Raw genomic sequence first — 55,569 nt, forward strand, 5'->3', positions numbered from 1 at the left:
ACACACGAACTGGATCGCCATCGCGGCTGCTTTTGGCACCGGCCTGATGATTGCGTCCTATTCACTTGTCGACGGTATTGGCATCCGGCTGTCTGAGAACACGCTGGGGTATATCGCGGCATTGTTTGTGGCCGAGATTTTTGTGGCTGGTTTCATCTTTACAACCCGGTGGCGGCGCGTGGTGACTCTGTCTCGACGCTATGTCTGGGCAGGCCTCGCAGGCGGTGTCATCTCGGGCCTGGCCTATGGGTTAGTACTTTATGCAAAGACAATCGCGCCGTTGGGCATGGTGTCCGCGCTCAGAGAGAGTTCCGTCATCTTTGCGTCGATTATTGGTGTCATGTGGTTCGGCGAAGGGCCGAAATCCAACAGGCTTCTGGCTGCGACAATCGTGGCGATCGGGATTGTGGCATTGGCGATGGCAAGTTGAAGGGATTAGGGGGAAATTCGCAGACAGTAAACACAGAAACACGCCCGAATGTCTTGCTGATCGTCATCGAACAGTTCCGCTTCGATCTTCTGGGTCAGGAAGGTCTCGGAAGGATAGCGCATCTACCCAACCTTCGACGGCTTCAAGAAAACGCCGTCAGTTTTGCCAGCCACTTTGCCGTCACAGTGCCTTGCGGATTAAGCCGGACATCCCTGTTCACCGGGCAATATGCTTTCAACCACCGGTCGGTCCGAAACGGCGCTCCGCTCCAGCACGATACCCCGAACCTTGCGCGTGCGAAGCGACAGAGCGGGTGCAAGCCACGTTTGTTCGGCTATACCGACGCAACCCGAGACCCCAGGATTCTACCCCCCGATGACCCAAGGCTTCAAAGCGATGAGGAACTACTTCCCGGCTTTGAGGAGGCGGTGAAAATGCGCATGGAATCAGATGTTGGCGCCTGGCTTTCGCATAAATCGCAGCGGGGCATTGAGCTGCCCCGCTACCCAGACACCTACCGACCCAATGGCCCGAAGGTCGGTGATCCGGCATTGTATCCGGCCGAACAAAGCGATACGGCGTTTCTGTCGGATCAGTTTCTAGCCAAAATGCAGGATGCTGAGCCGGGATGGTTTGCGACACTAACCTTTATACGGCCGCACACTCCACTTGTGGCACCGGCACCCGTTTCTTGCCCCTGCACAGGATAAGCAACCGATATCAAGCATGGTTGTTGGCTTCCCCGATCTGATGAATGATCCGGAAACCATCGCCCAACTGCGGGCACTTTATCTGGCGTTGGCAACGGAAGTCGATCATCATATTGGGCGCGTGGTAGACTGGCTCATGTCGTCCGACCAGTGGAACAATACCGTTCTGATCGTTACCGCAGATCACGGTGAGATGTAGGGCGACTAGGGGCTGTGGGGAAAAGGTGCCTTACATGATGTTGCCTATCTTGTGCCCCTGATTGTGCGCGATCCCGCGCGGCCTTATATGCACGGTCGAGTGCATTCCGGGTTCACGGAGTCCATCGATATACCCGTCACCATTCTCGAAAGAGTCGGTTCAAGGCCCCCTTCTTCGATGAACGGGCGAAGTTCGCTTGGCATTTTGGGCGATCCGGAAACGGAAGGGGCGGATAACTGCTTTTCCGAGTTCGATTTTGGCAATCCGGTAAAGCCGACTTCGTGGATGGCTGAGTTCAGTCTGACCTCGCGGCAGGCAAATCTGGGCATTTTGCGCACAAGAGAACACCGCTTGGTCGAGTTTGGCGCAGGGCTGCCGCAAGTACTCTTTGACGGGGACGTATGTGGGGAAGCAGAGTCTATCGCTATGCAAGCTGAAATCACGCCAATGCTGCTTCACCTGACCCGCAAGATGCTGGAACACCGCATGAAAAATGCCGAATCCACCTGCGCTCAAACGATTGTGCGCCCTGGAAGCGTTAAGACCTGGTCGTACTAAGTATATGCAAAGCCGCGATTTTAAACGTAGAAGACCAGCCGCTGCGATACCAAGATCTATCGTAATTGCTCTACGGCAAACGGCGATCTTATCTATAGGGCAAACTTATAATGTTGAAGATATAATCGATTTTTCTTGAAGATTTTATCTGTCAAACTGTCGTTACTATTCTGAATGATAACGCCGCACGAGAATGGCGAACCTGTCTGAGTAATCACCAACAGAGGATGACAATGAGACATACAACATCACTTCTAACCGCTCTCGCGATCGGCGCACTGACTGCAACGGCAGCGGCATCAGAGACAGAATTGACTGTATATACCGCAGTCGAGGCCGAAGACCTGGCTCGATATGCCGAGACGTTCAACCAAAGCAACCCTGATATCAAAATTAACTGGGTTCGTGACTCGACCGGGATCATTACCGCCAAATTGCTGGCGGAGCGGGACAACCCTCAAGCAGACGTCGTCTGGGGGCTGGCGGCCACTTCGCTGCTTCTGCTGAAGTCGGAAGGCATGCTGGAACCCTACGCGCCGGTTGGCGTTGAAGAACTTGATGTTAAGTTTGTTGACGGTGACAATCCTCCGGCCTGGGTCGGCATGGATGCTTGGGTTGCGTCGGTTTGCTACAATACTGTCGAGGCCGAAAAGGCAGGGCTGACGCCACCAACGTCATGGAAGGACCTTACTGATCCGATGTATAAGGATCAGGTGATCATGCCAAACCCGAACTCATCTGGTACTGGTTTCCTTGATGTTTCTAGCTGGCTGCAGATGTTTGGTGAAGATGGCGGCTGGGAATACATGGATGCGCTGCACGAAAACATCGCGCGATATACCCATTCCGGTTCGAAGCCCTGCAAACTGGCGGCTGCGGGCGAAATCCCGATCGGTATCTCGTTTGCTTTCCGCGGTGCCAAATCCAAAGCGGACGGCGCCCCACTTGAAATCATAGTTCCGTCCGAAGGCGTCGGCTGGGACATGGAGGCAACCGCAATTGTTGCCGGCACAGGGAATCTGGAAGCTGCTCAAAAACTGGTTGATTTCACGGTCACTAAGGAAGCCAACGAGATGTACAACAGCGGTTATGCAGTTGTGGCCTATCCCGGCATCGCAAAGCCGGTCGAGCACTTCCCAGAGGGCCTTCTGGATGCCATGATTGACAATGATTTTGAGTTTGCCGCCAACAATCGCGCGGCGATCCTGAAGGAATGGCAGTCTCGCTATGACGGAAAGTCGGAAGCGAAGTAGTCCCATTAGCAGGAGGGGCGATCATGCCTCTCCTGCACACCACACTCTTGTTCCCCAAAATACAACCTACTCACCCGGTTCAGACCGGCCAGGTACGGCCGTGCCCGAGGTGCAGATATGAGGACCTCTCCCGTGCTTCAGAAAACGCCACCCGGTGAACTGTATCTCAGTATCCAAAACCTGTGGAAAGCCTTCGGCAGCTTTCTTGCACTCAAGGATATTTCGCTGGAAATCAACGAAGGCGAGTTTGTCTGCTTTCTGGGCCCGTCAGGCTGTGGAAAAACAACTCTGCTGCGTGCCATTGCAGGCTTGGACCTGCAAACCAAGGGTACGGTCATGCAGGACGGCATGGACGTGTCCAACCTACCCCCGTCCGAGCGTGATTTCGGGATCGTATTCCAGTCCTATGCGCTATTTCCTAACCTCACGATTGAGAAGAACATTGCTTTTGGCTTGGAAAACTCGGGCCGCAGCAAGTCTGAAATTGCGGTCCGTGTGAACGAGTTGCTGCATCTCGTTGGCCTTCCCGATCAGGGTAAGAAATACCCGGCGCAATTGTCGGGTGGGCAGCAGCAAAGGATTGCACTGGCGCGCGCGATTGCGACCAAGCCCGGACTATTGCTGCTGGACGAACCTCTATCGGCGCTGGATGCCAAGGTCCGTGTCCATTTGCGGCACGAAATCAAGGAATTGCAACGCAAGCTGGGCGTGACGACCGTGATGGTGACCCACGACCAGGAAGAGGCGTTGGCCATGGCAGATCGTATCGTGGTCATGAATCACGGTGTCATTGAGCAGGTGGGTTCTCCCACAGAAATCTACCGGGAACCGGCCAACCTGTTTGTGGCCGATTTTATTGGTGAAATGAATCAGATTCAGTCTCAGGTTACAAAGGGCGGACGGTTGAGTGTGGGTGAAAAGACCTTTGCTTGCCTGGGCCATCAGTTCAACGATGGAACTCCGGTTGTCGCGGCAATCAGGCCGGAAGATGTAATTCCCCATGAAGCTGGGTATCTGGATACAGGTGGCAACCGGAACTGCATCGAAGTTACTCTTGATGAGATGGAGTTCCTAGGCTCGTTCTGGCGTTGCCGTCTAAGCAACGAGCGGTTCGGATCATCAGAACTGATTGCTGATTTCTCGATCAATGCTGTGCGCCGTCTTGAACTGGAAGAGGGACGCAGCATGGTGATTGAGCTTCCTGAAAACCGTCTGATGGCGTTTGATGTTCCGGAGACCGAGGCATGAGCACGATTTCCACAAATACTGGCACCTTGCCCCCCGGACCGGATATCAAGCCCAAGCTCAGCCGTGACGATTTACTGATGCGTGGCAGCATGATGGTCATCGTGCTCTACCTGATCGTGACTCTAGCGCTGCCGCTTTACACAATGCTCTCCAAGTCGTTTTCCACTTATAGGGTGGAGCTGTCGCAATACGAGTTTCAGGTCAGCGACGAGGCAGGCATTTTCGACGGTACGGTTCTGACAGGCGATGCGCTGAACCGGCAGACCGAGGTATTCACCGATACCGATCTTGTTACCGGTTCGGACGGGCGCTTGCCTGTGACAGGTTTGTTCCCGGATTTCAGTTTCCGCAGCCCGGTCATGTACCAGATCCGCAACACAAGCGACACCGGGCGCTTTCTGGTCGGCTCAACTCTGCAGGACGGTACCGACTGGATCGAGCTTGATTCCAACACCTTCCGCCGGGTTCAGTTGCGGCCCGTTCAATCTCGGGGCCTGGACAACTTTGTAAGCTACTTCTCGACACCTGCGCTGTTTAATTCGATCAAGAACTCGCTTTGGATATCAGTTGTCAGTACCATCGTTACAGTTACGCTGGCCTTTTGGTTTGCCTATGCGCTCAATCGCAGTTGTATGCGGTTCAAAGGTGTCTTTCGCCTGATCGCGATGGCACCGATCCTTGTCCCCTCGCTCTTGCCGGGTATCGCTTTGGTATACCTGTTTGGCAATCAGGGCATGATCAAGGAACTGTTGTTCGGTGCAAGTATCTATGGACCGATCGGCATTGTGATCGGATCAGTGTTTTTCACCTTCCCGCACGCCTTCCTGATTATTTCAACGGCGCTCGCAATCTCGGATGCGCGGCTGTACGAGGCTGCGGCAAGTTTGCGGTCAACCCCATGGCGCACGTTCTGGACGGTCACGGTTCCGGGTGCACGCTATGGCCTGATTTCAGCCGCCTTTGTGGTGTTCAACCTGGTGATTACGGATTTTGGGTTGCCCAAAGTCATCGGTGGCCAATTCAACGTGCTTGCGGTGGACATCTACAAACAGGTTATCGGCCAGCAGAACTTTGAGATGGGCGCGGTTGTGTCAGTGGTTCTGGTGATCCCGGCAATCCTGGCCTTTGCCATTGACCGTATGGTTCAGTCCAAACAGGTTGCGCTGCTGTCCGCACGGTCGGTGCCGTACCAGGCAACCCCAAACCCAAAAGCAGACCGGCTGTTCCTGATTTATTGCAGCCTGATCGGCCTGTTCATCGTCGGCCTTTTAGCGGTGTGCCAATTTGCGGCGCTGATCAAGTTTTGGCCCTATGACCTGAGCCTGAGCCTGCGGAATTATCAGTTCGACAAGATGGATGGCGGTGGATGGGGATCGTATTTCAATTCGATCCGGTTGGCCTTGCTGACCGCAGTGATTGGCACCACCGTTGTGTTCTTCGGTGCCTATCTAGTTGAAAAATCGCAAGGGTTCCGCACCGGAAGGTCGATCTTTCAGATGTTCGCGATGTTGCCGATGGCAATTCCTGGTATGGTGCTGGGGCTGTCCTACATCTTCTTCTTCAACAACCCTTCAAACCCCTTGAACGGCATCTACGGCACCATGGCAATACTGGTGATCTGTACAGTAACGCATTTTTACACTGTATCGCACCTGACGGCGGTGACCGCGCTGAAACAAATGGACCGCGAGTTCGAGTCAGTTTCGGCCTCGCTCAAACAGCCGACGATGAAGCTGTTTGCGCGTGTAACGGTTCCAGTTTGCCTGCCAGCAGTTTTGGACATATCCATTTATCTGTTCGTCAATGCAATGACGACTGTGTCAGCGGTCGTATTCCTCTACTCGCCTAAAACGACGCTCGCGTCTATCGCAGTGCTGAACATGGATGATGCCGGGGATATTGCACCAGCTGCGGCGATGGGCATGATGATCTTCTACACCAATGCTGCGGCCCGGATCATTCACCTGATTGCGTCTAAAGGGATATTAAAACGCACTCAGGCCTGGCGCAGTCGCTGACGGCCACTCCTGCTGATACTAAACCCCGCCAATCAATCGTTGGCGGGGTTTTCTTCTAAGGTACGTTGCGCAAACTCTGTGAAGGCGCGGATGATCTTCACTTCGCGCCTCTGAGACAGCGATATAATACTCTCGCCCATCTGCAGATTGATGCCTTTAAGTTTGATTTGCCGGAGACGGTCATCATGACCATATTCCGCCTGCGAGACAAAACCGATACCTGCGCCCGAGGCCACAAGCTCCCGTATCGCTTCGCGCCCCTCAGCTACAATCGCGGGTTTCAACGTTATCCCCTGTTTTTTGGCCTCGTCTTCAAGTTTCTGACGCGTTTTTGATCCCGTCTCGCGGAAAATTAACGGTAGATTTGACAGTTCTTCCAGGGACAGTGTCGGCTTCGACGCCAAAAGAACACCCTGTGCGGCAAAGGCCACGATCTCGGTGGAGCCAAGACTTAAGACATCCATATCCTTGCCGGGAGACAGGCTGCCCACAACACCAATTTCTGCGTTATAAGCCCTGAGCTCTTCCAGAATCTCTTCGCTATTTCCTGAGCGTACGGTGATCGTGACATTCGGATTTTTCTTTTGAAAGGGCCCCAGAAAGGCTGTCATGTGGTGCGCGGAGTCGGCGATGATGCGCAACTCTCCATCGACCACGGCTTTAGTCTCGGATAGGTAATCCTCGATCTGACCTTCGATCTCGAAGTATTGCTTCGTGTATCGGTAAAGCTGCTCACCGTCGGGTGTCAAAGTCACACGTTTGCGCTCGCGTTGGAACAACAACAGATCATGATCCTGTTCCAGCTTTCGCACCTGTTCCGAAATTGCCGGCTGCGTCAGAAAAAGAGCCTCTGCAGCACGCGAAAACCCGCCATGCTTGGCTACAAAATGAAAGGCTTTTAGCTGGCTGTGCCGCATAGCAGTACTCCAAATTCAGATCATAGGCTGTGCTTATAATTAGATTGATATTTGCAATTTCACATATAGAAACATTTGCTGCAATTGTGTTCTTGAAAATACCTTTCTGGAGCTTGGTTATGACGCCTTCCAATCCCAAAATCGAACAACCGCGCCTCGGTGAACCTTACCTTTTGACACCCGGTCCTTTGACGACATCCTATGCCGTAAAAGAAGCCATGCTAAAGGATTGGGGCAGTTGGGATGACGATTTTCGCGCCATGACGCAAGAGGTGCGGACTAGCCTGCTGGCGCTATTGGGTGAAGGCGCCGATGATTTTGACTGCGTCCCGATGCAGGGCAGTGGTTCGTTTTCGGTCGAAGCGATGCTTGCGTCCTTCATTCCGCGCGATGGCAAAGCGCTGGTGCTGGCGAACGGAGCGTATGGCCAGCGCTCGGCCCAAACGCTGGTGTATCTGGGACGCGACCATTTGGTGCTGGACAAGGGTGATTACCTACCCCCCCGGGGCAGCGAAGTGGCTGAGATCCTGGCTAAAGATCCTGAGATTACCCATGTAGTAGCGATCCATTGCGAAACCTCCTCGGGCATTCTGAACCCCGTCGAAGAGATTTCCGAGGCGACCTATGCCGCTGGGCGTAAGCTTCTGATTGACTCGATGTCAGCTTTCGGTGCGATCGAGTTAAAACCAAGCGAGGTCAGGTATGAGGCGATGGTGTCCTCGGCCAACAAATGTATCGAAGGTGTGCCAGGATTCGGTTTCATCGTCGCCCGCAAGTCCGAACTTGAGGCGGCTGAGGGCAACAGCCATTCGTTGTCGCTGGATGTTCATGCGCAATGGGCGCATATGAACAAGACCGGCCAGTGGCGGTTCACCCCTCCGACCCATGTGGTGGCGGCCTTCATCGAAGCACTCAGGGCGCACTCCGCCGAAGGGGGCGTTCCGGGTCGCGGCGGCCGGTACACCCGCAACCGCGATGTCATGGTCGCCGGAATGCGCGAGCTTGGCTTTGAGACTTTGCTGGACAATCGCTGGCTTAGCCCAATTATCGTCACCTTTTTCTGCCCGGCGGACGAGAATTTCGTATTCGATCAGTTCTACACCCTTATGAAATCCAAGGGTTTCATCATCTACCCAGGCAAGCTGACGGTGGTCGACAGTTTTCGCGTCGGATGTATCGGTCAAATGGACGAACACGTCATGCGCAAAGTTGTAAACGCAGCAAAAGAATCACTCGAAGAGATGGGTGTCACAAGCGCTGCACCCCCCCTCCGGGCATTGGAAGAACGCGCCAAACTGGCAGCTTAAATATCAAGGAACATAATAAGATGACCATCCAAACACCTGTTGAAGCAAACGAACGCGTCTATCCGACTCCAAAAGTGCCCGCAATCGCCATCTGCCTTGATGGGTGCGAGCCGGAATACCTGGAAGTCGCAATAGCCAAGGGTCTGATGCCCAACCTTAAGCAGATGCGCGAGACCGGTACCGACCGGTTGGCCCATTCTGTGATCCCCTCCTTCACCAACCCCAACAACCTGTCGATTGCCACCGGCCGGCCGCCTATCGTGCATGGTATCTGCGGTAACTATTTGATCGACCCCGACAGTGGCGAAGAGGTTATGATGAACGACGTGCGGTTCCTCCGCGCGCCGACCATTTTCTCGCAATTCTACGATGCTGGTTTCCGCGTCGCCATGGTTACCGCCAAGGACAAGCTGCGCGCCTTGCTCGGTGCTGGGTTAAAATTTGACGAAGGTCGAGCCGTTGCCTTTTCTTCGGAACGCTCGGGCGAGACGACTTTAGCCGAACACGGGATCGACAATGCAAGCAATTGGCTGGGCATGGACGTCCCTGAGGTCTATTCAGCCGAATTGTCTGAGTTTGTATTTGCCGCTGGCGTCAAGCTGCTGAAAGAGTTCAAGCCCGACGTGATGTATCTGTCCACCACCGACTATATTCAGCACAAGTTTGCGCCTGAACAGCAAGGAGCACTTGATTTTTACGCCATGTTCGACCGCTATTTGGGCGAACTTGACGAGCTGGGTGCCGCCATCGTTGTGACCGCCGATCATGGCATGAAGCCAAAGCACCTGGCTGATGGGTCGCCCGCCGTCATCTACGCACAGGATTTGATGGACGAATGGCTTGGTAAGGACGCAGCGCGCGTCATCCTGCCGATTACCGATCCGTACGTGGTGCATCACGGTGCGTTGGGTTCGTTCGCAACGGCCTATCTGCCCGAAGGTGCAGATCAGAACGACATCATTGTAAAACTCAGGGCAACCGAAGGTATAACCCATGTGCTGACCAAGGCCGAGGCCATTGAGCAATTCGAACTGCCGGGCGACCGGATTGGCGATCTTGTGATGGTTTCTGGTGAGAACATCTGCATTGGCACATCCGAGCACCGACACGATCTGGCGGCCCTGAAAGAACCGCTGCGCAGCCATGGCGGTTTGACCGAACAAGAGGTTCCGTTCATCGTGAACCGTGTCATCGACCTGCCGAACCAGCCGGTTTTACGCAACTTCGACGCCTTTTTTTACGCAACCACAGCGGCGGCACAGTAAGTCATGAAAGATCAAACCATGTCGAACATCGAAATACGAAACGAAGGGATGCGCATCGGTGGTGAAGTTGTCTTCACTGACGAAACCGTTCCAGTGCTCTATCCCTACACCAATGAGGTGGTGGGCCAGGTCCCGGCCGGAACCGCTGAACATGCACGCAAGGCTTTCGAGATTGCTGCGAACTACAAGCCGAAACTTACCCGGTATGAACGCAGTCAGATCCTGCAGCGCGCGGGAGAACTGATCGGAGAAAAGCGTGAGTATCTGGCTAAGTGGCTGACGCTGGAACTTGGCATTTGCCATCAGCACGCAATCTATGAAACCAAACGCGCGCAGGACGTCTATCAGTTCGCCGCCGCCGAAGCGCTGAAAGACGACGGCGAGATATTTTCGTGCGATCTGACCCACAACGGCAAAGCCCGCAAGATTTTCACGACGCGAGAACCTGTAAACGCGATCAGTGCGATTACGCCGTTCAACCATCCGCTGAACATGGTCAGCCATAAAATTGCTCCATCTATTGCGACCAATAACTGCATGGTCTGTAAACCGACGGAACTGACCCCGCTGACAGCGCTGACTTTAGCTGACATTCTCTATGAAGCGGGGCTGCCACCGGAGATGTTCCAGGTTGTCACCGGCTGGCCCAGTGACATCGGTGATGAAATGATCACCAATGATCACATCGACATCATTACCTTCACTGGCGGTGTACCGGTCGGCAAGATGATTGCCGAAAAGGGTGTCTATAAGCGACAGGCGCTGGAACTCGGCGGCAACGACCCCCTCATTATTCTGAATGATCTCAGCGACGCGGACCTGGACAAGGCGGCAACAATTGCGGTTGCGGGCGCGACCGGCAACTCCGGCCAGCGCTGTACGGCGGTCAAGCGCATTTTGGTGCAGGAAAGTGTGGCGGACAAGTTTGTGCCGCTGGTTCTGGAGAAAGCCAAAAAGATCAAATTCGGCGATCCGCAGGATCCTGAAACTGAACTGGGTTGCGTGATCCATGACAAGGCAGCAGAGGTCTTTGAAAACCGCGTTCTTCAGGCCGAGAAAGAGGGCGCCGAAATCCTTTATCACCCCGGTCGTCAGGGCGCGCTGCTGCCACCCATCGTGGTCGACAAGGTACCTCATGACAGTGAATTGGTCATGGAGGAAACCTTTGGTCCGATCGTCCCCATTGTGCGTGTGCCCGACAATGATGAAGAGGTGATGGCGATTTCAAACTCGACCGAGTTTGGTCTGTCTTCGGGCGTCTGCACCAACGATCTGAACCGCGCGATTTCCTATATCAACGGGTTGAACGTCGGCACCTGCAACATTTGGGAACAGCCCGGCTATCGTATCGAGATGTCTCCGTTTGGCGGCATCAAGGACAGCGGCAACGGCGTCAAAGAAGGCGTCATTGAAGCAATGAAGTTCTTCACCAACGTCAAAACCTATTCACTGCCCTGGCCCGGCTGATATTCCTGCCCTTCCCGTTGGCGGGCGGGGCTTCAAAATTCCTCCCCTACTGGCGGACCTTTCGAGGTCCGCATCTTTTACGAAGCGACAGCGAGGAACGGATATGCCACAGATTGTTCATACTGAAGGGGAATCGAATACTTCGGAAGCCCGCTCTACTTGGCTGAAGAAGTCTGTCGGACCCAAGTCATCGCCACTGCTAAAACGCGATGCGGATGTGTTCCTGCATCAATCCTTGTCCAGCCCCTGCGTAAGCACGATTGCCAAAGCGGAAGGGATCTGGATCGAAGACATGGATGGCCGCCGCTATATGGATTTCCATGGCAACTCGGTGCATCACATCGGCTATGGCCATCCTCGGTTGGTGCAGGCGATCAAGGATCAGTTGGATGACCTGCCTTTTGCCCCGCGCCGCTTTACCAATGACCCAGCGGTGGAACTGGCCGAGAAACTAGTCGCCATCACCCCCGGCGATTTGGGCAAGGTGCTGTTCACCACCGGCGGCTCGGACGCCAATGAAGTCGCTCTCAAGATCGCCCGCGCCGCAACGGGCCGCTTCAAGACGCTCAGCTTCTGGGACGCCTTCCATGGTGCCGGTTTTGGCGCAGCCAGCGTTGGCGGCGAGGCCACATTCCGCAGCCATATTGCCGGTCCATTATTGCCGGGAACCGAGCATGTGGCCCCATACCACCCCACCCGTTGCCCATATGGGCATACAACGCTTGAAGCCAGCGCAGAAGCCTGTGCCAACATGATCGACTATGTACTAGAGCGCGAAGGCGACATCTGTGCCGTAGTGGCAGAGGCGATGCGTGCTGTGCCCATCGTGCCGCCGCCAGGTTTCTGGAAGCGGGTGCGCGATATTTGCGACCGCCATGGCGCGTTGCTGATCCTGGACGAGATTCCGACCGGGCTGGGGAAGACTGGACAAATGTTCTCGTTCCAGCATGACGAGATCGTTCCCGATATTGTCACTATAGGCAAATCGCTGGGAGGAGGTATCCTCCCCATCGCCGCCTGTATCGCCCGCAAGAATCTGGATGTTTGCGGCGATTTTGCCATCGGGCACTACACGCACGAAAAGAACCCTGTCACCGCTCGCGCCGCTTTAACCACGCTGCAGATTATCGAGGATGAGGGATTAGTCGAGCGTGCGTCGGAATTGGGCGAACACGCAATAAGCCGACTTATGGGTGCATTGCAAAACGTTCCCATCGTTGGCGACATCCGGGGCCGTGGCCTTATGTTTGGGATCGAGATTGTCGAGGACCGCGTTACCAAGACACCTGGAAATGCCCGCGCGGAACGGATTTATTATGCCTGTCTCGAAGCGGGGCTGAGCTACAAGATCAGCCAGGGATGCGTTCTTACGTTATCGCCGCCACTGACCATTTCGAAAGGTGAACTAGACCGGGCAATCGATATTGTAGTTGCAGCGATTGAAAACGAGGTCTGATCGGTCGGTCCGCGTACGCCCTGCAAAACTTTAGCGCGGAGGAGCACCTTCCAAACCGATCAAAGCCTGACGCGGATGACACGGCGCGGACGCTCATCGCGAAGTTGATTGAACCCGACGTTTCTGGCGCCGTGGTCAAAAAAGTAAAAGCTAATTGCAGATTGTCGCACAAGAGCTGCGGTGAACTGAGCCTATATTGAAGTCGGAGTGAAGTATGGCGATTGTCACCTTCCTGATCAGCCTGGCCGGGGCCACCATGCTGTTGCTGTACGCGGTCCGCATGGTGCGTACCGGGATAGAACGCAGCTACGGCGCGTCGTTCCAGCGGGTGATGACGCAACAACGCAGTTACCTGCAAGCTTCGCTGGTGGGCGTGGTGATGGCGATGGTGCTGCAAAGCTCGGCGGCGGTAGCTCTGTTAAGCTCGGGTTTTGCTGCCAGCGGATTGCTGAGCTTTCCGGCTGGTCTGGCCATTGTGCTGGGTGGCGATCTGGGCTCGGCACTGATCATTCAAATTCTTTCCTTCAAGCTGGACTGGCTTGTACCGTTACTGCTGGCCATTGGCGGCTATCTGTTTGTCAAGACCGAGGCTAAAAAAGCCCGACAGCTGGGGCGTATCCTGATGGGTGTCGCCTTTATCCTGATCTCGCTCAGGTTCCTGCGCGAAGCGATGGACCCCATTCGCGACAGCGCATTTCTACCCGCCGTAGCCGACTATTTGGCCCGCGACTATATTACCGCCTTCCTTGTCGGAGGTGCGCTGGCCTTTGTCATGCATTCTTCAGTCGCGGCCATCCTTATGTGCGTGACGCTTGTGCAGATAAACGCAATCCCATTTGCCGCCGGTATGTCATTGGTCTTTGGCGCGAATTTCGGCTCAGCCTTCATTCCGGTCTGGCTGACACGGGGGATGCCCATAACCGCCCGGCGTATACCCTATGCCAATCTGGCGCTACGGGGCAGTTGGGCACTGGTGACATTGTTAGCGGCTAACTTTGCCTTGCGGACCGGGCTGTTGGGCGACCCGCAAGGGGGCCAAATGCTGGTAAACGTACATGTTGCATTCAACCTGTCACTTCTGGTTCTTGCTCTTCCGTTTTGCAGACGCGTGGAGGGTTTATTCGAAAGGCTTTTGCCCGACCAGAAGAAAGAAAAGGAATCCCGACCTGCGCGCCCGACCAGCGCACTGGACATGGAGAATGTGGCTAACCCGAGCCAAGCCATGCCGAGCCTCAAGCGTGAACTTCTACGGATGAGTGACTTTCTCGAAACCATGTTCCGACCTGTCCTAGAACTATACCGGAGCGGAGAAAAAGAACAGATCCGCTCGGTTCAGGCTATCGACGAGGACGTAAACAGATGCCTGTCGGATATTCGAGCCTTTGTCGCTGCGATGCCCTCAGAGCTATATGAAAAACAGGATGCAAAAACAGCGCGCGATTTAATGGAATTTGCGATCCGGCTTGAAACTGCAGGGGATGTTGTCGCCAAACGCCTGACAGTATTGGCCAGCGAAATGCGTGCAAATGGATCAAGTTTTTCACAGGAAGGCTGGTCGGAACTGGTTCAGATGCACGAGGGTATTCTGGCCAACATGAAGCTGGCATCGAATGTGCTGATTTCAGACGATCTGGAAAGTGCACGTCTTCTCAGCCTTGAAAAAACTGAGATCAAACGAGTGGAACGGGACAGCCGCAAGCGGCACCTCCGCCGCTTGCAGCACGGAACAACCGAAAGCTTTGAGACCAGCGATATTCATCTGGAAACCTTACGGGCATTCCGTGAGTTCAACAGCCATATCGCCTCCATCGCATACCCGGTGCTCTACCGAAACGGTCAGTTGCTCGAGACACGGCTGATCAACGAAATTATTGACTAACTGGTTGTCTAGTAGGTTTTTTTATTGCGCTGAAACAGCACAACAGTGTTGAAATCACGAAGGCGTTCGGAATCGGGAGCCAGTCTCGATGAGAAAAATCGAAGCAGAAAACGCGAAAGAAGGCCTATCCTAGGTTATGCTTTGCTGTTCTAAGCGTTCACAAGAAGGAGCCGGGCTTGAGAAACTTCCTTTTGGTGTTGACGGGGTATGACTGCGCGAAGCCTGCGGAAAGGCGAGAGATCGTTAAGCTGTTCCGTTCGCTTGGGGTAGGCGTCTTGTGCTTGGTACTTCTCCTCGTTTTCAAGGATCAGTTTCTGTACCTGGCGCAGTACGAGTACTAACAAAGAGGAGCGGCAAGGGATATCTCATTTTTATTCCGGTGGGATTCTTGGTGCTGCCCCGGTGCTGCCCGCCAAAAGCTGAAAATGACTGCGCACTGCCTGCAGTGCGTTAAGATATTGAAAAATTTAAATTAAATGGTGCTGCTGGAGAGAATTGAACTCTCGACCTCTCCCTTACCAAGGGAGTGCTCTACCTCTGAGCTACAGCAGCGCTGTGGGCGGGTGATTAGACTTAAACGAAACGGGGCGCAAGGGTGTCTGGACGGTTTTTTTCACCTCCTGTAGAGAAAGATCATGGCAGACAAAGACACACCCAAAAAACACGGCAGAGCCGGGGATGCGCGCGAAGAGCGGCTGAAGGCTGCGCTTAAGGCGAATATGGCGCGGCGCAAGGCGCAAGCCAAGGCACGGGCCGCATCGGACGACAAAGCCGGCAAGGACGAGGGATAAGAGCAGATGGATTCGATTCTGGTAACGGGCAATGGGCCGCTGAACGGTCAGATACCGATTGCGGGGGCCAAGAACGCGTGTCTGACGCTGATGCCCGCGACCCTGCTGAGCGAAGAACCGCTGACGCTGACCAACGCGCCTCGCCTAAGCGACATCAAGACCATGACTGCTTTGCTGCAATCACTGGGTGCCGAAGTGTCGTCGTTGCAGGATGGTCAGGTGCTGGCGATGTCCAGCCACGACCTGACCAGTCATACGGCGGATTACGAGATTGTGCGCAAGATGCGCGCCTCGAATTTGGTACTTGGTCCGATGCTGGCGCGGATGGGGCAGGCGGTGGTGTCGCTGCCCGGCGGCTGTGCGATTGGTGCCCGTCCGATGGACCTTCATGTCGAAGGGCTTGAGGCGCTGGGCGCGGAGATCGAATTGAAAGACGGTTATCTGCACGCCAAGGCGCAGGGTGGTTTGAAAGGCGCTGTTCATGAAATGCGTTTCGCCTCGGTTGGCGCGACTGAAAACATTGTTATGGCCGCGACGCTGGCCAAAGGAACCACCGTCCTGAAGAACGCTGCGCGCGAGCCCGAGATTGTCGATCTGGTCGAGTGCCTGCGCAAGATGGGGGCGCAAATCTCGGGCGAGGGAACATCGACCATAGAGATTCAGGGCGTTGATCGTCTGCACGGGGCGACGCATCAGGTCGTCACCGACCGGATCGAGCTGGGCACCTATATGCTAGCCCCCGCGATCTGTGGTGGTGAGGCCGAACTGCTGGGCGGAAGGATGTCTCTGGTCGAGTCCTTTGCGGAAAAACTGGACGCGGCAGGCATTTTGGTCGAGGAAACAGACAACGGTCTGAAGGTTGCCCGTAAGAATGGTCGCGTAAGGGCAGTTGACGTGGTGACCGAACCGTTCCCTGGATTTCCAACGGATTTGCAGGCGCAGATGATGGCGTTGATGTGCACAGCCGAAGGGACTTCGGTTCTGGAAGAACGCATTTTCGAGAATCGTTTCATGCACGCTCCCGAACTGGTGCGCATGGGCGCAAACATTGAGGTTCACGGCGGTACTGCCACCGTGACCGGAGTCGAACGCCTGAAAGGTGCGCCGGTGATGGCAACGGATTTGCGGGCTTCGGTGTCGCTGATCCTTGCTGGCATGGCAGCCGAAGGGGAAACTATGGTGAGCCGGGTCTATCATCTGGATCGCGGCTATGAACATGTGGTGCGCAAGCTGGAAGGCGTGGGTGCCAAAATCGAACGGATCAAGGGCCAATGACTGACGCAAGTTTCGATGACGGGCGTGAGGCCCCGCTAAATCTGGGTGCCGAGGATGGCGATGACCTGCAGGTGATCTCGACCTTGACGCAAGACGCCGTTTTTCCGGTGACGGAAATGACCTGGCGCCCGTCGCAGCGTCGCTTTGGGTTGTTGCTGAATCGGTTTCGTTGGGAGGACAAAGACGCCGCCGCACGTCGCGAGCGCCCGTTTGAACGTGTCCAGTCGGTTCTGGTGTTCGATTCGGTTTTGTCCGTGGCCAGCCAGGGGATTGATCGCGGCGAGAAGGATATGATCCTGTCTTTGCTGTCGGTCGATTTCGACGCGGGCGAGGATGGTGCCGGGCAGATCGTGCTGACATTGGCCGGTGACGGTGCGATCCGGCTGAAGGTCGAGGCACTGGATGCCACGCTCAAGGATGTCACCCGACCGTATCTGGCACCTTCGGGGCAGGCACCGAAACACCCGGAATAAATGCGAAACAAGCGTGGTATCTCTCAGGTGTTTTCGCAACCTCAGACGGGTGTAACAGTCCGTCGCGCAACCGTATTTGATGTGTTCGACCTGAGCCGCGTTCTGGTCCGCTCGATAACCATGCTGTGCCGCGCGGACCATCAGGACGATCCCCAAGCCATTGCTGAATGGACCGCAAACAAAGACCCGCAAACGATTCTGGGGTGGATCAACGCCGGTTCACAGCTCTGGCTGGCCGAATATGCGGGCCAGGTGGCTGCTGTGGGCGCGGTGCGCGATGATGAGGTGACGCTGCTGTATATCGACCCGGATCATACCGGTAATGGTATCGGCGCGGCGGTGTTGCACCGGTTGGAGCAGGAAATGATCGACGCGGGGTACACCGAGGCGCGGCTTGAGGCGACCAAAACGGCGCAGGCGTTTTACCGCAAGCACGGGTGGCTAGCGACTGGGCAGTGTTCCGACCGGCAGGGTCTGTCTTGTTTGGCGATGCGCAAATCGCTGCACGCCAAAGACTGAGGGTTGAGGCCAACCCATCCCAGCGATATGTCCCAATAAACGCCCCGGAGTGCCAGATCATGCCCGTTTTCCTAGATACCGCATCGCCAGAATTTGAGACTGCCTTTCAGACCCTTTTGTCAGCCAAGCGCGAGGACAGTCCGGATGTGGATGCGGTCGTGGCCCAGATTATCGGCGACGTACGCGCGCGCGGCGATGCTGCCTTGATCGAGTTGACCGCGAAACTTGACCGGCTCGAGCTAACACCGGAAACGCTGGCGTTTTCGCCGGATGAGATCGAGGCGGCAATTGAACAGGTCGCGGAAGACGACCGCGCCGCGCTGGAACTGGCCGCGGATCGCATCAGGGCTTACCACGAAAAACAGATGCCCGAGGATCATGAATGGACCGATGAGGCCGGGGCCACATTGGGTTGGCGCTGGTCTGCGGTTTCGGCGGCGGGTCTATATGTGCCGGGCGGGATCGCGTCTTATCCATCTTCGGTGCTGATGAATGCCATCCCAGCCAAGGTCGCCGGGGTCGAACGGTTGGCCATCGCCGTGCCGACACCCGATGGGCAGGTGAACCCGTTGGTCCTGTTGTCCGCAAAACTGGCAGGGGTGGATACCATCTATCGTGTCGGTGGTGCGCAGGCGATTGCCGCGCTGGCGTACGGAACTGAAACCATCGCCCCGGTGGACAAGATCACGGGTCCAGGCAACGCTTTCGTTGCTGCGGCGAAACGTCGGGTGTTTGGTAAGGTTGGGATCGACATGATCGCTGGTCCTTCGGAAATTCTGGTAATCGCCGACAAGGACAATGACCCCGATTGGATCGCGCTCGACCTGCTCAGCCAGGCGGAGCATGACGAAAGCGCACAATCGATCCTGATCACCGATGACGCGGCGTTCGGGCGGGCGGTGTCTCAAGCTGTCGACAAGCGTCTGGAAACCCTGCAGCGCAGCGCAATTGCCGGGGCTAGTTGGCGGGATTTCGGAGCTGTGATCACTGTGCGCGATCTGGACGAAGCCGCTGCTCTGTCGAACCGTGTCGCTCCTGAACATCTTGAGCTATGCGTGGCCGATCCCGCGACTCTCAGCCACAAGACAGTCCATGCAGGTGCGATCTTTCTGGGGCAATACACACCCGAAGCCATTGGCGATTATGTCGGCGGTCCCAATCACGTGCTGCCTACAGCGCGGTCTGCGAGGTTCTCTTCCGGGCTTAGCGTTATGGAGTTTCTCAAGCGCACCACAATCAGCCAGATGACCCCCCAGGCGTTGCGGGCCATTGGTCCGGCCGCTGAAAAACTGGCCATGTCCGAAAGCCTTGAGGCGCACGGGCTGTCGGTAACGGCGCGTCTGGATCGGTTGAACGGCTGATTTTACGCGAAGGCGCACAGGATCCGTCGTTTCTGTGCGTTGCCCATTGAAATGCGTTGTTATAGGTCTGTCCTGACCTGAACGACTGTGACCGAAAAAGATGACTCGCATTTCGCATATCGAACTGGACGACCGAAACCTGCCACCGCCGACCCCGGAGATCGAGCAGGAGCGCAAGGTCGCCATCTATGATCTGCTGGAAGACAACAGCTTTACCCTGCCGCCGCGGGACGGTCGCGTTGCGCCGGATGGGCCGTATCACTTACAGCTATCGATCCGCGATAAACGCTTGGTTTTTGAAATCGCCACCGAGGCCGAAGAGAAGGCGGCCGAGTTTCACCTGTCTCTGGGCCCGTTCCGGCAGGTCGTCAAAGACTATTTCCAGATCTGCGAAAGCTACTTCGACGCAGTAAAGTCGCTGCCGCCCAGTCGGATCGAAACCATCGACATGGCCCGGCGTGGCATCCACAACGAAGGCAGTCGGGTGTTGCAGGAACGGTTGGAGGGAAAGGCGGATATCGATACCGACACTGCGCGCCGCCTGTTCACGCTGATTTGCGTGCTGCATTTCGGGGGCTGACGAGTGACGCCTCTGCCGCAGTCGGTCCTGTTTTGTTGCGACCACAACTCGGTCCGGTCTCCGATGGCCGAAGGCATCATGAAGAAGTTTTATGGCACTGGCACTTATGTCCAGTCCGCCGGTGTCCACAATGACCTTGAGATTGACGGCTTTTGCATTGCCGTCTGTCAGGAAATCGGGGTTGAGCTGTCGCGCCACCGCTCGCGGTCGTTTGAAGAGATGCAGGAATGGGGCGACGACCTCAGTTCGTTCGATTTGATCGTGGCCTTGTCGCCCGCCAGTCAGAGGCTGGCGCTGGAGCTGACCCGGATTTATCATCTGGATGTCGATTATTGGCCGATAATGGACCCTACTGGGTTAGGCGAAACCCGACAGGATAAGCTAACTCATTACCGACAGACCCGCGATCAGATCGTCAAGCATCTGAAGGATCGCTGGGGCGAGCCAACAGAGTGACCATGAACATGAATCAGACCGTAAAAACCTATTTCGATGCTTTCAACGCCGGGGATGTGGACGGTATGCTGTCCTGCTTGTCGGATGATGTGGCCCATCATGTTAACGAGGGTCAGATTCGCGTTGGCAAAGAGAAATTCGCCGCCTTCTGCGCCCATATGAACCGCTGCTATCGCGAGAACCTGACCGACATCGTGATGTTCGAAGCCGAGGGCGGCACCCGCGCCGCCGCCGAATTCATTGTCAACGGAACCTATCTGAAAACCGACGAAGGCCTGCCCGAAGCCCACGGCCAGACCTACCGTCTGCCCGCCGGTTCCTTCTTTGATTTGAAAGACGGAAAAATCACCCGCGTCACCACCTTCTACAACCTCGCAGACTGGACCAAACAGGTTTCAAATGGCTGAGGTCACCGCCGTCCGCCCCCTGACCGGAGCGGCGCTGGAGGGCGAGCTGGACGATGTCGCGCGTTTGCGGATTGAAGTGTTCCGGGCCTGGCCGTACCTCTATGACGGCGATCTGGAATATGAGCGGAAATACCTGCAATCCTATCGCGACAGCTACAAGGCGATCGTGGTTGGGGCCTTTGATGGCGGACGTCTTGTTGGTGCCTCGACCGGAGCGCCTCTGACCGATCACGCAGACGATTTTGCAGCGGCCTTTGAGGGCACAGGGTTGGACCTGTCGCAAATCTTCTACTGCGCCGAATCCGTCCTGCTACCTGGGTACCGGGGGCAGGGCGTAGGTCATAAATTCTTTAACCTGCGCGAAGCCCATGCCCGTAGTCTCGGCTTTTCCAAATGCGCCTTCTGCGGCGTGCAGCGCCCGCTGGATCACCCAATGCGCCCCGACAATTTCCGCCCGATGGATGCGTTCTGGCGTGCGCGGGGATACGAGCCGCTGGTCGGGGTGGTCGCGAAATTCTCGTGGAAGGATATTGGCGAGGAGAGTGAAACGCTGAAGCCGTTGCAGTTCTGGATCAGAGACCTCTGACAGGAGGTTAAAGATAATTTCTCGAAAATGTGTTAATGTGGGGCTTTCTGTGGGGGGAGGTGCCATGAAACGCTATGTAATAGAACGCAATCTGCCCGGTGTTGGTTCAATGTCCGGAGACGAACTCGGCGGCGCATCGGCAAAATCCAACGATGCGCTGGAGCAAGTAGCGGGGGTTCAATGGCAGCATTCCTACGTGGCTGGGGACAAAACATTTTGCGTCTATCTGGCAGAAAATGAAGACGCGATACAGAAACATGCGGAACTAAGCGGTTTCCCAGCCAACAAGGTGACTGAAATAGTGACCATTATCGATCCGACGACAGCAAGGTAAAAGAGGCTGTACACTGGCATATGGCCCTGATTAAGGTCTCGCGAATTTGACCGTATGGGATGGTGCCATGAAAGTTGCAACCGCCGCCTATAACCTCGACTGGCTCGACAGCTGGGCGCAGTATGAAGACAAGTTGAACCGATGGGTCTCGGAGGCCGCAGAGCAGGGGGCCGAGTTGCTGGTTTTCCCCGAATACGGCGCGATGGAGTTGTCGACTTTGGGCGGGGCTGGTGTGGCTGGTGATCTGGAACGCTCCATCCGGGCCGTTTCTGACCGGATGGAGGCGGTACAGAGCCTGCATCAACGCCTAGCGAAAGAGCACAACACCTATATTCTGGGCGCATCGGCCCCAGTTGAAGACGGGTCGGGACGCCCCGTGAATCGGGCCGCGTTTTATGCACCGGACGGTACGCAGGACCATCAGGACAAACAGATCATGACCCGGTTCGAACGCGAAGTCTGGAACATTGCCTCCGGCGGCCCGCTGAAACTGTTCGACACCGCGTTGGGCAAGATCGGGGTGTTGATCTGCTATGATAGTGAATTTCCCCTTCTTGGTCGCGCATTGCGAGAGGCTGACTTGATCCTTGTCCCGTCCTGCACCGAGGCTCTGTCTGGGTATTGGCGTGTCCGCATCGGCGCGATGTCCCGAGCCCTTGAAAATCAATGTGTTACGGTGATGGCGTCTTTGGTTGGAGGCAACGAATGGTCCGAGGCGGTGGATATGAACACCGGCACGGGCGGTGTCTTTGGGCCACCCGACAAAGGGTTCCCGCAAACCGGAGTGTTGGCTGAAGGCACCCTGAACCAGCCCGGTTGGACCTATGCCGAAGTAGACCTCGCGGCCATTGCCAATGTCCGGGCCGACGGCCATGTGCTGAACCGAACCCACTGGGATGAGCAGGACCCCAGAGTGGATTCAGTCACATTATCGCCCCTTTAGGCGATTCCGCCCTTGAAATAGAGCTGAAATGGGCTCATTTAGGCCCACATCCCCGTAGATTCTGCGGGTGCAATGTAATGATGGAGACAACATGGCCAAGGAAGATACGCTCGAATTTCCCGGTGTCGTGAAGGAACTCCTGCCTAATGCGACGTTTCGGGTCGAGCTGGAAAACGGCCATGAGATCATCGCACATACGGCAGGCAAGATGCGCAAGAACCGCATCCGTGTTCTGGCCGGCGACAAGGTTCAGGTCGAGATGACCCCTTATGATCTGACCAAGGGTCGGATCAACTACCGCTTCAAGTAACGCCTGCCGCAATGGCGTTTATCTTAGGATCGGGCAGCCCAAGGCGGCTGGACCTGCTGGCCCAGCTTGGCGTGCAGCCCGATGCCATCTGCGCGCCCGACATTGACGAAACGCCTTTGAAAGGCGAGCTTCCAGTGCCCTACTGCAATCGCATAGCGCGGGCAAAAGTACAGGAAGTTCAATCGGATAGCGGTGATATTACCCTGTGTGCAGACACAACAGTCGCGCTGGGTCGTCGCATTTTGGGCAAGCCCGAAAATGCTGGGCAGGCGGCCGAGTTCCTACATGCCCTGTCCGGTCGTCGTCACCGTGTGATCACTTCGGTCGCTGTGCGCCGTGGCGATCACGTGCTGCAGCGCGATGTCGTTTCTCAGGTCAAGGTCAAGCGCCTGTCAGATGTTGAAATCAACGCCTATTTGGCAACCGGTGACTGGCAGGGCAAAGCAGGTGCCTATGCCATACAAGGTCCGGCTGGCGCATTTATTCCGTGGATTTCGGGCTCTTTCACCGGCATCGTCGGGTTACCCCTGTCTGAAACGGCCGCCCTTTTGCAAGGCATCGGCTATCCCTTGTATCGTGAGGTGTCATGAAGGGTCGTACAATCGTTTTGGACCACATCAACAACCGCGAGGCCGCGGCGTTGATGGTGGACGGCAAGCTGGATGACTTCCTGATTGCGGGTGACGCCCCCGCGCCCGGAACGATCTATCGCGCCCGCGCGGATCGTCCAGTCAAAGGGCAGGGCGGCATGTTTCTGTCTACCCCCGATGGCCCTGCCTTTTTGCGGCAGGTCAAAGGTTTGGCACCTGGTGCCTTGCTGCTGGTTCAGGTGACGGGATACGCCGAACCCGGTAAGGCTCTCCCTGTAACCGATCGCGTCCTGTTCAAAAGCCGTTATGCAATTGTCACGCCTGATGCTCCGGGCCTCAATATCTCGCGTTCAATCCGCGACGAGGATGAGCGTGACCGCCTGCTTGAGATCGCTCATGAGTGCATGGAAGACAGCGATTACGGTCTGATTCTGCGTTCGTGCTGTCAGGGCGAAGATGCGAGTGAAATCGCCGAAGACATTAGCGCCATGCGGGCCCATGCCGATCAGGTTCTGAACGACCCCGGGACCGAGCCCGAGGAGCTGCTCGAAGGCGACGGCCCCCACGTCCTGGCCTGGCGCGACTGGACCGACCCGGCCGAGGTCGTGACACAGGCCGGAGGGTTTGAGACGCAAGGTGTGCTCGACGCGCTGGACGTGGCCCGGGGCATCGCGGAACCGCTGCCGGGCGGAGGTCACCTATACATCCAACCCACACGCGCGCTGGTTGCTGTAGATGTGAACACCGGGACTGATACATCGCTGGCTGCGGGCACCAAGGCAAATTTTGCCGCCGCCAAGTCTTTGGCGCGTGCGCTGCGAGTACGTGGGCTTGGAGGGCAAATCACTGTGGATCTGGCGCCTATGCCCAAGAAAGACCGGCGCGGTTTCGAATCTGCCCTGCGCGCTGCTTTCAAGGCTGACGGTATCGAGACGACTCTGGCCGGATGGACCCCGCTTGGGCACTATGAATTGCAACGCAAACGCGGTCGCATTCCTATGTCGGAGGTGCTGAAATGAGTTGTCCGATCTGCGGTGAAGACACAGTGATCAAATTTCGCCCGTTCTGCTCCAAGCGCTGTGCGGATATCGATTTAGCCAAATGGCTGAACGGTTCATATGCGGTTCCATCGCAGCGCGAAGAAGACGTGGAATCGGAAGTCGCTGAGGGGGAAATGGAGCAATCGCGCCCACATTGAAAAAATGTCAAAAAGCCTCTGGACACTGCCTGTGGCAAGTCATAGAAGGCCTCCACCCAACGATGAACATCGTTCCCGTGCCCGGGTAGCTCAGGGGTAGAGCAGTGGATTGAAAATCCTCGTGTCGGTGGTTCGATTCCGCCCCCGGGCACCATTTCAAGATCCTGCATCACCCGGCACCGCTTTCCAGTTGGTTATGCGTTTGCAACTATGTCTGCCCCGAGAAGAGGAGTGGTATATCTTGGCAAACAGTAATTTGCGCTTTTTTCTTTCAGAGGGCGCTGAACGAGACGCCGGTCTCAGACTTAATTCTCTCGACGCATAGAGCAGGATTTTTGCCCAGTGAAACGGGAAACTGGTCAGTCTGTTACGGTCCGATTGGCTAAGTCAATTTAATGCGGATTGTTAAGAAAATACCATGGCCTTGCTGCCATGGTGCTACCAACAACGCCTGGATGTCGAAATTACTTGATAAGCAGGTTTCAGTCACTCTGACACTCGCAGGTACGCGACCCGCGAGTGCATACAAGTGCGACCTTACAAAGCAGCTCAGCTCAGGATAGATTCAATTTTGCTCAGTGTTGCAGTGTTGACAGCGACACCGTCAGTTTCTGCGCCAACGCGTTTTGACAGGCGGCCGTCCCCGGGAAGATGGGCACCTTCCTGCAAGCGGATTGCCTCGACCAGTTCATTTAGACCAGCAGCGAAAGCATCACCCGATGTGGCCGCTGGATCGATTGCGATAAAGAACTGCCCTGTCCGTGGCGGCCCGCCCGCGGTGCCGGAGAAAGGCGATGCGTTCAAGCCAAGTGTGGCGCCAGTTAACGCGGCGGCCATGACTTCGGTCAGCAGGGCGACGCCGACGCCTTTGTATCCACCGGACGGCGCCATCGACCCTTTTAGGCCGATATTGGGGTCGGTCGTAGGGTTGCCGTCCGCATCCAAGGCCCAACCTACCGGAATTGGTTTGCCCTCGCGTGCATGCTTCATCACTTCGCTTTTGGCTATGGTGCTGGCGCTTTGGTCGATCAGTAGTGCAGGCTGACCGTTGGGTCCGGGGGCCGAAATTGAGAAAGGGTTGGTGCCGACCACGGGTTTTGAACCTCCAGAAGGCGCAATTGAAGCTGGCGCGTTGGTGAACCCCAGTCCGACCAACCCAGCTTGTGCCAGCCGGAAGGTATGATACCCAAGGACACCGCAGTTATAGCTGTTGCGAATAGCCAATGCAGCAATGCCTTGGGTGCGGGCTGTGGGGATAAGCACCTCGAAGCCCAGATCAATGGCGGAATGCGCAAACCCGGTCGCCGCATCTACGTTTACAACGCCGGGGCGCGGCTGAGATAGAACCGGCTGCACTGCGCCATCGACTTTGCCGCATTGGACATGCTCGCAATAGATCGGGATGTAGGCGAGGCCATGACTGGCCACACCGTCCGCTTCGGTCTTGGCCGTGGCGACGGCCAGCGGACGAGCGTTGGCCTCGGTCGTGCCAGCGGCGACCAAAGCGCGGAAGGCCAGATCTTCGATTTCAGCAAGGGTCAGGGTGCGGGTTTCTACCATTTTGATCTCTTCAATCGTTGTCGGACAGACCCGCACCGGCCCCGCGCATGCGGGATTCCTCGGTGGCGGGAGCGTAAGTGCGGTGTGCAAACCCGTTGAGGACAGCCCAGACCGCCGGATCAGGCTCGGCTCGGGAATGTAGCGGTTCTTTCTCAGTGACAGCCCCCCCGAGGCGGAAGGAAAGGTCTTGCGCGTGGTCCGGTATCGCGCTGGTCAGGCTCAAGGAAAAACCATCGGTCGTGGCCCGTGCGTCTTTGCATTCGATCGTTACGCAGGCCTTTAGCAACCGCGCCGTGTTGGCCGCAAAAGGCAGTAGCAGCGTGGGGACAGCCATGTTTTTCAAAGAAATGGGCGCCTTGTTCAATAACAAGGCACAATCAGATAACGCTGCGCCTGTCGCAAGGGGGCACAGAACGTGAGGCGCAACCCAAACGCTATCCTTCGTTCTTGGAGAGTGGCGTACAGGCGACCCGGATAGGTTTTGGTTCAGAAGATGTGCCAGAGCGCCGACGCCATCCAGCCCCTGAGCGCATAGCCAGCGCGTTGCTTTTGCGGCTTCTTCCGCGTGGCCCCAGCTGTAACCCGCGCCACGGGCAGCGCGCTTGGCAGTGGCCTCGACTTCGTTCAGCGAATAGTTCATGCCGCAGGCTCCGGGTAAACCCACAGATCAGCAGTTTCCAAGGCCAATTCTTCGGGGTAAGGCGCACCCGCATACATGCAGATGCGCACCCAGCGATCCGAGCGTGGATCAAAATGCGTGGCACCAAAAAAGGATAGCTTGGCACGCAGCATGTCGATTGGCATGACTTCGGCGCTGATCGTGTTGTCTCGGATCTCGCCGTACGGGGCGACACGGCTGATTTGCGCGCGCCGGATCGTGTGGCGATGCTCAGGGTGGCGCAACAGAAAGTCCGAGATGGGTGTGATGTCTGGCCATTCTGCAAGCGCCTTAAAGGCATGCGCCGCGTCCCGTGCGGGCGCCAGAGGTTGTTCGTACTCCGCAATCGGTTCATCGAACCGTTCGCCTAGACGGGGCTCCAGTTTTTCTTCGGACACGTACCATGCGCGGGCGCAGTTCGCTTCGGCACCCCAGTCCATTTCCAACGCCCATTCAAAGCTGTCTCGGATTAGCTCGCGAGTATCGGCCACGGTGACAGTGCCGTCGATCACCTGCGCATATGTGTTGCTGTCGGCCATGCAGCTGGTCAGGCCATCAACCAAGTCCCCATAAGGTTCCAGAACCAAAGATGCGATCAGTTCCTGCCCCTCTTCGCTGAGTGCCGTTTCCGACCAGTGGATCAGGTTGTTCCAAGGGTGATCCTGCGCCAGATCGGTCCGGTCCAAATACTCTGATATAGCCTGAAGGTCCGCACTCAGGGCAGCCAGTTTTTCAACCTGAATGGGGTGTTCGGACCGCCACCAGGACATAGACAGTTTACTGCGGTCGAAAACATCCCGGAAATGTTCGATGTCATCCGCAGATGCACGCGCGAGCGAGCGCACGCGCGAAATTGCTTCTTCCCTTGCCATGATCCAGTTGTTGAACAGGACGGGATGATTGACGATGAACGGGGCCATGCCTAGACCGGTGGAGTTGCCAATGCCCAGCCATTGGGCGGTTGCTGGGTCTAACCGGGCGGTATTGTCGCCGCCTTTTGCCTTTGCCATATGCTGCACCAGATCGCGGACAAAGGTGCGGGTCAGATAAACCGACAGCATCTCGGTCTGGAAAGGGGCCTGCAGTTCAGGGCGGTCGGCTGTTTTTTCACGATCGGCGGCACCGAATTTGCCCGAGCCGTAAACGGCGGTTGTGCGCATCAGGTAGCCAACCTGATAAATCTGTTCGAGGTCCGGCTGCTGCCCTGCCGCGAGGCGGTCGACCACATGAGCCCACAGACGGACGGACCGGTTAGCGCGGGACAGAGACAGTTCGCTTTCACTAACGCGGCCGGCCTCTTGCAGCGGTACGTTTTCCGACAGGCGCTGAATGTCCTGCGCTGTCGGGATGCCGTCGAACAGAGCAAAGGTCGCATCCCACGCCTCGGCAATCACCCGGTCCGAGCGTTGTTCGGGTGGTAGGTCGTGGGCGAAGGCCACGAGGGAGTAGGCATGGTCCGGGCCTTGCGCGGTGTAAACAGCGTGACCGACGCCATTTTCGTCGATGTCAAAGACGGGGCGTGTGAACGACCAATTTTCCCGCGCCATGCGACGGGTCAGTTGCCGCATGAAGCTGAGGCGACACTGGTGCAGTGACCCCAGCCGGGACAAGCGCATCACCTGCGCAGGGTCGCGCCGCGGGATATGTGCGCCGTTGGAGGTCATTTGGCTTGCGGCCCGAAGTTGTCAGCAAAGAAACGATACCAGTTGCCGCCCATGATGCCTGCGATTTCATCGGCGCTCATGCCAATGGCGCGCAGTCCGGCTTCGATATTGCCAAAGTCGCGGTTATCCTTGAACCACGACGGCATCGGTGGAAAGCCGGGGGCTGAGGCCGAGCCTTCGCCATAGTCGATCTCTTTCGTCCAGCGTCCGACGCGCATCCATTCCACGATGCTGTCGGGCTGGTCCTGACACAGATCCGTGCCGATCCCCAGATGCTGTACCCCGTATTTCTCGGCCGTGCGGGCGATCATTTCGCAGAAGCTCTCCAACGTGCAGGCGGATTTATCTTTCAGGTGATGAGGGTAGACTGAAAAGCCCAGCATCCCACCTTTTTCCGTTACAGCGCGGATCACCGCGTCGCGCTTGTTACGCAGGGCAGGGGCCCAGTCGTGCGGATTGGCATGGGTGATGGCGATGGGGCGTTCGGACAGGTCAGCGGCTTCAATGGTCGAGCGATCCGCCGAATGGCTCATGTCGATGACAAGGCCGACGCGATTCATTTCCTTGATCACCTGCTTGCCCATGCGGGTGATGCCGGTGTCTTCGGCCTCATAGCAGCCGGTCGCCAGCAGCGATTGGTTGTTATAAGTCAACTGCATGAACCGGGCGCCCAGATCGTGCAGGATTTCAACCAACCCAATATCATCTTCGATAGGTGAAGGGTTCTGAAACCCAAAAAACACAGCCGTCCGTCCGGTTTCACGGGCGGTGTCAATATCGCTGGCCCAGCGGCCTTTCATGATCAAGTCGGGGTATTGCTCGAACCAGCGGTTCCACTTTTCAAAGTTCAGAACCGTTTCGCGGAAATTCTCGTGATACGAGATGGTGACGTGGATCGCGTCCACGCCCCCTTCACGCAGCTGCCGGAATATCTTCTCGGACCAGTTGGCGTATTGCAGCCCGTCGATCCGCATCAGACCGGCGTTCCCGCGCTGATATAGGCGGTTTTGACTGTGGTGTAGAACTCGGCCGCGGCCTTGCCCTGTTCGCGCGGCCCGTACGAGCTGTCGCCGCGCCCGCCGAATGGCACATGATAATCGGTGCCTGCGGTGGGCAGGTTGACGGTGACGACACCGGTGCGGGCGTTGCGGCGGAAATGGGTGGCACGGGCCAGGTTTTGAGTGACGATGCCCGATGTCAGGCCGAAATTGGTGTCATTGACCACGCTCAGCGCCTCGTCATAGCTGCCAACCTTGATGACGCTGGTCAGCGGGGCGAACATCTCCTCACGGTTGATGCGCATATCGTTGGTGGTGTTCAGGAACACGCCCGGCGACATGTAGTAGCCGTCATGCGGCATCTCAAGTCGCGCGCCACCGCAGGCCAGTTCCGCGCCTTCGGATTTACCCAGATCAACATAGGCCAGGTTTTCCTGCAGCTGCTGCTGGCTGACCACAGGCCCCATCTGTACACCGTCTTCCAGCGCATGACCGACTTTCATCGCCTGCGCACCGGCCACCAGTTTTTCGACAAAAGCGTCGTGGATACCCGCGTGCACAACCAGCCTGGACGACGCGGTGCATTTCTGCCCGGTGCCGCCGAATGCGCCACCCAAAGCCAGAGTTACAGCCAGTTCCAGATCGGCGTCGTCCATTACTGCCAGCGCGTTTTTCGAACCCATCTCCATCTGCACTTTGGTCAGGTTCTGGATAGCGGCTGCGGCGATGCCCTTTCCAACCGGGACCGAGCCAGTGAAGGAAATCGCGTTGACCTTCGGGCTTTCCACCAGCCGCTGACCGATTGAACGGCCAGACCCCATCACAAGGCTGAACAGACCCTTGGGAATGTCCTGCCGCTCGATGATCTCGGTCAGGGCAACGGCAGAGGCTGGGGTGATGTTCGCAGGTTTCCAGACAACCGCATTGCCATAGCACAACGCCGGCGCGATCTTCCACGAAGCGGTCGCGGTTGGGAAGTTCCACGGGCTGATGATCGCCACAGTCCCTACAGCCTCACGGCGCACGTCGATCTCGACGCCAGGGCGCACGCTGTCGGCATTCTCACCGATCTGACGCAGGCATTCAGCAGCGTAGTAAGTGAAGAACTGACCGGCGCGGTAGACCTCGCCCTTGCCTTCAGCCAGCGGCTTACCTTCTTCGCGGGACAGCAAGGTGCCCAGTTCCTCGGCGCGGGCCATCAGTTCATTGCCGATGTTCATAAGAACGGCCTGTTTTCGTTCGGGGCCGTAGGCGGCCCATTCGGCCTGCGCTGCGCGTGCTTGCTCCAACGTGGCGTCCAGTTGATCGGCGCTTGCCTGGGCGAAAATGCCAACCAGGTCGCTTAAGTCCGACGGGTTGCGGTTTTCAATCTCGGCTTCGCCCGCCAGCCATTCGCCGGCAATCAGGTTCAGTTTGGTCACGGTACGCCCCAGAGTCCTAGAATTTGTCGTGCACAGGGTGGTGTATTCTCACAACATCAGTCAAACTAAAATAAATGAAAGAAACTTCAGGAAAATTGAAATATGGTCTTGAAGATCGAAATGTTGCGTTGTTTTTGTGCTGTTGCGCAATCCGGCAATCTGTCTGAAGCGGCCGACAAACTGGGCCGGACACAGTCGGCGGTTTCAATGACCCTCAAACAATTCGAGGATCACATCGGGAAAAAGCTGTTTGAAGGCGAGAGGAAAAACAGGTTGTCCCCATTGGGACAACAGGTGTTCGAACTGGCATTGAAACAGGTTCGGCAGTTCGATCAGTCCGTTTTGGATATAGAGGCAGCGGCCGCTGCTGAGTACGGTTTGCTGCGGATCGCTTCGGTGCCGTCGGTTGCGGCCCAGGTGTTCCCCAAAGTGCTGGCGCACATGACGCAGCGCTTTCCGGGGTTGAAGATAGAATTGCGCGATACCGATACGCAGCAGGTTCTGGATGCGCTGGTCGATGGAAAGGCTGATATCGGAATTGCCTCGGGGCAGCATGCAGTGAACGGCGTGCGAGGCGTTCCGCTGTTTCAGGACCGTTTTGGTCTGGTCTGCGCCGCTGATCACCCACTCGTCACCCGGTCCAGGCAACCTACGCTGGATGATCTTTCAGAGGTCCCGTTCATTCGGAATGCTCTGTGTGATCTCATACAATCTCAGCATTTTCATGCGATCATCGCCCACGCAGACATAACAGTGCACAATACGCATTCTTTGATTACGATGGTGCGGACTGGGGATTGGGTGACAGTCCTACCGCAGACCGTGGCCGGGTTTATTCCCGAGGCCACAACCTTCAGGCCAATTGCCGATCTGATGGACAAGCGGCAGGTTTACCTATACGTCAGCGAGAGATCGCGGTTTCAGGATCTGGCAGACGAAGCTGCAGACTTCATCCTGGCGAAGACCTTGGGATAGTCGTCGGGTTCTTAATTTCCTCCGAAAATCACTCCTCAGGTTTGGTAGCAAAGTCTACCAGTTTATAAAAAGCCGAAACTAAATTACGATAATTTCGTATAAATGAATTTGTCCCATGTAACCCTTGAAGGGCAGCGGGCTGACATGTTTCACTTTTTGGGCCACTCCGGCGTGCTTAGCCGCTGGCCAAAAAACGGGAAGCATCGGCTTTCCGACTCTGTTTGAAAGGTGCGCCCAGGCACGGCCGGGCAAAAACAAGCGCCGCAAACGTCCAACATGGAGATTATCAGATGAAAAAACTTGCAACGCTTCTGGGAGGTGCCTCAATGGCAATCGCCGGGCCAGCTATGGCTGCGGACATTGTGATTGGTGTGCCGAACTGGCCTTCGGTAAACGCGACGGCGCATATCCTGAAAGTGGCGATTGAACAGAACCTTGGGCTCGAGGTCGAACTGCAGAACGGCACCAACCCGATCGTGTTCGAGGCGATGGATTCCGGTGCGATGCATGTCCACCCCGAAGTCTGGATGCCGAACCAGCAGAACCTGCATGACACTTATGTCACCGATAAGGGCACCGTGGCATTCAACCCAAATGGTGTAGAAGCGTTTCAGGGCATGTGCGTCGACAAAGCAACCGCGGATTCCAATGATATCCGGTCGATTGAAGACCTGACCAACCCCGACATTGCGGCGCTGTTTGACAGCAACGGTGATGGTCAAGGCGAGGTCTGGATTGGTGCGCCGGGCTGGGCTTCGACCAATGTCGAGAAAATTCGGGCCAAGTCCTACGGCTACGATCAGGTCATGGAGCTGACCGAGATCGATGAAACAGTGGCGTATGCGAACCTGGACAACGCAATCAAGGCCGGAGAGCCCTGGGTCGGGTTCTGCTACACGCCGCATTACGTGTTTGCCCTGCACGACATGCAGATTCTGGAAGAGCCGGCCTATGACGCGTCCAAGTGGAACGTGCTACAGCCGACCGACGACCCGGATTGGTTGGAAAAATCCGACGCAGGCGTGGCCTGGGATCTAGCCTATCTGCACCTGCACTACGCAAAGGCTCTTGAGGAAGAATACCCAGAGGTCGCGCAATTGCTGGCCAACATGAAGCTGGATACCGACTCGGTTTCCGCCATGACTTATGCGCTGGTGATCGAAGGAAAAGAGCCCGCAGCTTATGCAGAAGAGTGGGTGGCAGCCAACGAAGATGCCGTTCTGGGCTGGATGTCTCAGTGATTGACACCAATCAGAGCTGAAACTCGGACAGGCCGTCGGAAATGTCCGGCGGCCTGTTCTGCATCAAAGGGACAAAAATGACCGAAACAGTCGTAAAGCTGACGGATGTCTGGAAGATCTTTGGCGCGCGCGCCGAAGAAGCCATGACAGCAGTGCGGAACGAAGGGATAGGAAAGCCCGAAGTTCTGGAAAGATTCAATTGCGTTGTAGGGGTGCAGGGTGCCACCTTCGAAGTGCCCCGGGGTGAGATCTTTTGTATCATGGGCCTGTCGGGCTCGGGCAAATCGACACTGGTGCGGCACGTCAACCGCCTGATCGAGCCGACCTCGGGCAAGATCGAGATATTGGGCCACGATGTGTCCAAAATCTCAGAGGCAGAGCTGCGCCGCATTCGGGCGCAGCAGATCGGAATGGTGTTCCAGCACATGGCGCTGATGCCGCACCGATCGGTGCGGGATAACGTGGCTTATCCGCTGGAAATTCGAAAGGTTTCGAAATCCAAACGCTGGGCGGTGTCTGATCATGCGCTGGGTCTTGTTGATTTGACCGGGTACGAGGACCGTCTGCCCAAGGAACTGTCGGGTGGTATGCAGCAGCGGGTGGGAATTGCCCGTGCGTTGGCCTCGGACCCGGAAATCCTGTTGATGGATGAACCGTTTTCGGCCCTTGATCCACTGATCCGTCTGCAATTGCAGGATCAGTTCAAGGCGCTAGTGGCGCAGTTGCAGAAGACGACGCTATTCATCACCCACGATCTGGACGAGGCCATCCGCATCGGCCATCGGATTGCCATCATGAAAGACGGTGTGATCGTGCAGATCGGCACGCCGGAAGATATCGTCATGAACCCGGCTGACGACTATGTACGCGAGTTTGTGCAGGGTATCTCGAAGCTCAAACTGGTCAAGGCGCATTCGATCATGGAGCCGATCGCCAGCTATTCCGGGCCGCTCGACGGTGCGCCGCGCGCGGATGAGGGGTCGGATCTGGATCAGCTGATTGACCTTGCTGTGAACACGGACATGCCGGTCGTCATTACTGACGCAGGCGCGGATGTGGGCGTTGTAACCAAACCGCGTCTGCTGCGCGGTATTCAGGGGGGCAAAAATGACTGATGCAGCAATGGAAATGAAAGTCACGGCCGCTTCCGATATCGAGGTCGACCGCGAGGCACTGGACAAGTCCATTCACGAATTTGCCGGTCCGAATGGCGACTACTACGTCAATGCCTTCCATAAGATTCACGATGCCACCAGCGCCGTGCCCAACACGTTCAATCTGTGGGCGGCGGTGCTGGGCCCATTCTGGTCGGCCTCTCGGGCGATCTGGGGCATGTTCTGGACTTTCCTGATCCTCGAGATCATCGCGTGGGTTCAGATCGGACGTGGTGCATGGGGCAATCCCGGGGCTGATCTGGCCGAACGCGCTGAACGCCAACAGGCCCGTGCTAACGAGTTGTTGGAACGGGCGGCTGAAGCAACCGAAAAGGCAGACATAGACAGGTTCACCAAACTGGCTGAAAACATCCAGAAGGCGGCGGATACCAGCTTTGAAAAGGCTGCTGCGGCCCAGTCAGAGGCGATGGGTATCATGATCACCGGCCTTCTGATGCTGCTGGTGTTCAAGGTGGTTCAGGGTTTCTACGCGGACCGGGTCTATGAAAAACAGTACTCGAAATGGCGGATTGACCCGGATAGCACCGAAAGCGGGCGCTCCACGCGCAACACGGTTTTGGGTGCGGTTCTGGTGGCCGCGATTGCGCCGCTGATCGTTTACAAGTTCACTGTGAATGCCTCGCTTGCGATGCTGGATGCGTTTCCCGAAGATCAGGTTTCGGCCATGATCCTGGGCGAAGGGCAGGGGACGTTGTTCTCGAGCCTGGCCAGTTGGATGGAGGCGCAGATCGACGCCGCTGCCGCTGCGGGGGGCGATGTCTTCGACGGGATCGTCGCGGGTGTCCGCACCGTTCTGGACGGTTTGACCGTCGCGCTGATTGGGTCACCCTGGCCGGTTGTGATGCTGGTCATCTGCGTCACCGCATGGCGGGCGGCCGGGCCGCGCGTTGCGATATTCACCGCGTCGTCATTGGCCTATATAGCCTTGCTGGGGTACTGGGATGTGGCGATGGAGACGGTGGCGCTGGTTGGTGCTGCGGTTTTGTTGTGCGTTGTCTTCGGCATTCCGCTGGGCATCTGGTTCGGCAAATCCCAGCGCGCTTACCGTGCGGCTGAACCGGTATTGGACCTGATGCAGACGCTACCGGCTTTCGTCTACCTGATACCGATCATCGCCTTTTTCGGCACTGGCAACCCGCCGGGTATTCTGGCCACGATCATCTTTGGTATGCCACCGGTGATCCGCCTGACCGCGCTGGGCATGCGCGGGGTTCCGGATAGCATCAAAGAGGCCGCCGTGGCCTTTGGTGCATCGAAATGGCAGTTGCTGAAGGATGTTGAGATCCCACTGGCGCTGCCTTCGATCATGACTGGGGTGAACCAGACGATCCTTATGTGTCTGTCGATGGTGGTGATCATCTCGCTGATCGGCGGCGGCGGTCTGGGCAAGGAAATCCTTGAGGCGCTGCAATATGCCGCCAAGGGTCCGGGTCTGCTGGGCGGTTTTGCCATCCTGTTCCTGGCCATGGTGATGGACCGGATCGTTCAGGGCGCCTTCCGGCGAGAAGACGAGAAAATCTGAACTCATACGCCTCCGGTTCCTGCCGGAGGCGTTTTTCTTTGAACGGGGAAGATGATGACAGACCGTTATGAAAAATCCATGATGGACAACCTTTACTGGTGGGGTGTGCCCACACTGTTCCGCTGCCCCAATGTCGGGCCCGAGGGGCAGGATATTGCGCTGGTAGGCGTGCCGCATTCCACGGGCAATGGCACTACCGAGAGAGATCAGCACTTAGGGCCACGCGCCTTGAGGCATGTCTCGGCCGTGCAGCGCAGGGTGCATTCGACGTTCGAGATCGACCCGTGGAACAGAGCACAGATTGCGGATGTGGGCGACGTGCCTTTTCCCAAAGCCAATGACAACGAAGATTGCATTGAACGTATTACGCAATTCTACAAGGATATCGACGCTGCAGGGGCACGGCCTGTTTCGGTGGGTGGAGATCACTCGATTACAGGCGGCATCGTGCAGGCCTTGGGCCGGGGCAAACTGGCCGGTGGAGAGCCGGTAAGTTTTTTACATCTGGACGCCCATACCGATGTGTTCACCAAGGTCGATCACTTTCTGGGCGCCAAGAAATCGGCGGCGCATTGGGGGGCTTATCTGGCTGATCAGGGGCAGGTCGATCCCACACGCTCGATGCAGATCGGTCTGCGGGGGCACCCGCGCAGTCTGGACTGGCTGCAACCTTCATATGATTACGGCTACAACATCGTCACCATGCGCGAGTTTCGTCAGCGTGGGCTTGAGGATGTGGTGGCCCAGACCAAAGAGGTTCTCGGCGACCGCCCGGTCTATATCACCTTTGATCTGGATTGCCTCGACCCGACCGTTGCCCCGGCTGTGTCCAATCTGGAGCCCGGCGAGAAGGGGTTCGACATTGACGAGGCCGTTGGCATCCTGCGCGCTGCGCGTGGGCTGAATATCGTGGGCGGGGACGTGGTGTGCATGATGCCCATCAAGGACAGCCCCAACAACATCACCGCCCTGACAGCCGCGGCGGTGATGTTCGAGATGATTTCGATGATTGCTGAAAACGTAAGCACGGCTTAGGGCCGCCGCGCATCTACCGCCTGCGCCAGAACGCAGAGCAGTTCGAACATCAGCGAGATACCAAGCCATGCCGTGCCGCCCTCGGGGTCGAAGGGCGGCGCGACTTCGACCAGATCGGCACCAACCAGATTGATGCCCACCATCTTGCGAATGACCTGTTGGGCCTGAAAACTGTTGGGGCCGCCGATTTCCGGCGTGCCGGTGCCGGGGGCATAGGTCGGATCGACGAAATCGATATCATAGGTGCAATAGGTCGGCGCAGTACCAACGATGTTGCGTACCTCGGCCATTACGTCATCGATACCCCTGTCGAACAGTTCCTCGATCCGGATGATGCGGATGCCCTGCGCCTCGCCCCATTCGATGTCTTCCGTATTGTAGGCGGTACCGCGAATGCCGACCTGCACAAAGCGTTTCGGATCAACCAGCCCTTCTTCGACCGCGCGGCGGAACGGGGTGCCATGGGTGAACTTGTGACCGCCGAAATAGGTGTCGAACAGGTCGGTATGGCTGTCGAATTGGATCAAACCCAGAGGCCCGGATTTCGCCAATGCGCGCAGGACTGGAAGGGTCGTCAAGTGATCGCCGCCGGCGGTCAGCGGGGTGATACCGTGGTCTTGCAGATCAGTGTAGAACGCTGTGACTCGGCTCAGCGTATCCTCGATATCTACCGGGTTCGGTGCCACGTCCCCAAGATCGGCGCAGTTGACCATCGAAAAGGGCGCAACACCCGTAACCGGGTTCATCGCCCGGATCATGGTGGAATAGTCGCGCAACTGTCGCGGCCCATGGCGCGCGCCGGGGCGGTTGGTAGTGCCGCCGTCCCACGGAATGCCAACCAGACCCAGTTCAACTTCGGCAATGCGTTCATGATCCAGAGTCACGCCGGGCAAGCGCATGAAGGTGGGGATACCAGCGAACCGGGCAAGATCCATCGCCGAAACCGGCTGGAAAAACGAATTGGACATTTGTTCCCCGTGTATTGAGAATTTCTTGGCCAAGAGTAGCGGCAGAACTTCGGCTTGGGAATGGCCCTTCAGGTGATCAGGTTAGGATGTTGAAGCGTTTGCGGATTTCGGCATCCTGCGCTGCGGTCAGATATTCCGGGTGATGCGTGGCCAGAACCTCTTTGGCCTTTGCGCGGGCGGCTGACCAGGCGTCGGTTGCACCTTCCATCTCCCACGTCCTCGGCTCGTTCCGGTCGGCAAGCGCAGGGTAGAAATAATCCCGCTCCATCGCGGCATAGGTGTGTGGGCTGCCAAGGAAATGTCCGTCACCCAGAACCGATTGGCAGACCGCTTCAAAGGCTAGGTTCTCATCGGTCACTTCGATGCCACGCAGTGTCCGGTAGGTGTGTGAGTGCATTTCGTTGTCCAGAACGAAAGCCTCAAAGCTTGCCCCCAAAAGCGATGCGGTCATGCCCGAGCTTTCGTAGATCAGGTTACCCCCGGCAAGCGCCGCTGCCAGAGATGTTATCCCTTTTTCCGCCCCGTATTGCGCGTCGATGGCCTTGGCGTCGGTCATCGATGCTGCCACGCCCGAGGGCAGGCCCAGCCAGTTGGTGATTTGCGCCGAAGCCGCATTCAGGATGGCGGTTTCACCGCTGCCTCCGGCAAAAGACCCGGTGCGCAGATCAACGATGAACGGCCAGTTGGAAAACACCATCGGAAAGCCGGGTTGGATCGTGTTGACCATCACGAGGCTGGCCAGCGTTTCGGCCAACGATTGCGCCAGAAACCCGGCCAGCGTCGCCGGTGCGGTTGCCCCCGCCTGTGCAGCGGTGATGCAAGACATGGGGATGTTATGCACGATGCATTCATAGACGACGTCCACCGCATCCTCGCCATACCGCAGCGGAGAGATCACCGGGCTGATGTGAGCTTTCAGAAAGGGGCGTTTGGCGAATTCTCCCGGTCCTCCGGCCACTATATCCAACATCTCGACAATTGGGGCGACATGCTCGGCCAGCGTGAACGAGGTCGCTATTGGCTTGGTCGTATTGCGCACCAGTGCGTAGACGGTATTGACGTCCAGATCGAACACATCGGGCAAGTCGGTCGCCACGCAGCAACGGGTGAACCAGCTGACATTGGCCAGAGTATCCTGTAATCGGGTGAAATTATGCAGATCGGTCAAAGTGGACGGGCGATAAAGGCCGCTCTCGATGTCCAACGTCTGAACCGCGGCTCCCCCCGTGCCAAAGAACACGCGGTCGCCGCCTACGTTGATTGAACGGGTTTCGTCTCGGCCGTGAAAGGTGAACGCCTTGGCCGCTGTCTTGACGGTTTTCTCAACCATTTCGCGCGGGAAAACCAGCCGGCCTTGTTCGCCGGGCTGCGCGCCTGCAGCCTGCAGATCGGCGGCCAGCCGGTCCGGCACGTTGCCCATGCCCAGCGTTTCCAGCAGGCGCAGGGCGGTGTCATAGATCTGTTCGATTTCGGGCGGTGTCAAAGGTTTGAACGCTCCACCGGTTTGGCCGGGCGGGCAGGGGTCAACTACTGGTTTGGCTGCGCGCTGCGCGTGCCGGGCGCGCCGACCGCTTCGTTTGGCACCTTCTGAAGACATCCCGCTCCTCTCGCGCAATTCTATCGCGAACCGTAAGCGGCAAACCGGGCCTGCTGCAAAGGGGAACTGCGAATTTCAGAATCCTCAATCGTAGTTTCGATTTTTCAATACAGGCAACGCCGCTGTTGTCGGCGTAACCCGTTCTTCCGCAAGACTTGTCCTGGGCCAGAGGGAGCAGAGCAAATGAAGTCGCGCACCAAAGTTGTTGTGATCGGTGGCGGAATCGCCGGATGTTCGACGCTGTACCACCTGACGCGCGAAGGGTGGACCGATGTGGTTCTGGTCGAGCGGAATGAACTGACCTCGGGCACCACATGGCATTCGGCGGCACAGGTGACCAATTTTGGCATGAACCAGACCATGGTCGGGCTGAAGTCACATTCCATCTGCCTGTACAAGGAACTGGCCGAAGATCCGGATTATCCGATCAACTACCACCACGGTGATGGCGGTATTCGTCTGGCCAACACCGAAGCGCAGATGCAGGGGTATCGTCACTTTGCCTCGATGGCGCGCGGCATGGATGTGCATTTCGAGGTGATCGATGCCACGGAATGCGCCCGCCGCCACCCGTTGATCTCGACCGAGAACCTGATTGGCGGGCTGTGGGATCCTATGGACGGCGATATCGACCCAGCACAGCTGTGTCAGGCACTGGTCCGTCGGGCGCGAAAAGCCGGGGCCGAGGTGTATCGCAACACGCCGGTTACGGCCCTGACGCAGCACAAAGACGATACATGGACCGTGCGTACCGAACACGGCGACATCGACTGTGACATCGTAGTTAACGCCTGCGGGTATCGCGTAAACGAGGTCGGCGCGATGATGGGCGTGCACCATCCGGTTGCATCGATGGAGCATCAGTATTTCCTGACCGAGGAAATCCCCGCCATTCGGGACGCGGGTCACAGGATGCCCCTGCTTCGGTGCCCGATCAGCGACTACTACTGTCGGCAGGAAAAGAACGGGCTGTTGCTGGGCTTCTATGAGCAGGATTGCAAAACCTGGGGCATGGACGGGATCGATCCGAATTTCGTCAATGCCCTGTGCCCGGACGATTTGGATCGGGTGACAGACGTGTTGGAGGGGGCGTTTGCCCGGATGCCAGCGCTGATGGAGGCCGGGGTTCATACAGTCGTCAACGGCCCGATCACCTATACGATTGACGGTGCGCCTTTAGTCGGGCCAATTCCGGGGAAACGCAATGCTTTTTGCATCATCGGCCTGCGCGCGGGGCTGGGCGAGGGCGGCGGTCACGGCTGGCTTCTGGCGCAGCAGATTGTGCATGGCGAGGCGTGCTATGACACATGGTGCCTCGATCCGCGCCGGTTTTCGGGTCATGCCAATGTGGAGCTGACGGCGTTGAAGGCAATCGAGGATTACCAAAACGAATTCCGCTTTCACTTCCCTCATGAACACCGCCCCGCTGGACGGCCAGCCAAGACAACGCCTCTGACACCGGTTCTGGCGGCGGAAGGGGCCGAGTTCACCGTCGTCAATGGGTGGGAGAGGGTGGATTACTTCAAGCCTTCCGAGGATTTCCTGCCAACGCATAGTTTCGATTTTGACGAAACCTTCGATTTGATCGCGGCCGAAGTGGCCAATGTGCAGAATGGCGTTGGGCTGGCCGAGGTGAACGGGTTCAATCGGATCGAAATAACAGGTGCCGACCGGCACGCCTTTCTTGACAGGATGTTCTGTGGAACGGTCACACGGCGCGATGGCCGGGTCGGGCTTGGCTATCTGCTGAACCATCACGGCATGATCAAAGCCGAGGCAACCATTGCCAATCTGGCTGCCAGCGACCGGGGGCCTGACCGGCTGTGGTATGGCTCGGCTGCGGCCAGCGAATTTCACGACATGGACTGGCTGAAACAGCATCTGCGAGCGGACGAAGACGTTCAATTGCGCAGCTTGACCAACGATCAGACCATCTTGATCCTCGCAGGCCCCAAGGCGCGTGAAGTCCTGTCTGCCTGTGCGCGCGGTGACTGGTCAACCGCGGCTTTCCCGTGGCTCAGCGTACGGGAATGTTTCGTTGGGATCGCTCCGGCCACTGTGATGGGGGTGAGTTTTTCGGGCGAATTGGCTTATGAAATCCATGTGCCCAATGCCTCGCTCTACGCAGCGTACCTGGCGCTGCGCCAAGCAGGAGAGGCCCACGGATTGAAAATGTTCGGCGCGCGGGCAGTCGAGTCCATGCGCATGGAAAAGAGTTTTCTGCATTGGAAAGCCGACCTGATCACCGAATTCGACCCCTTTGAGACCGGTCTGGACCGGTTCGTGAAGCTGGAAAAGGGTGATTTCATCGGTCGTGAGGCGTTGCGACAAAGGCAATCTGAGGGCCCACGCAAAAAACTGGTCTCACTGCAAATCCACGCCACAAGTGGCCCCGCGCATCCGGGTGCTTCTTTGATGCAGGGTGATCAGGTCGTGGGTTCGATTACGTCGGGCGATTGGGGGCATCGTACTGGCCTGAATCTTGCGCATGGGTTTGTGGTGCCTGATTTGGAGCGTGCCGGGTCCGAAATGCAGTTGGATGCCTGCGGCCGTCGGGTTCGGGTCACGGTCATTCCGCCGTCACCTTATGACCCTAAATTTGAGCGTCTGAAAGCGTGAAGTTTCTCTGATCAAGCCAGTTCACCATTGCCGCCGAGGTGAAACTTTGCTTGATTTGTTTCGAAGAAACCGAAACGAAGGGCATTTAACGTGTCGAAACCATTAAGCCTTCGTTGGCTAGAGGTGTTCCGGTTGGTTGCCAGATCGGGGTCGATCCAGCAGGTCGCATCTGAAACCGGGCTGTCGATCAGTACGGTGTCAAACCACTTGCGCAGTCTTGAAAGTGCATTGGGTATCGAACTGGTCGATCACGGGCGGCGGCCGATGGGTCTGACCCCGGCAGGGGAGGTGTTCGCACGCTATGTGCGTGATGGTCTCACGGTCTTAAAGCGGGGCGAGGCCGAAATTCGGTCTGGTAACTGGAAGCATGCGACCGACTTGCGGCTGGCATTGATCGACGATTTCGATAATCAGATCGCACCGGATTTGTTTCGCTTTCTGGCGCAGGCCCTGCCGCGGTGTAGCTTCCGTCACTACACGCGCCCAAGTCATGAGATTATCGCCAATCTGCAAGAGCATAAACTGGACGCTGGTGTCGCCACCCGACCACCAGAGAGGACCGAGGGGCTGATCGAATACCCGCTGATGCGCGACCCCTTTATCGTGATTTTGCCCAAGTCTTATCAGGGTGCACCTGAAGACCTGTTAAAGCCGGATGCGGAATTGCCCCTGCTGCGATACTCACGAGATTACATGATCGGCAAGCAGATCGAAATTCAGCTGACCCGCAGCAAGTACAACCTGCCCAATCGGTTTGAAATGGAATGCAATCATTCGATCATCGGTCTGGTAGCCGAAGGCAGCGGTTGGGCGATCACAACGGCCGCCTGTTTCCATCGTGGCCAGAGGTTCCATGACAGCGTCATGGCGCTTCCGTTTCCGGGGCGCAACTTCGTTCGCACGGTATCCCTGTTCACAACTGAGGTGTACCCCGAGACGACATCGAAATTGATTCAGAAAGCCATGGCCAACCTTATAAAGCAGCATTTCACCGACCCGATGTGCGCAAGTAATACCTGGCTGCAGGGTGACTTCCGCACTTTGGATTCTGAGGTGGCTTAGGATTGGGCCGGTGGGCCGAGGGAGTCGCGTTCGACGATATGCGTTCCCAACTGCATGCCTGTTCCCTGCGCTTGGTTCTCAAGCATTTCAACCAGTTCAATGGCCGCCCTGCGACCCATTTCCCAGTGTGGCACATGCACTGTTGTCAGGGGCGGGTTGGCGATCCGGGCCAATTCGATATCGTCAAACCCGGTTAGCGACACATCTTGGGGGATTTTCACCCCCATCTTATTTGCCCGGTGCACGGCGCCCACCGCCAGCACATCGTTGCCGCACAGGATTGCCGTTGGTGGCACATCTTGCGTCATCAAACTGGCAAATGCCTCGGCTCCGTTCTCGATTTCATACGGGGTTTCGATGATCGTCAGATTTGACAGTGGCAGGCCATTTTGTCTGGCCGCCTCCTGCACCCCTTCGATCCTGAGGCGCGCACGATCATTGCCAGCGCTGATACCTGAAATCACGCCGATCCGTTTGTGGCCCAGCCCAATCACACGGTTGGCGAGCTCGGTCATGGCGGCACGGTTGTCAAAGCCGATACAGGGCACTTTGGCATCCGGCATAAAGGACCACGCGATCAGGGCAGGGATTTCCCGCTTTTCCAGGTAGTCATAGATTTTCGGGTCTCGATCATGCCCGATCAGCAGTAGTCCGTCCGCGCCGCGTGCAACAAGAGTTCGGATTTGCTCCTCTTCGATCTCGGGTTTGTAGGCTGAACTTGAAACCAGCAACGTATAGCCGTTCTGGTGCAATTCTTCCTGAAATGCCTGCAAACCGCGTGCGAAAATCGCGTTTTCCATAGTGGGGATGATTGCGCCAATCGTCGAGCTGCGGTTGGCGGCCATCACACGAGCGGCAAAGTTTGGCGTGTAGCCCAGCGCATCGACCGCGGACATGACGCGTTCGCGGGTTGCATCGACCACCCGGTCCGGATTGTTCAGGCAGCGTGATACAGTCGCTGTAGAAACACCAGCCTTCTTGGCCACATCATCCAGCGTGGGCGCTGACCGAAGTTTCGACATTTTCAAACCCGCAATTTGCTTTTGCCTATAAGTCTAAACTCAAGTGCGTCTCATGAAAAGCAGATATGTAAGCGCTTGCATTTTTGATGTAAGCGCTTACAAATGACGTTGGGCTGATTCTGAAGGGGAGTCCGGGAAATGTTTCTGACCGCATCCGTCATCGTGTTCGTCATCTACTTTGCGAACGTCGCCATGGGAGCATTTGCGGGCAGTGCATTTCTTGGAGACGTAGGAGAAATGTTGGTCCTGTTCGCGGCGTCGATCCTGTTCGTTGTCGCAATTCTGAAAAAGGAGGCTGATCGCGACACAGAAAGCGGCAGCTGAACTTTTGCTTGGGAGGGCAATCAATGAACAACGACAGAAATGAACTGGCATCGGAAGAGCGCCGCAATTTCCTGAAACTCAGCGCCAGTGGTGCGTTTACCGCAGCACTGGTCGCCGGCGCGGGAGGTCTTCTGTGGTCATCCGAGGCTGCCGCACAGACCGCCAAAGAGGAGAAAGACCGGGAATATGCTGCAGAGCATGTGATGACGATTGCAACGGCCTATGTGCTGGGTGCATCGCGCAGCTATCCGATCATGCAGCTGGATCTGAAAGAGAACATTCAGAACGCCACCAATGGTAAGGTCTATGTCAAGCTGGCCCCGGGTGGGCAGTTGGGCGCAGGTGGTTCGCTGGTGCAAAAAGTTCAGGGCGGCACCATTCAGGCCGCGCAGCATTCGCTGTCGAACTTCGCGCCATTTGCGTCAACTGTGGACCTGATCAACATGCCGTATCTGTGCGGCTCGAACCAGCGGTTCGTCAATCTGGTGCATTCCGACACCTGGAAAAACGAGGTTCACCCCAAGGTCGAAGCCGCCGGGTTCAAGGCGTTGTTCTACGTGGTGATCGACCCGCGCGTCGTCGCGGTACGTCAGGGGGGCAACCCGATTGTTACGCCTGCGGATATGAGTGGCGTAAAATTCCGCGTGCCGGGCTCGAAAATGTTGCAGCAATACTACCGGATGGTCGGCGCCAATCCGACACCTGTGGCCTGGGGTGAGACGCCTTCGGCGATCAAGCAGGGTGTCGCTGATGCGCTCGACCCGTCGGTCGGGGCGCTCTATGTGTTCGGCTTTAAGGATATCCTCAGCAATGTGACCTTCACGCAGGCGGTGCCGGACAGTCAGGTCTACTCCTGTAACCTCGAATGGTTCAACTCGATGCCCGCCGATGTGCAGGAAGGCATCATGTGGGGTTCCGAAATGACCAGCCATCAGAACCTGTCCAAGGTGCCCTCGGCCCGCGCTTTCGCGATGGCCGAACTGAACAAAGCGGGAGTGCAGTTCCAATCGCTGACCAGCGACCAACTGGCCGAATGGCAGGAAGTCGGTGGCTATCAGCGTTCGGAATGGGACCCGTTCAAGACCGAGTTGGCCGGATCGATGGACAACTTTGAAAAACTGGTCGAGGCGGCCGGAACGCAGGGCAAATACTACGTCCACGACGCCTAATACGACATTGGCGGACACCCTTCGGGTGTTCCCGCACGCAACTGACAGTCAGGTTTCAGAGGCCCGTTCAAGAAGGCTCGGGCCTGGCTGCTTTTTCGCCGAGGGATACGGATGACCATTCTTCAAAACATAGACCGAAATGCCGAACGCTGGCTGCTGCTGGTCTTCTACGTGATGCTGGTCATTACCATGGCCATCGAGGTGCTGCGGCGTGAGATTTTCGCGTTTTCCTCGATCTGGGGCGAAGAGATCGTCCGCTATTCTTTCATCTATCTTGCGTGGATCGGGGCCGCAGCTGCAGTCAAGGAGCGCGCCCATATCCGTATCGACGTGATCATGCATTACCTGCCGCAACGCCCTAAGGCATTGCTGTATATCTTTGGTGATCTGGTGATGTTCGGCGTGGCGATCATTGCGTTGTACTGGTCCTTCGAGGCCGTGCACGTTTCGGCCAAATTCGGCTCGGTGACTGATGGGCTGCGGGTGTCGAAGGTCTGGTTTCTAATGGCCGTTCCCACCGGGTTTGCGCTGATGATCTGGCGCCTGATCCAATCTTTCCTGCGTGACTTGAAATCCCTTCGCGACGGCACCCCCGTCTTCGAAGGTGACAAGCTGTTTGACTGAGGAGAAACCAAATGCTCTGGAATTCCCTCAATCAAACAGTTGAACTGGGCTGGGATTTTTACCTGCCTGTCATCCTGTTCATAGGCCTAATCGCGCTGGCCGTGCCGGTTTGGGCGGCGATAGGCACTGCGGCGATCGTCATGCTTGTGATGTCCGGCGACCTGCCGCTGAGCCTTGTAGGCGAAAGTCTGTTCACCGGTATCGACGCCTTTGCCCTGACCGCTGTGCCGCTGTTCATCCTGACCGGAGACGTGTTGGTGCGCACAGGGCTGTCGCGCAAATTTCTGGACGTGGCCGAGGCGCTGACCTGTTTCGCCAAAGGTGGCTTCGGCTCGGCCACTGTTCTGGTCTGTGGCATGTTCGCCGCGATTTCAGGCTCTGACGCTGCGGGCGCGGCGGCCGTGGGCCGAATGACCATCAACCGTCTGGTCGAAAGCGGCTATCCGCGCCCCTATGCATGCGCGCTGGTGGCGGCGGGGGCCTGTACCGGCATTCTGATCCCGCCCTCCATTGCCTATATTATCATCGGTCTGGTTCTGGGTATTTCCGCCTCGACCCTGTTTCTGGCTGCGTTGATACCCGGTTTGGCCATTCTGGTATCAATCCTTGTCACAAATATCATCATGAACCGCCTCTATGCCTATGAAGGCGGCGGCATGATGACCATGGGCGAGTGGCTGGCCAATCTGGGCAAAGCGCTTAAATCTGGCTGGTACGCCTTCATCGTACCAGGGATCATTTTCTACGGCATCTTCTCGGGCCGCCTGACCCCGACCGAGGCCGGTGCGACAGCCGTCGTCGTGACCATCATCATGGGCTTCATCCTGCGCACGCTGTCACTGGCCGATTTTCCGTCGATGCTGGTCAGCTCGGCGAAGGTGAACGGCGTGATCCTTCCGATCATCGCCTTTTCCGCCCCTTTGGCCGAGGCACTGGCGATCATGGGGGTGCCGCAGGGTTTCGTTACGGCCGTTACCTCACTGACCGATGACCCCTATCTGTTGATCCTGCTGATGATCGGTATCCTGATTGCTGCGGGTTGCGTCATGGAAACGACACCGAACATTGTGATCCTTGCACCGATCCTGAAGCCGTTGGCCGACAATATCGGTATGAACGAAATCCAGTTCTGCATCATGATGATCACCGCACTGGGTGTAGGCTTCATTACGCCTCCGCTGGGTCTGAACCTCTTTGTCGTATCTGGCATTACCGGTGAGTCCATTCTGAAGATTGCCGCCCGGGCCGGGCCTTTCGTACTGACTATGCTGATTGTGGTGATCCTGATTGCCTACGTTCCGGCGGTGTCGACCACCTTGCTTCCTGCAATTTACCAATAGGACTGACTGACCATGCCTCGCGAATACTTGAAAAAGGCAACCCTGACGGCCCAATCTCATGCCACCGAAGTGCATGACACGGTCAAAACCATCCTTGCCGATATTGAGGCAGGCGGTGATGCCAAGGCCATCGAATACGCGGCCAAGTTCGACAAATACGACGGTAATGTCCTGATGACACAGGACGAGATTGATGCGGCCATTGCGCGGGTGCCCGAGAAGCTGAAAGCTGACATTCGGTTTGCCCATGACAATGTGCGCCGATTTGCGGAAACCCAAAAGGCAACTGTATCCGATGTGCAGATGGAGATCGTACCGGGGTTCATCGCGGGTCAAAAGGCGATCCCGGTGGACGCGGCAGGTTGCTACGTGCCCGGCGGGCGGTATAGCCACATCGCCAGCGCGATCATGACGGTGACAACGGCCAAGGTTGCCGGATGCCGTCATATCACAGCCTGTTCTCCTCCGCGCCCGGGCGAAGGGGTTGCGCCGGCAATCGTCTACGCCGCGCACATCTGTGGGGCCGATAGCATTCTGGCCATGGGTGGTGTGCAGGGTGTGGCAGCGATGACCTATGGTCTGTTCGGCCTGCCACGCGCCAACATTCTGGTCGGTCCGGGCAATCAGTTCGTGGCCGAGGCCAAGCGTATCCTTTATGGCAAGGTCGGAATCGACATGATCGCCGGTCCGACCGACAGCCTGATCCTGGCGGACGGCACCTCGGACGCACATGTGGTGGCGACGGATTTGGTCAGTCAAGCCGAGCACGGTTACAACTCACCCGTCTGGCTGGTGACCGATGATCGCGCGCTCGCGGAAAAGGTGATGGAGCTGGTGCCAAGCCTGATCGAGGATCTTCCGGAACTAAATCGCGAAAACGCTTTTGCCGCGTGGCGTGACTATGCCGAGGTTATCGTCTGTTCGGACCGCGAAGAAATGGCTACCTGTTCGGACGAATACGCGCCGGAACACTTGACCGTGCAGGCCGAGGATCTGGATTGGTGGCTGGATCGGCTGACCTGTTATGGCTCGTTGTTTCTGGGTGAGGAAACCACGGTGTCCTACGGCGACAAGGCCACTGGAACCAACCATGTGCTGCCGACCTCGGGAGCGGCCAGCTATACCGGCGGGCTTAGTGTTCACAAGTACATGAAAATTGTCACCTGGCAGCGCGCCACACGGGAAGGTTCGAAACCTATTGCCGTGGCGACCGCCCGTATTTCACGCCTTGAGGGGATGGAGGGGCACGCCCGTGCGGCGGATGTGCGTCTGGCGAAGTATTTCCCGGACGAGAAGTTCGATCTGACCGCTGATGGATGACCCGCGATCACTCTTTGACCTGACGGGAAAGGTCGCGTGCGTCACCGGAGCCAGCTCGGGGCTTGGTCGCCGTGCGGCTGCAGTTCTGGCTGCAGCCGGGGCGCAGGTGGTGGGCGTCGCCCGTCGGGCCGAGGCGCTGGCAGATCTGAAACGCGACATCGGCGAACACGCTGAAACTGTGGTTGCAGATGTAGCCGACCGGTCGAATATCCGCACGCTGTCCGAAGAGGTCAGCTCCAAATTCGGCGCACCTGACATCCTCATCCATGCAGCCGGGGTGAATACGCGTGAGGCAGCGGATGATGTGACACCAGAAGGTTGGGATGCGACCCTTGCGTTGAACCTCAGCGCGCCATTCTTTCTGAGTCAAACAATGGTACCCGCTATGAAGGAGCGCGGTTGGGGTCGGATTGTGAATTTTGCCTCGTTGCAAACCACCCGCGCTTTTCCCGGGGGTATTGCTTACGGCGCGACCAAGGCCGGGGTCGGGCAACTGACCCGTGCCATGGCCGAGGCATGGTCACCGCACGGGATCACGGCGAATGCCATCGGACCAGGTTTCTTTCCCACCGAACTGACGCAGGCCGTGTTCGATGACCCGAAACGTGCAGCCCGCAACGCGGCCCAGACCTGCACAAGGCGCAATGGGCGGGCCGAAGATATTGACGGCCCAATGCTGTTTTTATGTTCCAAGGCGTCCAATTATGTCACCGGGCAGGTGTTGATGGTTGACGGGGGGTTCACGGCGAAATGAAGGCTCTGGTCTATGAAGGCGTTGAACAGGTGGCGTATCGGGACGTTCCCGAGACCGTGCCGCAGCTGGACGAACATCTCATCCGTATCGAGGCCGCCGGGATTTGCGGGTCGGACATGCACGCCTATCTGGGGCATGATTCCCGCCGGCCCGCTCCTTTGATCCTCGGGCACGAGGCAGCGGGCGTAATCGTGGGCGGCCCGCGTGATGGTACGCGCGTGACGATCAATCCTCTGGTGGCATGCGGGGTTTGCAACGCCTGTCTGTCCGGGCGCGAAAACCTCTGCCCTGATCGCCAGATCATCTCGATGCCGCCGCGAGAGGGTGCTTTTGCCCAATACGTCGCCATGCCCGACGCCAATTTGGTCGAAGTGCCGGATCACGTGAGCTTTGCTAAAGCCGCTCTGGCCGAGCCTCTGGCTGTCAGTTGGCATGCGGTTCGGCTGGGTCTTGCGGCTCTGCCTGCCGGGTTGGACAGAAGGGCGCTAGTGATCGGGGGCGGCGCAATTGGTGTTGCAGCTGCACTGGCTTTGAAAGCGGCAGGGGTGGGCGAAGTGGTGATCGTCGAGCCAAACGAGGGGCGGCGCGGCTATTTGCAGGGCGCGGAATCCTTTGACGTGGTTGAGAACACCACAGATCCGTTCCCGTTAGTCATCGACGCGGTTGGATATGCCGCCACCCGCGCCACGGCCTCGGCGCTGGTTCAGCCGGGCGGAGTGATCGCTCATGTCGGGTTAGGGGAGGATGCCGGGGGGCTTGATATTCGTCGCATGACCTTGCAGGAAATCACATTTATCGGCACCTATACGTATACGGTCGAAGATTTCCGGCAGACCGCACAAGCCATTTTTGATGGCCGACTGGGAGGGCTGGACTGGATCGAGGAGAGGGCGTTGTCTGACGGCGCTGTAGCGTTCCAGGACTTGCGCAATGGGGCTGTTGCGGCCCCGAAAGTCATCCTTACACCGTGGGCTTAGGTCAGGCAGAAACGGAGGCATTCATGTATAAGAAAATTCTTGTTCCCATGGCATTGGATCACGGCATTTCCGAGCACACGCTGGAGGTGGCGCGGGCATTGTCTTCGGAGGACAGCGACATCGTGGCCCTTCACGTCTATGAGATGCCGCAGGGATCGGTCAGTGCCTATCTGGACAAGGATATGGTTGCGGAAGGCTTCCGCGCGGCCAAAAGTCTGCTGCGTGACAAGACTTCGGGTCTGGAAGGGGTCCGTCCCGAAATCGTCAAGGGCCATACCGCCCGTAGTATCATCGACTATGCCAACGACAACGAGGTGGATTGCATCGTCATCGGCTCGCACAGGCCCGGACTCAGCGATTACTTTCTGGGGTCGACCGCATCGCGTGTCGTTCGCCACGCCGCCTGTGCCGTGCATGTGCACCGCATGACCTGAATTCTCAATCGCGCCCGTGGCGCTTCAAACAGGAATGACAGACCGGATATGAACATAGACAAGAAGATCACTGACGATCTGGTTGCAAACGGTATCTCGTTTGTGACCACCGTGCCGTGCAAGCAGCTGGCCGGCGTGATCGAGGAAATCGACGCGCGGGACGAGATTTTTCACATCCCCTCGAACAAGGAAGATGAAGGGATGGGCCTGTGCGCCGGGGCGTGGATGGGCGGCAAGCGCCCGGCCATCATCATGCAAAACACCGCCATTGGCGTCACCATCAACACACTGGCGACGCTGATCCAGTATTACCGTATGCCGCTGCCCATGCTGATTTCGTATCGCGGAGAGTTGCGTGAACCTGTAGCCTGCCAGGTCGAAATGGCGGTGCACACCAAGGCGTTACTGGCTCAGATGAACATCCCGACCTACCACTTCCACCACCAGCAGGACGTCGAAGAACTGGACGCGATTCTGAAATACACCTTCATGTGCAACAAGCCGGTCGCTATTCTGACCGATGCCAATTTCTGGGGAGGCTATGGCGACCAATGATCCGATCTGAAATCCTGAAGGAAATCGCTCCGATCCTGCGTGATCACCTGGTTGTCTGCAATATCGGCATCCCCAGTCAGGAACTGCATGCCATCGACGACCAACCCACTAATTTCTACATGCTGGGCACGATGGGATTGGCCTCGTCCATTGGCCTTGGGCTGGCGCTGTCGCAGCCGAAACCGGTGATCGTGATCGACGGAGACGGCTCGATCCTGACCAATCTTGGCACCCTGCCGACTATCGCCAACAACGTGGCTGACAATTACATCTTGCTGATCATCGACAATGGCTCTTACGGCTCAACAGGCGATCAGCCGACCTATGCGGGGCAGAAGACCTCGTTGTCGAAAATGGCAGAGGCCGCCGGATGTGACCGCGTGATCGAATGCCAGGCCGAAGAGACCGGGCGCGTGCTGCAAGAAGCGCTGGATGCCAGGCAGATGACCATCATTGTTAGCAAGTGTGAAAGTGGTAATGCCAAGATGCCGGTCATCACGATGGATCCTGTGGTTATCCGCGACCGGTTTATGAAGGCCGTTCAGGCCTGATGTCATCCAGCGCCATCCACAGTGCCGAAGACGCCCGCCGTATCGCGCGGCGGCGTCTGCCGTGGATGGTGTTTGACTATATCGACGGTTCAGCAGGTGCCGAAGTCGGATCCGCCCGCAATCGCGCCGCGCTGGACGCAATGACCCTGCGCCCGCGCGTTTTGCGGGATGTGAGCCAGAGGTCTCTTGCTGCCTCTGTGTTCGGCAATCCCACGCAGCGCCCATTTGGGATCGCGCCAATGGGTATGTGCAACCTCTCCGGTCCCGGGGCCGACATGATGTTGGCGCGTCTGGCCGCGCGGTATTCGGTGCCGCTGGGCGTGTCGACCGTGGCTTCGACGTCGATGGAGGAGATCATTCTCGAGGCCGAAGGTTACGCGTGGTTTCAGCTGTACTTCAGCGGAGACGGGTCGGGCACCTTCAAACTGGTCGACCGTGCCCGGGCAGCCGGGTACGAAACTCTGGTGCTGACGGTAGACGTGCCCGAGGTTGGACGACGTCCACGAGAGTTGCGACATGGGTTCAAGATGCCCTTCCGAATTGGCCCGCGTCAGTTCGTGGATTTCGCGCTGCATCCAAGATGGTCATTGGCAACTTTGCTGGCCGGTAAACCGCAGATGGCGAACTTCCTGATGGATGGCTACGAATTTGACCGTACCGAAAGCCGGGCAAAGGCCACATGGGACACCCTGGCCCGCCTGCGCGACCAATGGAGCGGCAAGCTGGTCGTCAAGGGTGTGATGGACCCTGAGGATGCGCTGACTTTGAAGTCGGCAGGTATAGACGCCATTCAGGTGTCCAGCCACGGCGCGCGGCAGTTGGACAGCGCCCCGGCGGCGTTCGCGGCGCTGCGTGATATACGTGCTGCCGTCGGCGATGATTACCCGCTATTTTTCGACAGCGGTCTACGGTCGGGGGAAGATGCCGTCAAAGCCCTGATATCCGGTGCGGATTTTGTATTCTTTGGCCGGATTATGCAATTTGCGATCGCCGCTGCCGGTGAAAAAGGCTTGACCCGGCTTTGGGACGTCCTGAGCAACGAGTTTAGTATCACAATGGCCCAGATTGGTGTGACCTCGGTCGATGCCTGCCGCCAAATCCCCCTGCGGAACGTCAGCTAGCAGAAGTTTGGTGCAACCCCGGTGATGTGGTATGAAGTTGGGTACGCCACATACCACTCTGAAATGTTTCGCAATCGCATCTTAAGGGGGTAAGTCATGCAATTTCGTCGTATTTCACAGAGCATTTTGATCGGTGCTGGACTGATGCTCGGGGGTTTTAGCCCGGCGATGTCTCAGGATCGCGAGGAAAGTCAGGGCATGGTGCTGCTACGCGGACTTCCGACGCTCGACACCAAACACAGTATCGCAATCGTCGAGCTTGACCCGGAATCGGAGCGGTTCGGAGAAATCCTTAGCGAAGTTGAACAGCCCGAGATGGAGCACCCGCTCCACCACCTGTATTACAGCCCCAATGGTCGTCTCTATTCCACGGGGCTTGATCCATCCTGCAGTCTGGCCGAGATCGGATTGGCCCGCGATGCCAACGGCGCGCCAGAGGTCACCGGTTTCACATGTCTTGATACGCAGGGCCAGATGGTCGGTGAAGACATCATGTGGGCCAACTCGAACGGTCAAGAATACATGTTCGTGACCTTCATGGGTGGGACCGGCGGGGACGATGGCGGCTCGGTCGGAGTGTTTGACACGCAGACCAATGAGGTCGTCAAGATCATCGAAGCCCGTAAAAGCCAGGTGGGTGAGGGGGAACCCTATATCATGTATCCGCACGGCATCTCGGCCTTTGACGACCGCATGGTCGTGACCTCGACCGTGCACCCGGACCTGGCCACAGGCGTTGGCAATATGCTGACAATCATCGACCTCAATACCCTAGAGCCCATTGAAAACATTGTGGTTGAAAAGGAAAAGCCGCTGAATTTCCCCTCGTCTCCGGTCGAGGTTCTGTTCGTGCGGCCCGGCATCCACCCAGAGATCGAGCCCGCCATTCTGGCAAACACAATGTTCGGGTTTGAAACGTGGAAAGTGCCCTATGACGCTAGCTCAAAAACCTTTGGCGAAGCTGAAGTGATTTACAGCGGTGTTGCCAATGAAACCGCTGTGCCGCTGGAGTTTTACGGCACCGAGGATGAGCTGTTCATCTCGCATGCTTTGCCGGGTGTGGTGAAGCGCTATGATCTGGCCGCCTTGCCCGAGCTGGTCTCAAGCGGGCCGGACATCGTTGCCGATCCGGGTGCGCATCACATGATCTTTTACACCTCGGCGTCGGGTCAGAAGCTGATCGCCATTCAGAACAATTTGCTGAATCTGGGCAACGGCGCAGATGATGATCCGACCGATGTGGATTTTATCGCCGATCTGGCCAGCCATACGATCTCGGTTCATGATCTGGAAACGGGTGAGCGCATCGCCACGATCGACTTCAAAGAGCGCTACAACAAAGGCGTGGACAACGTCGAAGGGCTGTTTGGATCTGGCTTTGTCCACCACCACTAACGGCCGGTAACGCCATGCGCCGAGTATTCCTTATCCTGTCCGCCGCCGCAGGGATTGCGGCGGCGGGGTGGATAATCTGGGATCGGGTGCGGGCTCCGATTGCAACGCCGATTGCCGATTTTTCAGCACCTTTCGTGTTCGGGCGATTCGCCGTGCCGTCTGACAATGCGCTGACGGAAGAAGCCTTCACGCTGGGTCGCCACCTGTTCTACGATCCAATTCTGTCCGGGAACAACGAAGTGTCTTGCGCAACCTGCCATGTTCAGACGTTGGCCTTTACCGATGGGCGGGCGAAATCTCCGTCTTTGTCGGGTGGTGAACTGGATTTCAGCTCAATGAGCTTGGCCAACTTGTTGTGGGGGCAGGAGAGGTTCTTTTGGGATGGGCGCGCGACTTCGCTTGAGGAACAGGCGCTGATGCCGATCCAGCATCCCGACGAGATGGGGCAGGACATGGACGCTCTGGTGGCAGAGCTGAACGCCTCGCGCCAATACAGGCGCATGTTCCGCAAAGCCTATGGTGAGGTGACGGCTGAAAACACAGCCAAGGCGCTGGCCACATTCATGCGGATGCTGATCTCATCAAACTCGAAATACGACAAATATCTGCGGGGAGAGGTCCGGTTGACCACGCAGGAGGAGCATGGGCGCAAGCTGTTCATGGCGCACCCCGATACAAAGATCTCGCTGAGGGGCGGCAATTGCATAGACTGCCACAGTCAGTTCCTAACCTCGGGGTTTCGCGATGCGCTGGATGGATTTTCCAACAACGGGCTGGACCCGGACGACGCCCTTCCCGATGGGTTAATGGCCGTAACGGGGAACCCTGCGCATAAAGGGTTCTTCAAAGTTCCGACCCTGCGCAACATTGCCGTAACCGCCCCTTACATGCATGACGGCCGGTTCGACACGCTGGAGCAGGTTATGGATCATTATAACGATGGCATCGTCATCAGCGA

The 55,569-nt window shown here is 57.2% G+C and carries 56 protein-coding genes and 2 tRNA genes (2 of these 58 only partly in view); 48 read left to right on the forward strand and 10 right to left on the reverse strand.

What is annotated here, in order from left to right; genetic code table 11:
* From ACR0IY_RS18070 to ACR0IY_RS18100, 7 genes are all read left to right on the forward strand, one after another.
* Positions 1 to 430 carry the 3' portion of an EamA family transporter gene (locus ACR0IY_RS18070; RefSeq protein ID WP_480675758.1) on the forward strand. It extends 410 nt beyond the left edge of the window, so 430 of the gene's 840 nt are visible here — the last part of the coding sequence; the start codon falls outside the window, past its left edge; its stop codon occupies positions 428 to 430.
* 89 nt (positions 431 to 519) lie between these two features.
* Positions 520 to 1,140, forward strand: a complete 621-nt coding sequence (locus ACR0IY_RS18075; RefSeq protein ID WP_480675902.1) for a sulfatase-like hydrolase/transferase — start codon at positions 520 to 522, stop codon at positions 1,138 to 1,140.
* The gene (locus tag ACR0IY_RS18080; protein WP_480675760.1) at positions 1,100 to 1,339 is read left to right on the forward strand and encodes a sulfatase-like hydrolase/transferase; all 240 of its coding nucleotides are present in this window, start codon (positions 1,100 to 1,102) and stop codon (positions 1,337 to 1,339) included. Before ACR0IY_RS18075 ends, ACR0IY_RS18080 begins: the two co-directional genes overlap by 41 nt.
* 51 nt (positions 1,340 to 1,390) lie before the next feature.
* Positions 1,391 to 1,897, forward strand: coding sequence for a hypothetical protein (locus ACR0IY_RS18085; protein WP_480675762.1), 507 nt, complete (start codon positions 1,391 to 1,393; stop codon positions 1,895 to 1,897).
* Between the two features lie 233 nt (positions 1,898 to 2,130).
* Positions 2,131 to 3,150, forward strand: a complete 1,020-nt coding sequence (locus tag ACR0IY_RS18090; protein ID WP_480675764.1) for a putative 2-aminoethylphosphonate ABC transporter substrate-binding protein — start codon at positions 2,131 to 2,133, stop codon at positions 3,148 to 3,150.
* Positions 3,151 to 3,267: 117 nt separating this feature from the next.
* Entirely contained in the window at positions 3,268 to 4,398 is a 1,131-nt protein-coding gene (locus ACR0IY_RS18095; protein WP_480675766.1) for a putative 2-aminoethylphosphonate ABC transporter ATP-binding protein, read from the forward strand.
* On the forward strand, positions 4,395 to 6,416 hold the full coding sequence (locus ACR0IY_RS18100) for a putative 2-aminoethylphosphonate ABC transporter permease subunit (protein WP_480675768.1): 2,022 nt from the start codon (positions 4,395 to 4,397) through the stop codon (positions 6,414 to 6,416). Before ACR0IY_RS18095 ends, ACR0IY_RS18100 begins: the two co-directional genes overlap by 4 nt.
* Positions 6,417 to 6,448: 32 nt before the next feature.
* On the opposite strand, the gene ACR0IY_RS18105 is transcribed toward ACR0IY_RS18100, so the two are convergent.
* The gene (locus ACR0IY_RS18105; RefSeq protein WP_480675770.1) at positions 6,449 to 7,333 is read right to left on the reverse strand and encodes a LysR substrate-binding domain-containing protein; all 885 of its coding nucleotides are present in this window, start codon (positions 7,331 to 7,333) and stop codon (positions 6,449 to 6,451) included.
* Positions 7,334 to 7,452: 119 nt separating this feature from the next.
* Between ACR0IY_RS18105 and ACR0IY_RS18110 the strand changes: the two genes are divergently transcribed.
* The 5 genes from ACR0IY_RS18110 to ACR0IY_RS18130 all read left to right on the forward strand — a co-directional run bounded on the left by ACR0IY_RS18110 (position 7,453) and on the right by ACR0IY_RS18130 (position 14,707).
* Entirely contained in the window at positions 7,453 to 8,640 is a 1,188-nt protein-coding gene (locus ACR0IY_RS18110) for a 2-aminoethylphosphonate--pyruvate transaminase (RefSeq protein WP_480675772.1), read from the forward strand.
* A gap of 20 nt (positions 8,641 to 8,660) precedes the next feature.
* The gene (gene phnA / locus ACR0IY_RS18115) at positions 8,661 to 9,905 is read left to right on the forward strand and encodes a phosphonoacetate hydrolase (RefSeq protein WP_480675774.1); all 1,245 of its coding nucleotides are present in this window, start codon (positions 8,661 to 8,663) and stop codon (positions 9,903 to 9,905) included.
* 3 nt (positions 9,906 to 9,908) lie between these two features.
* A complete protein-coding gene (phnY, locus tag ACR0IY_RS18120) occupies positions 9,909 to 11,372 on the forward strand; it encodes a phosphonoacetaldehyde dehydrogenase (RefSeq protein ID WP_480675776.1) in 1,464 nt (487 codons plus the stop codon).
* A gap of 103 nt (positions 11,373 to 11,475) precedes the next feature.
* A complete protein-coding gene (gene pbfA / locus ACR0IY_RS18125) occupies positions 11,476 to 12,828 on the forward strand; it encodes a (R)-1-hydroxy-2-aminoethylphosphonate ammonia-lyase (RefSeq protein WP_480675778.1) in 1,353 nt (450 codons plus the stop codon).
* A 214-nt stretch (positions 12,829 to 13,042) separates the two neighbouring features.
* The gene (locus tag ACR0IY_RS18130; protein WP_480675780.1) at positions 13,043 to 14,707 is read left to right on the forward strand and encodes a Na/Pi cotransporter family protein; all 1,665 of its coding nucleotides are present in this window, start codon (positions 13,043 to 13,045) and stop codon (positions 14,705 to 14,707) included.
* 477 nt (positions 14,708 to 15,184) lie between these two features.
* Here ACR0IY_RS18130 and ACR0IY_RS18135 read toward each other — a convergent pair.
* Positions 15,185 to 15,259, reverse strand: a tRNA-Thr gene (locus ACR0IY_RS18135).
* Positions 15,260 to 15,342: 83 nt separating this feature from the next.
* On the opposite strand from ACR0IY_RS18135, the gene ACR0IY_RS18140 reads away from it, so the two are divergent.
* The 16 genes from ACR0IY_RS18140 (at position 15,343) to ACR0IY_RS18215 (ending at position 24,684) form a co-directional block, all read left to right on the forward strand.
* Positions 15,343 to 15,498, forward strand: a complete 156-nt coding sequence (locus ACR0IY_RS18140) for a hypothetical protein (RefSeq protein WP_480675782.1) — start codon at positions 15,343 to 15,345, stop codon at positions 15,496 to 15,498.
* A 6-nt stretch (positions 15,499 to 15,504) separates the two neighbouring features.
* Positions 15,505 to 16,773 (forward strand): UDP-N-acetylglucosamine 1-carboxyvinyltransferase, encoded by a 1,269-nt coding sequence (gene murA / locus ACR0IY_RS18145; RefSeq protein WP_480675784.1) that lies wholly within the window; start codon positions 15,505 to 15,507, stop codon positions 16,771 to 16,773.
* Entirely contained in the window at positions 16,770 to 17,246 is a 477-nt protein-coding gene (locus ACR0IY_RS18150) for a DUF2948 family protein (protein ID WP_480675786.1), read from the forward strand. Before murA ends, ACR0IY_RS18150 begins: the two co-directional genes overlap by 4 nt.
* A complete protein-coding gene (locus tag ACR0IY_RS18155; RefSeq protein ID WP_480675788.1) occupies positions 17,247 to 17,765 on the forward strand; it encodes a GNAT family N-acetyltransferase in 519 nt (172 codons plus the stop codon).
* Positions 17,766 to 17,824: 59 nt separating this feature from the next.
* On the forward strand, positions 17,825 to 19,126 hold the full coding sequence (hisD, locus tag ACR0IY_RS18160) for a histidinol dehydrogenase (RefSeq protein WP_480675789.1): 1,302 nt from the start codon (positions 17,825 to 17,827) through the stop codon (positions 19,124 to 19,126).
* Positions 19,127 to 19,226: 100 nt separating this feature from the next.
* Positions 19,227 to 19,706, forward strand: a complete 480-nt coding sequence (locus tag ACR0IY_RS18165; protein WP_480675791.1) for a UPF0262 family protein — start codon at positions 19,227 to 19,229, stop codon at positions 19,704 to 19,706.
* Positions 19,707 to 19,709: 3 nt separating this feature from the next.
* Positions 19,710 to 20,162, forward strand: coding sequence for an arsenate-mycothiol transferase ArsC (locus ACR0IY_RS18170; protein WP_480675793.1), 453 nt, complete (start codon positions 19,710 to 19,712; stop codon positions 20,160 to 20,162).
* Between the two features lie 8 nt (positions 20,163 to 20,170).
* On the forward strand, positions 20,171 to 20,569 hold the full coding sequence (locus tag ACR0IY_RS18175; protein ID WP_480675795.1) for a ketosteroid isomerase-related protein: 399 nt from the start codon (positions 20,171 to 20,173) through the stop codon (positions 20,567 to 20,569).
* Positions 20,562 to 21,155: a GNAT family N-acetyltransferase gene (locus ACR0IY_RS18180; RefSeq protein ID WP_480675797.1), complete on the forward strand. Its 594-nt coding sequence runs from the start codon at positions 20,562 to 20,564 to the stop codon at positions 21,153 to 21,155. The genes ACR0IY_RS18175 and ACR0IY_RS18180 overlap by 8 nt, the downstream gene beginning before the upstream one ends.
* Before the next feature lie 64 nt (positions 21,156 to 21,219).
* Positions 21,220 to 21,489 (forward strand): DUF4242 domain-containing protein, encoded by a 270-nt coding sequence (locus ACR0IY_RS18185; RefSeq protein WP_480675799.1) that lies wholly within the window; start codon positions 21,220 to 21,222, stop codon positions 21,487 to 21,489.
* 67 nt (positions 21,490 to 21,556) lie between these two features.
* On the forward strand, positions 21,557 to 22,432 hold the full coding sequence (locus tag ACR0IY_RS18190) for a carbon-nitrogen hydrolase family protein (RefSeq protein ID WP_480675801.1): 876 nt from the start codon (positions 21,557 to 21,559) through the stop codon (positions 22,430 to 22,432).
* 91 nt (positions 22,433 to 22,523) lie between these two features.
* Entirely contained in the window at positions 22,524 to 22,742 is a 219-nt protein-coding gene (gene infA / locus ACR0IY_RS18195) for a translation initiation factor IF-1 (RefSeq protein WP_005978431.1), read from the forward strand.
* Between the two features lie 11 nt (positions 22,743 to 22,753).
* The gene (locus tag ACR0IY_RS18200) at positions 22,754 to 23,332 is read left to right on the forward strand and encodes a Maf family protein (protein ID WP_480675803.1); all 579 of its coding nucleotides are present in this window, start codon (positions 22,754 to 22,756) and stop codon (positions 23,330 to 23,332) included.
* Positions 23,329 to 24,351 (forward strand): ribonuclease E/G, encoded by a 1,023-nt coding sequence (locus ACR0IY_RS18205; protein WP_480675805.1) that lies wholly within the window; start codon positions 23,329 to 23,331, stop codon positions 24,349 to 24,351. The genes ACR0IY_RS18200 and ACR0IY_RS18205 overlap by 4 nt, the downstream gene beginning before the upstream one ends.
* Positions 24,348 to 24,530 (forward strand): DNA gyrase inhibitor YacG, encoded by a 183-nt coding sequence (locus tag ACR0IY_RS18210; RefSeq protein ID WP_480675807.1) that lies wholly within the window; start codon positions 24,348 to 24,350, stop codon positions 24,528 to 24,530. The genes ACR0IY_RS18205 and ACR0IY_RS18210 overlap by 4 nt, the downstream gene beginning before the upstream one ends.
* A 79-nt stretch (positions 24,531 to 24,609) precedes the next feature.
* Positions 24,610 to 24,684 (forward strand) — tRNA-Phe (locus ACR0IY_RS18215).
* A gap of 395 nt (positions 24,685 to 25,079) precedes the next feature.
* Here the strand turns inward: ACR0IY_RS18215 and ACR0IY_RS18220 are convergent.
* From ACR0IY_RS18220 to ACR0IY_RS18240, 5 genes are read right to left on the reverse strand one after another with little or no spacing between them, the layout of a single operon-like run.
* Complete coding sequence (locus ACR0IY_RS18220) at positions 25,080 to 26,090, reverse strand: Ldh family oxidoreductase (RefSeq protein ID WP_480675809.1); 1,011 nt, start codon at positions 26,088 to 26,090, stop codon at positions 25,080 to 25,082.
* Positions 26,091 to 26,100: 10 nt separating this feature from the next.
* Positions 26,101 to 26,730: a DUF3726 domain-containing protein gene (locus ACR0IY_RS18225; RefSeq protein ID WP_480675811.1), complete on the reverse strand. Its 630-nt coding sequence runs from the start codon at positions 26,728 to 26,730 to the stop codon at positions 26,101 to 26,103.
* Positions 26,727 to 28,412: a hypothetical protein gene (locus tag ACR0IY_RS18230; protein ID WP_480675813.1), complete on the reverse strand. Its 1,686-nt coding sequence runs from the start codon at positions 28,410 to 28,412 to the stop codon at positions 26,727 to 26,729. Before ACR0IY_RS18230 ends, ACR0IY_RS18225 begins: the two co-directional genes overlap by 4 nt.
* A complete protein-coding gene (locus ACR0IY_RS18235) occupies positions 28,409 to 29,386 on the reverse strand; it encodes a membrane dipeptidase (protein ID WP_480675815.1) in 978 nt (325 codons plus the stop codon). The genes ACR0IY_RS18230 and ACR0IY_RS18235 overlap by 4 nt, the downstream gene beginning before the upstream one ends.
* The gene (locus tag ACR0IY_RS18240; RefSeq protein WP_480675817.1) at positions 29,386 to 30,831 is read right to left on the reverse strand and encodes an aldehyde dehydrogenase family protein; all 1,446 of its coding nucleotides are present in this window, start codon (positions 30,829 to 30,831) and stop codon (positions 29,386 to 29,388) included. Before ACR0IY_RS18240 ends, ACR0IY_RS18235 begins: the two co-directional genes overlap by 1 nt.
* Positions 30,832 to 30,951: 120 nt before the next feature.
* Here ACR0IY_RS18240 and ACR0IY_RS18245 point away from each other — a divergent pair, with 120 nt between their 5' ends.
* The 5 genes from ACR0IY_RS18245 (at position 30,952) to ACR0IY_RS18265 (ending at position 36,779) form a co-directional block, all read left to right on the forward strand.
* Positions 30,952 to 31,806 (forward strand): LysR family transcriptional regulator, encoded by an 855-nt coding sequence (locus ACR0IY_RS18245; protein WP_480675904.1) that lies wholly within the window; start codon positions 30,952 to 30,954, stop codon positions 31,804 to 31,806.
* A 290-nt stretch (positions 31,807 to 32,096) separates the two neighbouring features.
* Positions 32,097 to 33,047: an ABC transporter substrate-binding protein gene (locus ACR0IY_RS18250; protein WP_480675818.1), complete on the forward strand. Its 951-nt coding sequence runs from the start codon at positions 32,097 to 32,099 to the stop codon at positions 33,045 to 33,047.
* Positions 33,048 to 33,124: 77 nt separating this feature from the next.
* Complete coding sequence (locus ACR0IY_RS18255; RefSeq protein ID WP_480675821.1) at positions 33,125 to 34,162, forward strand: quaternary amine ABC transporter ATP-binding protein; 1,038 nt, start codon at positions 33,125 to 33,127, stop codon at positions 34,160 to 34,162.
* On the forward strand, positions 34,155 to 35,744 hold the full coding sequence (locus ACR0IY_RS18260; protein WP_480675823.1) for an ABC transporter permease: 1,590 nt from the start codon (positions 34,155 to 34,157) through the stop codon (positions 35,742 to 35,744). The genes ACR0IY_RS18255 and ACR0IY_RS18260 overlap by 8 nt, the downstream gene beginning before the upstream one ends.
* Positions 35,745 to 35,798: 54 nt before the next feature.
* On the forward strand, positions 35,799 to 36,779 hold the full coding sequence (locus tag ACR0IY_RS18265; RefSeq protein WP_480675825.1) for an arginase family protein: 981 nt from the start codon (positions 35,799 to 35,801) through the stop codon (positions 36,777 to 36,779).
* Here ACR0IY_RS18265 and ACR0IY_RS18270 read toward each other — a convergent pair.
* Complete coding sequence (locus ACR0IY_RS18270; protein WP_480675826.1) at positions 36,776 to 37,747, reverse strand: agmatinase; 972 nt, start codon at positions 37,745 to 37,747, stop codon at positions 36,776 to 36,778. The two genes, ACR0IY_RS18265 and ACR0IY_RS18270, sit on opposite strands and share 4 nt — an antisense overlap.
* 76 nt (positions 37,748 to 37,823) lie before the next feature.
* Positions 37,824 to 39,344 (reverse strand): trimethylamine methyltransferase family protein, encoded by a 1,521-nt coding sequence (locus ACR0IY_RS18275; protein ID WP_480675828.1) that lies wholly within the window; start codon positions 39,342 to 39,344, stop codon positions 37,824 to 37,826.
* 183 nt (positions 39,345 to 39,527) lie between these two features.
* Here ACR0IY_RS18275 and ACR0IY_RS18280 point away from each other — a divergent pair, with 183 nt between their 5' ends.
* Complete coding sequence (locus tag ACR0IY_RS18280; RefSeq protein ID WP_480675830.1) at positions 39,528 to 41,963, forward strand: GcvT family protein; 2,436 nt, start codon at positions 39,528 to 39,530, stop codon at positions 41,961 to 41,963.
* A gap of 90 nt (positions 41,964 to 42,053) precedes the next feature.
* Complete coding sequence (locus ACR0IY_RS18285) at positions 42,054 to 43,025, forward strand: LysR family transcriptional regulator (protein ID WP_480675832.1); 972 nt, start codon at positions 42,054 to 42,056, stop codon at positions 43,023 to 43,025.
* Here the strand turns inward: ACR0IY_RS18285 and ACR0IY_RS18290 are convergent.
* Positions 43,022 to 44,047: a LacI family DNA-binding transcriptional regulator gene (locus ACR0IY_RS18290; protein WP_480675834.1), complete on the reverse strand. Its 1,026-nt coding sequence runs from the start codon at positions 44,045 to 44,047 to the stop codon at positions 43,022 to 43,024. The two genes, ACR0IY_RS18285 and ACR0IY_RS18290, sit on opposite strands and share 4 nt — an antisense overlap.
* A 138-nt stretch (positions 44,048 to 44,185) precedes the next feature.
* On the opposite strand from ACR0IY_RS18290, the gene ACR0IY_RS18295 reads away from it, so the two are divergent.
* The 13 genes from ACR0IY_RS18295 to ACR0IY_RS18355 form a co-directional block, all read left to right on the forward strand.
* Positions 44,186 to 44,371: a hypothetical protein gene (locus ACR0IY_RS18295; protein ID WP_480675836.1), complete on the forward strand. Its 186-nt coding sequence runs from the start codon at positions 44,186 to 44,188 to the stop codon at positions 44,369 to 44,371.
* A gap of 23 nt (positions 44,372 to 44,394) precedes the next feature.
* Positions 44,395 to 45,540, forward strand: coding sequence for a TRAP transporter substrate-binding protein (locus ACR0IY_RS18300; protein ID WP_480675838.1), 1,146 nt, complete (start codon positions 44,395 to 44,397; stop codon positions 45,538 to 45,540).
* Positions 45,541 to 45,651: 111 nt separating this feature from the next.
* Entirely contained in the window at positions 45,652 to 46,164 is a 513-nt protein-coding gene (locus ACR0IY_RS18305; RefSeq protein WP_480675840.1) for a TRAP transporter small permease, read from the forward strand.
* An 11-nt stretch (positions 46,165 to 46,175) separates the two neighbouring features.
* The gene (locus tag ACR0IY_RS18310) at positions 46,176 to 47,504 is read left to right on the forward strand and encodes a TRAP transporter large permease (RefSeq protein ID WP_480675842.1); all 1,329 of its coding nucleotides are present in this window, start codon (positions 46,176 to 46,178) and stop codon (positions 47,502 to 47,504) included.
* Positions 47,505 to 47,516: 12 nt separating this feature from the next.
* Positions 47,517 to 48,824: a histidinol dehydrogenase gene (gene hisD / locus ACR0IY_RS18315; protein ID WP_480675844.1), complete on the forward strand. Its 1,308-nt coding sequence runs from the start codon at positions 47,517 to 47,519 to the stop codon at positions 48,822 to 48,824.
* Positions 48,817 to 49,578, forward strand: a complete 762-nt coding sequence (locus tag ACR0IY_RS18320; RefSeq protein WP_480675846.1) for an SDR family NAD(P)-dependent oxidoreductase — start codon at positions 48,817 to 48,819, stop codon at positions 49,576 to 49,578. Before hisD (ACR0IY_RS18315) ends, ACR0IY_RS18320 begins: the two co-directional genes overlap by 8 nt.
* Positions 49,575 to 50,555, forward strand: a complete 981-nt coding sequence (locus tag ACR0IY_RS18325; RefSeq protein WP_480675848.1) for an alcohol dehydrogenase catalytic domain-containing protein — start codon at positions 49,575 to 49,577, stop codon at positions 50,553 to 50,555. The genes ACR0IY_RS18320 and ACR0IY_RS18325 overlap by 4 nt, the downstream gene beginning before the upstream one ends.
* A 23-nt stretch (positions 50,556 to 50,578) precedes the next feature.
* On the forward strand, positions 50,579 to 50,989 hold the full coding sequence (locus ACR0IY_RS18330; protein ID WP_480675849.1) for a universal stress protein: 411 nt from the start codon (positions 50,579 to 50,581) through the stop codon (positions 50,987 to 50,989).
* A 48-nt stretch (positions 50,990 to 51,037) separates the two neighbouring features.
* A complete protein-coding gene (comD, locus tag ACR0IY_RS18335) occupies positions 51,038 to 51,544 on the forward strand; it encodes a sulfopyruvate decarboxylase subunit alpha (protein WP_480675851.1) in 507 nt (168 codons plus the stop codon).
* A complete protein-coding gene (gene comE, locus ACR0IY_RS18340) occupies positions 51,541 to 52,095 on the forward strand; it encodes a sulfopyruvate decarboxylase subunit beta (protein WP_480675853.1) in 555 nt (184 codons plus the stop codon). Before comD ends, comE begins: the two co-directional genes overlap by 4 nt.
* Positions 52,095 to 53,216 carry an alpha-hydroxy acid oxidase gene (locus ACR0IY_RS18345; RefSeq protein WP_480675855.1) on the forward strand — a complete coding sequence of 374 codons (1,122 nt, stop codon included), beginning with the start codon at positions 52,095 to 52,097 and terminating at the stop codon, positions 53,214 to 53,216. Before comE ends, ACR0IY_RS18345 begins: the two co-directional genes overlap by 1 nt.
* Positions 53,217 to 53,312: 96 nt before the next feature.
* Entirely contained in the window at positions 53,313 to 54,611 is a 1,299-nt protein-coding gene (locus tag ACR0IY_RS18350) for a hypothetical protein (RefSeq protein ID WP_480675857.1), read from the forward strand.
* Between the two features lie 14 nt (positions 54,612 to 54,625).
* Positions 54,626 to 55,569: the 5' portion of a cytochrome-c peroxidase gene (locus ACR0IY_RS18355; protein WP_480675859.1), read on the forward strand. It continues 178 nt past the right edge of the window; only the first 944 of its 1,122 coding nucleotides appear in the window; it begins with the start codon at positions 54,626 to 54,628; its stop codon lies beyond the right edge, outside the window.

This window comes from Ruegeria sp. BC1 (assembly GCF_056539305.1).

What these genes read in the sequence shown, in the direction of transcription:
- ACR0IY_RS18095 (WP_480675766.1), top strand. Translation starts at nt 3,268, where the DNA reads ATGAGGACCTCTCCCGTGCTTCAGAAAACGCCACCCGGTGAACTGTAT.
- hisD (WP_480675844.1), top strand. Translation starts at nt 47,517, where the DNA reads ATGCCTCGCGAATACTTGAAAAAGGCAACCCTGACGGCCCAATCTCAT.
- ACR0IY_RS18110 (WP_480675772.1), top strand. Translation starts at nt 7,453, where the DNA reads ATGACGCCTTCCAATCCCAAAATCGAACAACCGCGCCTCGGTGAACCT.
- ACR0IY_RS18300 (WP_480675838.1), top strand. Translation starts at nt 44,395, where the DNA reads ATGAACAACGACAGAAATGAACTGGCATCGGAAGAGCGCCGCAATTTC.
- ACR0IY_RS18320 (WP_480675846.1), top strand. Translation starts at nt 48,817, where the DNA reads ATGGATGACCCGCGATCACTCTTTGACCTGACGGGAAAGGTCGCGTGC.
- ACR0IY_RS18105 (WP_480675770.1), bottom strand. Translation starts at nt 7,333, where the DNA reads ATGCGGCACAGCCAGCTAAAAGCCTTTCATTTTGTAGCCAAGCATGGC.
- ACR0IY_RS18155 (WP_480675788.1), top strand. Translation starts at nt 17,247, where the DNA reads ATGCGAAACAAGCGTGGTATCTCTCAGGTGTTTTCGCAACCTCAGACG.
- ACR0IY_RS18260 (WP_480675823.1), top strand. Translation starts at nt 34,155, where the DNA reads ATGACTGATGCAGCAATGGAAATGAAAGTCACGGCCGCTTCCGATATC.
- ACR0IY_RS18165 (WP_480675791.1), top strand. Translation starts at nt 19,227, where the DNA reads ATGACTCGCATTTCGCATATCGAACTGGACGACCGAAACCTGCCACCG.
- ACR0IY_RS18345 (WP_480675855.1), top strand. Translation starts at nt 52,095, where the DNA reads ATGTCATCCAGCGCCATCCACAGTGCCGAAGACGCCCGCCGTATCGCG.
- ACR0IY_RS18090 (WP_480675764.1), top strand. Translation starts at nt 2,131, where the DNA reads ATGAGACATACAACATCACTTCTAACCGCTCTCGCGATCGGCGCACTG.
- ACR0IY_RS18330 (WP_480675849.1), top strand. Translation starts at nt 50,579, where the DNA reads ATGTATAAGAAAATTCTTGTTCCCATGGCATTGGATCACGGCATTTCC.
- ACR0IY_RS18265 (WP_480675825.1), top strand. Translation starts at nt 35,799, where the DNA reads ATGACAGACCGTTATGAAAAATCCATGATGGACAACCTTTACTGGTGG.
- ACR0IY_RS18310 (WP_480675842.1), top strand. Translation starts at nt 46,176, where the DNA reads ATGCTCTGGAATTCCCTCAATCAAACAGTTGAACTGGGCTGGGATTTT.
- pbfA (WP_480675778.1), top strand. Translation starts at nt 11,476, where the DNA reads ATGCCACAGATTGTTCATACTGAAGGGGAATCGAATACTTCGGAAGCC.
- ACR0IY_RS18205 (WP_480675805.1), top strand. Translation starts at nt 23,329, where the DNA reads ATGAAGGGTCGTACAATCGTTTTGGACCACATCAACAACCGCGAGGCC.
- ACR0IY_RS18275 (WP_480675828.1), bottom strand. Translation starts at nt 39,344, where the DNA reads ATGTCTTCAGAAGGTGCCAAACGAAGCGGTCGGCGCGCCCGGCACGCG.
- phnA (WP_480675774.1), top strand. Translation starts at nt 8,661, where the DNA reads ATGACCATCCAAACACCTGTTGAAGCAAACGAACGCGTCTATCCGACT.
- ACR0IY_RS18175 (WP_480675795.1), top strand. Translation starts at nt 20,171, where the DNA reads ATGAATCAGACCGTAAAAACCTATTTCGATGCTTTCAACGCCGGGGAT.
- ACR0IY_RS18295 (WP_480675836.1), top strand. Translation starts at nt 44,186, where the DNA reads ATGTTTCTGACCGCATCCGTCATCGTGTTCGTCATCTACTTTGCGAAC.
- ACR0IY_RS18350 (WP_480675857.1), top strand. Translation starts at nt 53,313, where the DNA reads ATGCAATTTCGTCGTATTTCACAGAGCATTTTGATCGGTGCTGGACTG.
- ACR0IY_RS18180 (WP_480675797.1), top strand. Translation starts at nt 20,562, where the DNA reads ATGGCTGAGGTCACCGCCGTCCGCCCCCTGACCGGAGCGGCGCTGGAG.
- ACR0IY_RS18150 (WP_480675786.1), top strand. Translation starts at nt 16,770, where the DNA reads ATGACTGACGCAAGTTTCGATGACGGGCGTGAGGCCCCGCTAAATCTG.
- ACR0IY_RS18200 (WP_480675803.1), top strand. Translation starts at nt 22,754, where the DNA reads ATGGCGTTTATCTTAGGATCGGGCAGCCCAAGGCGGCTGGACCTGCTG.
- ACR0IY_RS18245 (WP_480675904.1), top strand. Translation starts at nt 30,952, where the DNA reads ATGTTGCGTTGTTTTTGTGCTGTTGCGCAATCCGGCAATCTGTCTGAA.
- ACR0IY_RS18130 (WP_480675780.1), top strand. Translation starts at nt 13,043, where the DNA reads ATGGCGATTGTCACCTTCCTGATCAGCCTGGCCGGGGCCACCATGCTG.
- ACR0IY_RS18270 (WP_480675826.1), bottom strand. Translation starts at nt 37,747, where the DNA reads ATGTCCAATTCGTTTTTCCAGCCGGTTTCGGCGATGGATCTTGCCCGG.
- murA (WP_480675784.1), top strand. Translation starts at nt 15,505, where the DNA reads ATGGATTCGATTCTGGTAACGGGCAATGGGCCGCTGAACGGTCAGATA.
- ACR0IY_RS18255 (WP_480675821.1), top strand. Translation starts at nt 33,125, where the DNA reads ATGACCGAAACAGTCGTAAAGCTGACGGATGTCTGGAAGATCTTTGGC.
- ACR0IY_RS18235 (WP_480675815.1), bottom strand. Translation starts at nt 29,386, where the DNA reads ATGCGGATCGACGGGCTGCAATACGCCAACTGGTCCGAGAAGATATTC.
- comE (WP_480675853.1), top strand. Translation starts at nt 51,541, where the DNA reads ATGATCCGATCTGAAATCCTGAAGGAAATCGCTCCGATCCTGCGTGAT.
- phnY (WP_480675776.1), top strand. Translation starts at nt 9,909, where the DNA reads ATGAAAGATCAAACCATGTCGAACATCGAAATACGAAACGAAGGGATG.
- ACR0IY_RS18230 (WP_480675813.1), bottom strand. Translation starts at nt 28,412, where the DNA reads ATGACCTCCAACGGCGCACATATCCCGCGGCGCGACCCTGCGCAGGTG.
- ACR0IY_RS18225 (WP_480675811.1), bottom strand. Translation starts at nt 26,730, where the DNA reads ATGAACTATTCGCTGAACGAAGTCGAGGCCACTGCCAAGCGCGCTGCC.
- ACR0IY_RS18185 (WP_480675799.1), top strand. Translation starts at nt 21,220, where the DNA reads ATGAAACGCTATGTAATAGAACGCAATCTGCCCGGTGTTGGTTCAATG.
- ACR0IY_RS18290 (WP_480675834.1), bottom strand. Translation starts at nt 44,047, where the DNA reads ATGTCGAAACTTCGGTCAGCGCCCACGCTGGATGATGTGGCCAAGAAG.
- ACR0IY_RS18210 (WP_480675807.1), top strand. Translation starts at nt 24,348, where the DNA reads ATGAGTTGTCCGATCTGCGGTGAAGACACAGTGATCAAATTTCGCCCG.
- ACR0IY_RS18220 (WP_480675809.1), bottom strand. Translation starts at nt 26,090, where the DNA reads ATGGTAGAAACCCGCACCCTGACCCTTGCTGAAATCGAAGATCTGGCC.
- infA (WP_005978431.1), top strand. Translation starts at nt 22,524, where the DNA reads ATGGCCAAGGAAGATACGCTCGAATTTCCCGGTGTCGTGAAGGAACTC.
- ACR0IY_RS18100 (WP_480675768.1), top strand. Translation starts at nt 4,395, where the DNA reads ATGAGCACGATTTCCACAAATACTGGCACCTTGCCCCCCGGACCGGAT.
- ACR0IY_RS18325 (WP_480675848.1), top strand. Translation starts at nt 49,575, where the DNA reads ATGAAGGCTCTGGTCTATGAAGGCGTTGAACAGGTGGCGTATCGGGAC.
- ACR0IY_RS18280 (WP_480675830.1), top strand. Translation starts at nt 39,528, where the DNA reads ATGAAGTCGCGCACCAAAGTTGTTGTGATCGGTGGCGGAATCGCCGGA.
- ACR0IY_RS18250 (WP_480675818.1), top strand. Translation starts at nt 32,097, where the DNA reads ATGAAAAAACTTGCAACGCTTCTGGGAGGTGCCTCAATGGCAATCGCC.
- ACR0IY_RS18140 (WP_480675782.1), top strand. Translation starts at nt 15,343, where the DNA reads ATGGCAGACAAAGACACACCCAAAAAACACGGCAGAGCCGGGGATGCG.
- ACR0IY_RS18190 (WP_480675801.1), top strand. Translation starts at nt 21,557, where the DNA reads ATGAAAGTTGCAACCGCCGCCTATAACCTCGACTGGCTCGACAGCTGG.
- comD (WP_480675851.1), top strand. Translation starts at nt 51,038, where the DNA reads ATGAACATAGACAAGAAGATCACTGACGATCTGGTTGCAAACGGTATC.
- hisD (WP_480675789.1), top strand. Translation starts at nt 17,825, where the DNA reads ATGCCCGTTTTCCTAGATACCGCATCGCCAGAATTTGAGACTGCCTTT.
- ACR0IY_RS18305 (WP_480675840.1), top strand. Translation starts at nt 45,652, where the DNA reads ATGACCATTCTTCAAAACATAGACCGAAATGCCGAACGCTGGCTGCTG.